56 protein-coding genes (1 of these 56 running past the window's edge) are annotated in these 57671 nt (G+C 65.1%); 33 read left to right on the plus strand and 23 right to left on the minus strand.

Going from position 1 to position 57671, the window contains the following annotated elements:
* The 4 genes from RY1_RS21845 to RY1_RS21860 form a co-directional block, all read left to right on the plus strand.
* On the plus strand, nt 1-1266 hold a 1266-nt coding region (locus RY1_RS21845), incomplete at its 5' end, for an ABC transporter permease (RefSeq protein WP_218019846.1).
* Between the two features lie 226 nt (nt 1267-1492).
* Nucleotides 1493-1888, plus strand: a complete 396-nt coding sequence (locus RY1_RS21850; RefSeq protein ID WP_139279946.1) for a hypothetical protein — start codon at nt 1493-1495, stop codon at nt 1886-1888.
* 31 nt (nt 1889-1919) lie between these two features.
* Complete coding sequence (locus RY1_RS21855; protein WP_072806159.1) at nt 1920-2498, plus strand: alpha/beta fold hydrolase; 579 nt, start codon at nt 1920-1922, stop codon at nt 2496-2498.
* A 113-nt stretch (nt 2499-2611) separates the two neighbouring features.
* Nucleotides 2612-2887 (plus strand): hypothetical protein, encoded by a 276-nt coding sequence (locus RY1_RS21860; RefSeq protein ID WP_139279947.1) that lies wholly within the window; start codon nt 2612-2614, stop codon nt 2885-2887.
* Here RY1_RS21860 and RY1_RS21865 read toward each other — a convergent pair.
* From RY1_RS21865 to RY1_RS21885, 5 genes are all read right to left on the minus strand, one after another.
* Nucleotides 2872-4590 (minus strand): hypothetical protein, encoded by a 1719-nt coding sequence (locus RY1_RS21865; RefSeq protein ID WP_245819859.1) that lies wholly within the window; start codon nt 4588-4590, stop codon nt 2872-2874. The two genes, RY1_RS21860 and RY1_RS21865, sit on opposite strands and share 16 nt — an antisense overlap.
* Nucleotides 4590-6569: a hypothetical protein gene (locus RY1_RS21870; protein WP_072806161.1), complete on the minus strand. Its 1980-nt coding sequence runs from the start codon at nt 6567-6569 to the stop codon at nt 4590-4592. The genes RY1_RS21865 and RY1_RS21870 overlap by 1 nt, the downstream gene beginning before the upstream one ends.
* Nucleotides 6570-6595: 26 nt before the next feature.
* Complete coding sequence (locus tag RY1_RS21875) at nt 6596-7996, minus strand: glycosyltransferase family 2 protein (protein WP_072806162.1); 1401 nt, start codon at nt 7994-7996, stop codon at nt 6596-6598.
* On the minus strand, nt 7989-9515 hold the full coding sequence (locus RY1_RS21880) for a hypothetical protein (protein WP_072806163.1): 1527 nt from the start codon (nt 9513-9515) through the stop codon (nt 7989-7991). Before RY1_RS21880 ends, RY1_RS21875 begins: the two co-directional genes overlap by 8 nt.
* A gap of 315 nt (nt 9516-9830) precedes the next feature.
* A complete protein-coding gene (locus tag RY1_RS21885) occupies nt 9831-10436 on the minus strand; it encodes a TetR/AcrR family transcriptional regulator (protein WP_072806164.1) in 606 nt (201 codons plus the stop codon).
* A 79-nt stretch (nt 10437-10515) separates the two neighbouring features.
* Between RY1_RS21885 and RY1_RS21890 the strand changes: the two genes are divergently transcribed.
* The 3 genes from RY1_RS21890 to RY1_RS21900 all read left to right on the plus strand — a co-directional run bounded on the left by RY1_RS21890 (nt 10516) and on the right by RY1_RS21900 (nt 13877).
* Complete coding sequence (locus RY1_RS21890; RefSeq protein ID WP_072806165.1) at nt 10516-11418, plus strand: LLM class flavin-dependent oxidoreductase; 903 nt, start codon at nt 10516-10518, stop codon at nt 11416-11418.
* Between the two features lie 121 nt (nt 11419-11539).
* Entirely contained in the window at nt 11540-12607 is a 1068-nt protein-coding gene (locus RY1_RS21895) for a rhodanese-like domain-containing protein (RefSeq protein WP_072806166.1), read from the plus strand.
* A gap of 130 nt (nt 12608-12737) precedes the next feature.
* Nucleotides 12738-13877, plus strand: coding sequence for an acyl-CoA dehydrogenase family protein (locus RY1_RS21900; RefSeq protein WP_072806167.1), 1140 nt, complete (start codon nt 12738-12740; stop codon nt 13875-13877).
* A 27-nt stretch (nt 13878-13904) separates the two neighbouring features.
* On the opposite strand, the gene RY1_RS21905 is transcribed toward RY1_RS21900, so the two are convergent.
* Nucleotides 13905-14516: a TetR/AcrR family transcriptional regulator gene (locus RY1_RS21905; protein ID WP_072806168.1), complete on the minus strand. Its 612-nt coding sequence runs from the start codon at nt 14514-14516 to the stop codon at nt 13905-13907.
* Between the two features lie 133 nt (nt 14517-14649).
* Here RY1_RS21905 and RY1_RS21910 point away from each other — a divergent pair, with 133 nt between their 5' ends.
* The 7 genes from RY1_RS21910 (at nt 14650) to RY1_RS21940 (ending at nt 19323) form a co-directional block, all read left to right on the plus strand.
* Nucleotides 14650-15111 (plus strand): nuclear transport factor 2 family protein, encoded by a 462-nt coding sequence (locus RY1_RS21910; RefSeq protein ID WP_072806169.1) that lies wholly within the window; start codon nt 14650-14652, stop codon nt 15109-15111.
* 33 nt (nt 15112-15144) lie between these two features.
* Nucleotides 15145-15588 (plus strand): nuclear transport factor 2 family protein, encoded by a 444-nt coding sequence (locus RY1_RS21915; RefSeq protein WP_072806170.1) that lies wholly within the window; start codon nt 15145-15147, stop codon nt 15586-15588.
* Complete coding sequence (locus RY1_RS21920; RefSeq protein ID WP_072806171.1) at nt 15585-15956, plus strand: VOC family protein; 372 nt, start codon at nt 15585-15587, stop codon at nt 15954-15956. Before RY1_RS21915 ends, RY1_RS21920 begins: the two co-directional genes overlap by 4 nt.
* Nucleotides 15957-15986: 30 nt before the next feature.
* Nucleotides 15987-16451 carry a cupin domain-containing protein gene (locus tag RY1_RS21925; RefSeq protein WP_072806172.1) on the plus strand — a complete coding sequence of 155 codons (465 nt, stop codon included), beginning with the start codon at nt 15987-15989 and terminating at the stop codon, nt 16449-16451.
* A gap of 28 nt (nt 16452-16479) precedes the next feature.
* Complete coding sequence (locus RY1_RS21930; protein WP_072806173.1) at nt 16480-16842, plus strand: nuclear transport factor 2 family protein; 363 nt, start codon at nt 16480-16482, stop codon at nt 16840-16842.
* 184 nt (nt 16843-17026) lie between these two features.
* A complete protein-coding gene (locus tag RY1_RS21935) occupies nt 17027-17728 on the plus strand; it encodes a TetR/AcrR family transcriptional regulator (RefSeq protein WP_084727713.1) in 702 nt (233 codons plus the stop codon).
* A complete protein-coding gene (locus RY1_RS21940; protein ID WP_072806174.1) occupies nt 17725-19323 on the plus strand; it encodes an alpha/beta fold hydrolase in 1599 nt (532 codons plus the stop codon). Before RY1_RS21935 ends, RY1_RS21940 begins: the two co-directional genes overlap by 4 nt.
* Nucleotides 19324-19337: 14 nt before the next feature.
* On the opposite strand, the gene RY1_RS21945 is transcribed toward RY1_RS21940, so the two are convergent.
* Nucleotides 19338-19931 (minus strand): TetR/AcrR family transcriptional regulator, encoded by a 594-nt coding sequence (locus RY1_RS21945; protein WP_072806175.1) that lies wholly within the window; start codon nt 19929-19931, stop codon nt 19338-19340.
* Nucleotides 19932-20035: 104 nt separating this feature from the next.
* On the opposite strand from RY1_RS21945, the gene RY1_RS21950 reads away from it, so the two are divergent.
* The 6 genes from RY1_RS21950 (at nt 20036) to RY1_RS21975 (ending at nt 24904) form a co-directional block, all read left to right on the plus strand.
* Nucleotides 20036-20677: a hypothetical protein gene (locus tag RY1_RS21950; RefSeq protein ID WP_072806286.1), complete on the plus strand. Its 642-nt coding sequence runs from the start codon at nt 20036-20038 to the stop codon at nt 20675-20677.
* Nucleotides 20678-20696: 19 nt separating this feature from the next.
* Entirely contained in the window at nt 20697-22175 is a 1479-nt protein-coding gene (locus RY1_RS21955; RefSeq protein ID WP_072806176.1) for an alpha/beta hydrolase, read from the plus strand.
* Nucleotides 22176-22219: 44 nt separating this feature from the next.
* Entirely contained in the window at nt 22220-22669 is a 450-nt protein-coding gene (locus RY1_RS21960; protein WP_072806177.1) for a MarR family winged helix-turn-helix transcriptional regulator, read from the plus strand.
* A 105-nt stretch (nt 22670-22774) separates the two neighbouring features.
* Nucleotides 22775-23752 (plus strand): phosphotransferase enzyme family protein, encoded by a 978-nt coding sequence (locus RY1_RS21965; RefSeq protein ID WP_072806178.1) that lies wholly within the window; start codon nt 22775-22777, stop codon nt 23750-23752.
* Between the two features lie 36 nt (nt 23753-23788).
* Nucleotides 23789-24310: a phenylacetaldoxime dehydratase family protein gene (locus RY1_RS21970; protein WP_072806179.1), complete on the plus strand. Its 522-nt coding sequence runs from the start codon at nt 23789-23791 to the stop codon at nt 24308-24310.
* Nucleotides 24311-24358: 48 nt separating this feature from the next.
* Nucleotides 24359-24904, plus strand: a complete 546-nt coding sequence (locus RY1_RS21975) for a hypothetical protein (RefSeq protein WP_072806180.1) — start codon at nt 24359-24361, stop codon at nt 24902-24904.
* Between the two features lie 45 nt (nt 24905-24949).
* Here the strand turns inward: RY1_RS21975 and RY1_RS21980 are convergent, their stop codons facing one another.
* The 4 genes from RY1_RS21980 to RY1_RS21995 are packed head-to-tail and all read right to left on the minus strand — an operon-like array spanning nt 24950 to nt 29032.
* Nucleotides 24950-26182 (minus strand): MFS transporter, encoded by a 1233-nt coding sequence (locus RY1_RS21980; RefSeq protein ID WP_084727715.1) that lies wholly within the window; start codon nt 26180-26182, stop codon nt 24950-24952.
* A complete protein-coding gene (locus RY1_RS21985) occupies nt 26179-27150 on the minus strand; it encodes an ABC transporter substrate-binding protein (protein WP_072806181.1) in 972 nt (323 codons plus the stop codon). Before RY1_RS21985 ends, RY1_RS21980 begins: the two co-directional genes overlap by 4 nt.
* Complete coding sequence (locus RY1_RS21990; protein ID WP_072806182.1) at nt 27147-27953, minus strand: ABC transporter ATP-binding protein; 807 nt, start codon at nt 27951-27953, stop codon at nt 27147-27149. The genes RY1_RS21985 and RY1_RS21990 overlap by 4 nt, the downstream gene beginning before the upstream one ends.
* Nucleotides 27950-29032, minus strand: a complete 1083-nt coding sequence (locus RY1_RS21995; protein ID WP_218019847.1) for a FecCD family ABC transporter permease — start codon at nt 29030-29032, stop codon at nt 27950-27952. Before RY1_RS21995 ends, RY1_RS21990 begins: the two co-directional genes overlap by 4 nt.
* A gap of 166 nt (nt 29033-29198) precedes the next feature.
* On the opposite strand from RY1_RS21995, the gene RY1_RS22000 reads away from it, so the two are divergent.
* The gene (locus RY1_RS22000) at nt 29199-29501 is read left to right on the plus strand and encodes a hypothetical protein (RefSeq protein ID WP_072806183.1); all 303 of its coding nucleotides are present in this window, start codon (nt 29199-29201) and stop codon (nt 29499-29501) included.
* A gap of 68 nt (nt 29502-29569) precedes the next feature.
* On the plus strand, nt 29570-30871 hold the full coding sequence (locus RY1_RS22005) for a lipase family protein (RefSeq protein ID WP_072806184.1): 1302 nt from the start codon (nt 29570-29572) through the stop codon (nt 30869-30871).
* A gap of 46 nt (nt 30872-30917) precedes the next feature.
* Here RY1_RS22005 and RY1_RS22010 read toward each other — a convergent pair whose 3' ends face one another.
* Complete coding sequence (locus RY1_RS22010; protein WP_072806185.1) at nt 30918-32051, minus strand: citrate/2-methylcitrate synthase; 1134 nt, start codon at nt 32049-32051, stop codon at nt 30918-30920.
* A gap of 88 nt (nt 32052-32139) precedes the next feature.
* Between RY1_RS22010 and RY1_RS22015 the strand changes: the two genes are divergently transcribed.
* Nucleotides 32140-33345 carry a citrate synthase gene (locus RY1_RS22015; RefSeq protein ID WP_072806186.1) on the plus strand — a complete coding sequence of 402 codons (1206 nt, stop codon included), beginning with the start codon at nt 32140-32142 and terminating at the stop codon, nt 33343-33345.
* Here RY1_RS22015 and RY1_RS22020 read toward each other — a convergent pair.
* Both RY1_RS22020 and RY1_RS30200 read right to left on the minus strand, forming a co-directional pair.
* Nucleotides 33338-34024 (minus strand): nucleoside/nucleotide kinase family protein, encoded by a 687-nt coding sequence (locus RY1_RS22020; RefSeq protein WP_072806289.1) that lies wholly within the window; start codon nt 34022-34024, stop codon nt 33338-33340. The genes RY1_RS22015 and RY1_RS22020 overlap by 8 nt on opposite strands.
* Before the next feature lie 8 nt (nt 34025-34032).
* Nucleotides 34033-34842 (minus strand): phosphotransferase, encoded by an 810-nt coding sequence (locus RY1_RS30200; protein WP_169914793.1) that lies wholly within the window; start codon nt 34840-34842, stop codon nt 34033-34035.
* A gap of 87 nt (nt 34843-34929) precedes the next feature.
* Between RY1_RS30200 and RY1_RS30205 the strand changes: the two genes are divergently transcribed.
* Entirely contained in the window at nt 34930-35553 is a 624-nt protein-coding gene (locus RY1_RS30205) for a hypothetical protein (protein ID WP_072806187.1), read from the plus strand.
* Nucleotides 35554-35625: 72 nt separating this feature from the next.
* Here the strand turns inward: RY1_RS30205 and RY1_RS22035 are convergent, their stop codons facing one another.
* Nucleotides 35626-36264 carry a TetR/AcrR family transcriptional regulator gene (locus tag RY1_RS22035; protein WP_072806188.1) on the minus strand — a complete coding sequence of 213 codons (639 nt, stop codon included), beginning with the start codon at nt 36262-36264 and terminating at the stop codon, nt 35626-35628.
* Between the two features lie 125 nt (nt 36265-36389).
* Here RY1_RS22035 and RY1_RS22040 point away from each other — a divergent pair, with 125 nt between their 5' ends.
* The 7 genes from RY1_RS22040 (at nt 36390) to RY1_RS22070 (ending at nt 45834) form a co-directional block, all read left to right on the plus strand.
* Nucleotides 36390-37031 (plus strand): SRPBCC family protein, encoded by a 642-nt coding sequence (locus RY1_RS22040; protein WP_072806189.1) that lies wholly within the window; start codon nt 36390-36392, stop codon nt 37029-37031.
* Between the two features lie 222 nt (nt 37032-37253).
* Nucleotides 37254-38588 (plus strand): MFS transporter, encoded by a 1335-nt coding sequence (locus RY1_RS22045; protein ID WP_072806190.1) that lies wholly within the window; start codon nt 37254-37256, stop codon nt 38586-38588.
* Nucleotides 38589-38596: 8 nt separating this feature from the next.
* On the plus strand, nt 38597-40681 hold the full coding sequence (locus RY1_RS22050; RefSeq protein ID WP_072806191.1) for a hydantoinase/oxoprolinase family protein: 2085 nt from the start codon (nt 38597-38599) through the stop codon (nt 40679-40681).
* Nucleotides 40678-42336: a hydantoinase B/oxoprolinase family protein gene (locus RY1_RS22055; protein WP_218019848.1), complete on the plus strand. Its 1659-nt coding sequence runs from the start codon at nt 40678-40680 to the stop codon at nt 42334-42336. Before RY1_RS22050 ends, RY1_RS22055 begins: the two co-directional genes overlap by 4 nt.
* Complete coding sequence (locus RY1_RS22060; RefSeq protein ID WP_072806193.1) at nt 42333-43139, plus strand: VOC family protein; 807 nt, start codon at nt 42333-42335, stop codon at nt 43137-43139. Before RY1_RS22055 ends, RY1_RS22060 begins: the two co-directional genes overlap by 4 nt.
* Nucleotides 43136-44626, plus strand: a complete 1491-nt coding sequence (locus tag RY1_RS22065; RefSeq protein WP_072806194.1) for an aldehyde dehydrogenase family protein — start codon at nt 43136-43138, stop codon at nt 44624-44626. The genes RY1_RS22060 and RY1_RS22065 overlap by 4 nt, the downstream gene beginning before the upstream one ends.
* Nucleotides 44614-45834, plus strand: coding sequence for an amidase (locus RY1_RS22070; RefSeq protein ID WP_072806195.1), 1221 nt, complete (start codon nt 44614-44616; stop codon nt 45832-45834). The genes RY1_RS22065 and RY1_RS22070 overlap by 13 nt, the downstream gene beginning before the upstream one ends.
* Here RY1_RS22070 and RY1_RS22075 read toward each other — a convergent pair.
* From RY1_RS22075 to RY1_RS22110, 8 genes are all read right to left on the minus strand, one after another.
* Nucleotides 45737-46594: a MurR/RpiR family transcriptional regulator gene (locus RY1_RS22075; RefSeq protein WP_072806196.1), complete on the minus strand. Its 858-nt coding sequence runs from the start codon at nt 46592-46594 to the stop codon at nt 45737-45739. The two genes, RY1_RS22070 and RY1_RS22075, sit on opposite strands and share 98 nt — an antisense overlap.
* A 273-nt stretch (nt 46595-46867) precedes the next feature.
* Entirely contained in the window at nt 46868-48112 is a 1245-nt protein-coding gene (locus tag RY1_RS22080; RefSeq protein WP_072806197.1) for a hypothetical protein, read from the minus strand.
* A 3-nt stretch (nt 48113-48115) separates the two neighbouring features.
* Nucleotides 48116-48403 carry a hypothetical protein gene (locus RY1_RS22085; protein ID WP_072806198.1) on the minus strand — a complete coding sequence of 96 codons (288 nt, stop codon included), beginning with the start codon at nt 48401-48403 and terminating at the stop codon, nt 48116-48118.
* Between the two features lie 87 nt (nt 48404-48490).
* Nucleotides 48491-49933, minus strand: a complete 1443-nt coding sequence (locus RY1_RS22090; protein ID WP_072806199.1) for a protein adenylyltransferase SelO — start codon at nt 49931-49933, stop codon at nt 48491-48493.
* Nucleotides 49934-49968: 35 nt separating this feature from the next.
* Nucleotides 49969-51609, minus strand: coding sequence for a dipeptide ABC transporter ATP-binding protein (locus RY1_RS22095; RefSeq protein WP_072806200.1), 1641 nt, complete (start codon nt 51607-51609; stop codon nt 49969-49971).
* A complete protein-coding gene (locus RY1_RS22100; protein WP_072806201.1) occupies nt 51606-52445 on the minus strand; it encodes an ABC transporter permease in 840 nt (279 codons plus the stop codon). The genes RY1_RS22095 and RY1_RS22100 overlap by 4 nt, the downstream gene beginning before the upstream one ends.
* Nucleotides 52442-53401 carry an ABC transporter permease gene (locus tag RY1_RS22105; protein ID WP_072806202.1) on the minus strand — a complete coding sequence of 320 codons (960 nt, stop codon included), beginning with the start codon at nt 53399-53401 and terminating at the stop codon, nt 52442-52444. The genes RY1_RS22100 and RY1_RS22105 overlap by 4 nt, the downstream gene beginning before the upstream one ends.
* Entirely contained in the window at nt 53398-54975 is a 1578-nt protein-coding gene (locus RY1_RS22110) for an ABC transporter substrate-binding protein (RefSeq protein ID WP_245819860.1), read from the minus strand. The genes RY1_RS22105 and RY1_RS22110 overlap by 4 nt, the downstream gene beginning before the upstream one ends.
* A 217-nt stretch (nt 54976-55192) precedes the next feature.
* Between RY1_RS22110 and RY1_RS22115 the strand changes: the two genes are divergently transcribed.
* Nucleotides 55193-56134 carry a TauD/TfdA dioxygenase family protein gene (locus RY1_RS22115; RefSeq protein WP_072806203.1) on the plus strand — a complete coding sequence of 314 codons (942 nt, stop codon included), beginning with the start codon at nt 55193-55195 and terminating at the stop codon, nt 56132-56134.
* A protein-coding gene (locus RY1_RS22120) for an arylsulfatase (protein WP_072806204.1) crosses the window boundary here: on the plus strand, nt 56134-57671 show its 5' portion. Its footprint extends 748 nt past the window's final position; the window shows 1538 of its 2286 coding nt (coding positions 1-1538); its start codon is at nt 56134-56136; its stop codon lies off the right edge, out of view. The genes RY1_RS22115 and RY1_RS22120 overlap by 1 nt, the downstream gene beginning before the upstream one ends.

A 57671-nucleotide genomic window follows, 5' to 3' on the forward strand; every position in this document is an offset into this window, starting at 1 on the left:
AAGCCGCTGCCGCAGGACCCGCCGCGGCAGAGCCCGTCCCCGCAAGACCCGGCGACGCAAGAGCCGCAGCCGCAGGACCCCCCGCGGCAGAGCCCGCCCCCGCAAGACCCGTCGCGGCAGGACCAGTCGCGCGTGATCCGGTTGGCGCAAGAGCCGCCCCTGCAGGACCGGTCGGCGCAGAACCCGTCGACGCAAGACCCGCCCCCGGAAGACCTGTTGCGGCAGGACCAGTCGCGCATGATCTGGTCTGCGTGGCGGCAGAACCGGACGGTTCTACTCGTGTCGCTGACACTCGTTGCGATCCTGATCGCAGCCACACTGATCGCGGGTGTGTACGTTCCGCGCTATCCGCAGTTGCAGTTCTCGTTCTGGCGAAGCTGCTCGCGATGGAACGACGTCGGGCCGTGCAGACCGGAGACAGCGCTGACGTTGTCGACGTTGTTCGCGCTGCTGTTGCCGTTGCTGTTCGGGATGTTCGTCGGCGTCCGCGTCGTCTCACGAGAACTGGACACCGGTACCTTCCGGTGGTATCTCGCGCGCATTGCTGTTGTGTTTCTGCCGATTTCGGCGGTCATGACGTGCCTCGGACTCGCATTGTTCTGGGCGTCGGGGCGGTCCAGGCATTCCACCGACTTGAACGGCGATCCAGCGGTGTCGTTCTCGCGCTTCGATTTTCCGCACTTCGAGACAGCGGGCATCACCCTCGGCGCATACACACTGCTCGCGCTGCTCGTGGGTAGCGCGCTGGCGATCGGGTTCCGCAGCGGGGGCCTCGCCATGCTGGGGACGCTGTTCGTGTTCCTCCTCGTACCCGTGGCGTTCACCTGGATCGCCCGCGAAAATTACGGCACGCCTGCGCTACGAATCGAAGCGATCGACGCCATGAGCCGCGAATCCGAGTACCCACCGAATCCGTACTTCACCACCGACGGAACCTGGGTGGTCGGCGCCGGATACGCCGACAAGGAAGGCGAATTCGTCGACCCCGACACCCGCCGTTGCCGGCAGGAGTATCCGGAGAACTACTGGGCGCCGATCCCAGGTGAGTCGACCGAACAGCGCTCGGCTCGAATGCGACTCGACGACGCGGCCAGGGCTGACGAGTACGACACGTGCCTGCAGGGCCAGGGCGTCGACCGCTTCGATGTGCGGTACTACACCGAGGACCGCTTCTGGCGCTTCCAGGCCATCGAGACCGGATCGATGCTGGTGTTCGCCTCCTGCGCTGCAGCATTCGGGGCCTGGCGACTGCGCCGACTCGGCTGACACTTACCGGCCACTAGGGTTGAGCGATACTGGTGTTCACCTCCTGCGTTGCAGCATTCGGGGCCTGGCGACTGCGCCGACTCGGCTGACGGCTTACGGCCAGCAGGCTTGATCGATGCTGGTGTTCGCCTCCTGCGCTGCAGCATTCGGGGCCTGGCGACTGCGCCCTCTCGGCTGACACTTACGGCTTGCGCTTGCGCTTGCGGCCGGCAAGTAGGGTTGAGCGATGTTGGTGATCGGAAGCAGAACGGCGGTGTTGTCTCCGCCCATGCCCTTCGTGTGGAAGGCATTGATGCATCCTGACCTGCATCCGCACAACCGAGGGTTCCCGTGGCCAGTACTGCTCGAAGGTGGCACGCTACCGCGGATAGTCGAGAGCACTGAATTCGACCGTGTCGTATGGAGTTCGCCGTGGCGCACGGTCCCCGATGTTCTCCTGCAGTTCGATCTCCGCCCCGACACCCATCTTCGCTGGACACTGCTGGCACACGCACCCGGTCCCGATCAGGCGACGATCGGCATGATGCGTGAGCAGGTCAGTCACCTGATCAACATCGATCTCCGGCGCGCGTTCTGCCAGGTTGCCGGGCAGGTGGCCTACGACGTGGTCAAGCTCGAGTAGAACAGTCCGATGCTCCCGCTAGCATGCGCACATGGGAGTAGAGGTGCGGCTCTGGGTGGACAGTGAGCCCGGCAACGATCCTGCCCGACGGGTTCTCGTCCTACCGGGGGCAAGGTACGGCATCGAGCGTCCGGGGCTGGCGTGGCCCGCTCGGGCGCTGACACTGCGCGGGTGGCAGGTCTGGACCGCCGAGTGGAGCATGCCGATGGATCAGCCGTCGGCCGAGCGCCAACCGCTGGTGGACGCCGCCGTCGCCGACTTCGTGCAGCAGAACGACGCGTTACCGCAGCTCGTGCTGGCCAAGTCGGTCGGCACTCTGGCCGCCGGATGGGTGGCCGACCACAGCATCCCGGCGCTGTGGACGACGCCCCTGCTCATCGACGACGAATGCGTGTCGAACATCGCCCGAGCATCGTCGCCTGCCCTGCTCATCGCAGGATCACGAGATCACACTTGGGATGACGACGGAGCCCGCCGCGCGGCCACGACGATCCACCGGATCCGCGGCGCCGACCACGGCTGGCAGACCGGTGATTGGCGGACCGAGCTCGACGCCGTCGAACAACTGACCCGCGAAGTCGAGCGCTTCGCCGCGACGCTCGAGGACTGACACGCGATTCCGTAACGCTCACGGACCCCGACAAACCGGCCATCCCCATTTCCTTGAAACTTAAACAGACCTGAGGTATGATTTGCAATAAGTTCACACACAAGGAGAATGTTATGGCGGTCCTGAACAGCGGGTTGGTAGTCGGTGACCGCACTTCTCATGTTGGCGGCACAGTTGTGGCCGTCCTGACCCACTCCCGCACTGCCGTGCCGTGGACCGCCGCTCTGGTTCTCATGGCAGCGCTGATCCTGGCGGCGGGCTCGTTGTTCGCGCTGTCGCCGGTCGCTTGGGTCGCGCTGATCGCAGTGGCGCCGTTGACCGTCGCGCTGGTCCGGCAGATTCAAGCCGCCTGCTCCGACCGATCTGCCGCGAGTCACTCCGCCGAATAGACCGAGAAGACTCTCCAGCGGGCGGACGCCTCCGGGCCCACCACGCTGATCACTCTCGAACCGAGCCCCGCTCCGTCTTCCCAGATACTCGGATACCGCGTGTTGATGGCGTCGATGGCGCCGTTCGCCCCCGGGTCGGATACCAGGATGTAGCGAATACCGTTGTCTCCCGGATCGTTGAGGACAGTGAAGAAGTCGAGGTCACTGGTGATGACGAACTGATCCGGGCGCTCCGACGCCAACCAGATCCCCCAGCTCTGGAAAGTATCCGACAGAACCGATCCCTCGGGCAGATTCTGCCGATCGAGCCACTCGGCTATCGCCCTGTCGTCCTGGAACAGCTGGAAGTAGTACTGCTGGTCCGGTGGGTGGGTCGACGGCGACACGATCGACTGCAACCCGTACTGCACGCTCTGATTTCCCACCGCAGGGTTCAGCATCGACATCCAGGTCACCGGGATGGACGTCACCGCAACAGCGAACATGGCGAGCCCGGGCAGATGCCGAGACATCGCCGATCCGGACCCTCGCCGCTCCGCGCCCGGCAGCCACCACGTGAGCACCGTGATCACCACCAGTGGAACGACGAAAATGTAGAACCGAAACCACCCGAACGTGGCACCGGTGACCTGAGCCGCAGCCTGGAACACCACGGCGATTCCGAACAGTGCGATCGGAACCAACGCGTCGAGACGCCGTTGCCGGTGCGCCACAACCAATGCCGCGGCCAGTACCACGATGAGCAACGGTTGCATACCGAGGATTCGGGACACCACCACCTCGCCCGCCACGTCCGGATCCACGACGCTACCGCCCTGTAAGTCCGCAGCCACCGACACCTGCGATCCATTTCCGTACTGAGACGTTATCTGCGACAACGCTTCCCCGGTGAGAACCCACCCCGCGATCGCCCAGAACACGAACGCCGCCGCACCGGGGAACCCGACGATGAAACCGTCGTGGAACGCCGTCCCCAGCGCCTGCCGCCGATCGACGTGGCGACGATAGCGTAGCCACGTCACCAGGAACACCGTCCCGACCGCCGCTGCCACTACCGCAACCGCCTCGTAGCGCACCAGATAGCTCGCGCCGAGCGCGAAACCTGCCAACGCGAGATCGACGACGTCACGTGCAGTGGAACCGGTCGCGGGCCCACTTCTGCTCGTCCACAACAACAATCGCCGCACGGCGATGGCGACGAAGAAGATGAACGCAGCCTCGCTCAATCCGGTGGCGCCGTACTCGATGATCATCGGATTGAGCGCGAACGTCGCCACCGCGAGCCATCGCCATCCGGTGGGTACACCGCGGTCCAGCGCGATTCGCCTGATCACCACCACCGCGGCGGCCATGAACAGCGCACTCTGTACCACACCCGCCAGGCCGAGGGTCTTCAGTTCCGGCCACAGTGGGGTGAACAACAGCAACGGGATCTCGGTCAGGCTCGGCAACGGATTCCACACGAACCCGATGGCACCGAGATGCGGGTCTCGGCTCAGAATCGTGTACCCGGCGTTGGCCACTCGCGACGGCCCGTCACCGTCGATCAGGTTGTAGGTCGACGCAAGCACGTACCCGACGATCCCGTAGAGCACCGCACAGCACACATACAGCACGGCTGCCCATACTCGCAGGCGCCGAACTGCTTTCGCACCCGCGCGGCCGACCCTGCTGCCGGGGTCGCGCAGACCGATCGACGTCACTACCGTGATGCCCCTCGGGTGCGCCGTCGGTTCGACCAGAATCCCACCGCGACCACCGCAGCCGCGACGAGCACCGACGCCGCACCGATCCAGATCCATCCCGACCAGCCTCGGTCAGGGGACGAGATCGACCCTGCCGGGCCGTTCGACAGCACCGTCAGTGGCACGGCAACACCGCCGACTCCGGCCGCGATCACATCGCCGGACAGCTCCGACCAACCGAGCCCGCCTCCGTCCGCTCGATCGAGAACAGGACCGACCAGCGACCACGCTCCCGTCGTCGTGACCGCCACGAGAGTTCGGTCGCCGTCCGCGAACACCTGCAACGACCCGATTCCACCGTCTACGTTCAGCGTCACCTCTCGGCTCTCCGCGACGTTCACCGCCCCGTCGTCGTCCGAGAGAGGCGCCGATATACCTGCCGCGGCCAGTGATTCCGCGTCGGCGACCAGCAGTGCCCCCATGCCCGCGCCCGCGACCTGATCCATCGGTGCGAGCATCGGCCTCAGCGGCGCCGACGCCATGGCCTGCATCGACGCCACAGCACGCGTCGCGTATGCCAATCCGAGCAAGCCGCCCGCCTCGGGGTCCTGCTCGTCGAACGCGACCTGGAAGGTCGGCATCATGCTGGTCGGCAGCGATCTGAACCCACCGACTCCGCCGCTACGCCCCGAGACGGTGACCGTCGAATTCGGGCTGATCGCGAACTGCATCGGAGCGGTGAAAGGAGTGCACCCGGCCTGCGGGCTGTAGGTCAGCGCCAGGTTCAGGCCGACGGTACGGGCCATGGCTCCGCCTGTGATCGGAAACGTCGTGTCCACTCGCCCGCTCGAGTCCAGTTCCTGCGAATGCACCACCGATCCGCCTGCGGAGATCGTCACCGTCGCATTGTCACCGTCCGCGACCGGGGTGTAATCGGCCATGAGGTGTATTTCGGCGCTTCCCGGCTGGGCCAACCCGAACGAGCTCGCGTCGAAACCCGAGAACAGCTGATCCGAGCCGAGAACCGATGTGGATGCGGCAGCTCCCAGCTGCTCGAACGTCAGTGTGTCCGTACCGAGCACCACGTCCGATCCGAGCTCGGACACCCTGCCGGCCGAAGTCTGGATCAGCTGATCGAGACCGGTCGAGAACAGACCGACCTGGTCCACCAACGACGAGTCGGTGCCGCTCAGAACCAGAACCGACCCACCACCGGAATCGACGACGCCTGCGCCTGGCTCGCCGCGGTCACGCACCACCACCGAACGAGTCGATCCACTGCCCGCGGGCGGAATCGGCGCCGACCGGTCGAGCGGCCGCACGAACACCTGGACCGGAATCGGATCGTAGCGGCGCACAAGGGCCGCAGCCAGATTCAGCACACCCTGCCTCTCGGCGTTCGTGGGCGCTGGGTCGACGAAGACGTCGACCCCGGTCAGCAGTGAGGGAAAGAACTGCTGGACGGTTGCGGGGAACACCTGATCCGCCGTGGTCGAGGAAGCAGCGGTGAAGGACGCGGCGAGATCTGCCGCCACGAGGCGCTGCGCCGGACTGCACACCGCGCGTGCTCGGTCGAACGGCCGGACGCTCATCCGCAGAGTCGCCGCCCCGCCGTCGACTCTCGCACCTGTGACGTCGATCGAGAACGGTGTGACACGCTGCCCCGCTTCGACATCGGGGATGTCCGCGGAACCGAGGAACCGGCCGTCGGAGGAGGTGACCTCCAGATATCCGCGGCCGAGTTCGATCGGCGCACGCAACTGACCGGTCAAGGCCACGATCGAACTGCCCGACGGAACGGGAATCCGCACCGTCTGCTCGACGTCCGCTGCATCGAACACGATCTCGGACGCGAGACCCAGTGCGGGCCCGCTCATCACAGTGGTCTCGACAACGGCGTCCTGCTCGGCGGACTCCTCCGGCTGGGCCGACGCCGTGGACGGTGACCACACCGCCGCCATCGACACCGCCAGCCCCACAGCACAGAACGCCGTCATGATTCGACGACAACCGAAAGCAACCATCACGTGCCCTCACCCTCGTTCGACAGTCCGTGGACCGTCTTCTCCCAATACGACGCTCGAAAAAAGAGCTGAAACAATCCTTTGACGGCCGCGAACCCCTGCAGGACCCAGTAGGCGGGCACCGTCAGCGCGGCGACGAGCAGATACGGCTTCTCGGTGGCGCGCGTGGAGATCATCCCCAGCAGCAGCGTCATGACGTTGCCGACGGTGAACAGCAGCAGGCTGACGTAGTACACCGCGCTGGGAAAGAGCTTCTCCATCACGGCCGGTTGGCCTGCGTACCAGAACAGCACGCTGCACCAGAAGAGCAAGTTGATGACATTGCTCAGCGGCATCCCCAGCGTCGTGTTCGCGAATCGCAGGGTCGCCACGGGCCCGATCTCCCGAATCAGATCCCTGGGTGAGCGAAAGTGCACCAGGAAGGTCTGCAGGTAGCCCTTGTACCATCTGGACCGCTGCCGAACCCAGTTGACCGCGTCACTGTTGGCTTCCTCCAACGTCACCGAATCCATGAGCGCTGTTCGGTACCCGTTGCGTGCCAGACGAACACCGAGATCGGCGTCCTCGGTCACATTGAACGAGTCCCATCCGCCCATCTCGCGCCAGACACTGCTCCGGAAATGATTCGACGTCCCACCGAGCGGGATGACGCATTTGCTGCGCGCGAGCGCCGGGAGCATGTAGGTGAACCACTGGTCGTACTCCATCGAAAACCACTTCGTCAGCAGGTTCTGCTTTTCGTTGAAGTAGCCCAGACGAGCCTGGATGCACGCCACCTCGGGCGGCGACTCGGCGAACATCACTGCAGCCCTGCGCAGTTGAAGTGGATCCGGAATGTCCTCGGCGTCGTAGATCGTGGCGTATTCACTGTGCTCGAGATCGAGCGACATACCGTAGTTGCAGGCCTTCGGTTTGGTGCGAGGATCGCTCGGCGGCACCAGAACCGGCGTCACACCCTCCACGCGCCCTTCCTCGAACGCCTCGATGGTCGCGGTGTCGTCGGCTTCGAGCAACAACAGAATGTCCAGCTTGTCCTTCGGGTAGTCCAACCGCCCGACCCCGTGCATCAGCGTGCGCACGATCTCGGGTTCGTCGAACACGGGAAGCAGCACTGTGTAGTGCGGCAGTTCGTCGTCGGGAACTGCCAATGCCCGCTCGTCCGTGACCAGGACGGCGACACCACCGCGCAATCCGATGAACAGCAGGTAGGTCTTGTCGATCGTCGAGACGAGGTAGTACAGCGTGATGATCACGACGACGGCGGTGAGCGTCACATCGGTCGCCAGCACCAACGCAGCCGCCAGCAGCAACGCGAAGGCGAGTAGTCCGATCACCTGACCACGTGAAAACGTGACGGCCGCCGACCATTTCGCGGGTAGTTCCTGGACGAAATCAGCCATCGATATCACCGCCGGACAGGATCGTCTCGACGGTGACCGCAAGCCCGTCCAGGTACTCGTTCGAGTCCTCGGACTCACCGGTGTCCGGGGAGCGGGCCAACCAGCTGATCGGACCCAGTATGGTTCCCGCGAACGTGGGCTCCTGGGGCAGCGGCACGTTGTACGGCTGCTGCGCGCGCTTGGATTTCATGAGGTAGATGCGTTGATACCGCGTACCCTCCTCGTCCGAGTGCGTCTTCCACGTCCACCCCAGCGCCGCCCACAACGGCTCCTCCGGTGACCGGACGTCCTCGGCGCCGTTCTGTGAGCCTGATGCCACTACGCCGCCGATCCGAAAGAACTGGTCCGATACTCGCGCAGGCGGATTGGTCGCGTACCAGATCGCGCCTCGGAAGTTGGCGAGGACGCCTGCCGATTCGGCGGTGAAGACGTCGAGAAACAGCACCTCGTCAGGTGCCTGGGCGACGTCGAGCTCGTATCGGACCACCGAGCCGCCCGGACCCATGAAGGCCGGGCCCCAATCGAATCGGGTGTGCTCGTCGACGCTGATCCCGTTCGAATCCGCGAGGCGGTCGAGCCAATCGGCAGGGGCGGTCACCATACTGTCCGCGCGGACGCGAGCGGCCGGCCCCGGTAGCAGCGCCAGCACCGTGACGGCGATGACGCCGAGCACCAGCACCGAGATCAACGACCGTTGCGGCATCGCCAGATACGCCGATCTACGCACACCGGTGCGACGGAACTCGTACACGGCAACACCGATCGACGTCGCAGCAGAGGGCAGCAACAGCCCTGCGATGCTCGACAGCGGCGTCAACAGCAGAGCGCCGAGAACGGTCACCATCGCAGTCGCGAGCGTCAACCACCAACGCCCTGATCGGTGAGCCAGCGCCAACCACACTGCGACGCTGTTCAGAACAGCGACGACCAAGCTGAACGCCAGTGGTGTCCCGCCGAGCTTCGCACCGATGATCAGCACCGTGCCCGGGAAGCAGAACACGGTGAACACCAGGATGCGCCAACCTCGAAACGACCGTCTGACGCCGAAGTTCAGAATGCATCCGCAGAAGACCCACGCGAGAATCGGCAGCAACTCGATGTGCCACAGCGTCGCCGACGCCAGCAGCCGTGGCATCGCCAGATAGATGCATCCCGTGACGACCACGCCTATCGTCAGCGCCGCGATCCAGTCCAGCTCCTTGTCGTTGATGACTCGGCCTCGGGTGTTCTGGTCGATTCCGTACCCGATGTTGATCGCCCACGTCGGAAGCAGAACCAGATAGAGCGTCGGCGAGCCGTCGATGACCGCGAACAGGTTGGCCGACAACGCTGGAGCGAACGCGACGGCCGTCGTCACCAGAATGAGGAGAGCGCGGCCGGTGAGAGTCCAGTTCCGGGGTGCCAGTGCTATCTGCGACACGCGGTAGCGCAGATCACGAGCCGACTCCGCGGCGATTGCCGTGCGTTCGCTGTAGGTCTGTGCGCGATGCGCAGGCCCGGCGCTGCGCTCCGGAATCATCGGAGAATCCAACGAAACTCGACCACGACGGACATCGTGCCTTTCACTCGGCGACGCCTGCCTCTCCCGATCATCGAAAGCCCACAGAATCGACAACCGGGAGCCAGGGCGGCATAACAAAGAGTTACTTCACTCCGAAGTAAAGCAAGCAAAGCGCTACGCCGAGCGAACTTGCGAGCAAACAATGAGTTACTTCACACTCGATCGACCGAGAACAAAGGGCGACGCCCGGTTTACTGCGAAATTCTCTCTCCGCGTTGGTTTTGCGACGGATTGCGCAGTCTTCGGTCTCGTACGCCCGCGACAGTCCGTGCGTTATTTCACCGCTGCGCCGAGTGTGGCTACCGCCCCGTAAGCCGCACGGGCGATGTCCGCCAGGAACTGCGGATCGAGCGATTTCCCCTCGTTCTGGACGCGGTGCTGAATCGGGCCGCACACGATGCTGTACGCCGTCGAGCAATCGATGCTCTTCTCGATCTCCCCCCGGACGAGTGCTCGCGCGAGCACTGCCTCGAGCGCTGCCTTGCGGGGTGCGATGAACCTCTCCGTGACATCGCGGTGGAACTGAGGATTGCGCCCGAGCTCGGCGATGACACCGTCGTCGAGGCCCTTCGGGTCGACACACGGCGCATCGGCGAGAAAACGAACGAACGCCGACAGATCGCCCTGCAGACTTCCGGTGTCCAGCTCGGGTAATGCTGGGGCAAGCGTCGCCAGCGCGGCACCCACCAGATCGTCCTTGGTCTGCCAGCGCCGATACAGCGTCGCCGACGACGTACCAGCGCGTTCGATGACCGCGCCCATGGTGAAGTCGCCGTACCCCTTCTCGGCGAGCACGTCCAATGCGGCGTCGAGCAGCGAGCGGTCGGCATCACCGCTTCTGCGTCGCCCACGTTTCGGGGCATCGGCTTCGATCGTCACGGAGTTGACACTACCCGCTTTTTCGAAAAGACTGCATTTCGAAACACTTCAATTTCGATTTGTGACGAGAGGTCGAACCATGCGCAATCCCACCGACATCGGCGCAGCACGACAGGCGTTGGGACGCGTCGGCGCCTTTCTGCCGAACATTCCGTTTGCGCCCGCAACACCGGTCACGGCCCAGCGACATGCGGTCACCCGGCTCGAACGTGGCGGTTACACGGCGCTCTGGGTCAACGAAGGCGTCGGCGGCAAGGACGTGTTCGTCCAACTGGCGACACTGCTCGCCGCATCCGAGCGGATCACCTTCGGCTCCGCCGTCGCCAGCATCTGGGCGCGCCCGCCCGCAACGGCGCACGGAGCCGCCGCACTCCTCGAGGACGCCTACCCGGGCCGCACCGTGCTCGGCCTCGGCGTCGGATATCCGGAACAGGCTGCCGCGGTGGGCAGCGAGTTCGGCCGGCCGCTGAGCACGATGCGCCGCTACCTGGAGCAGATGGACGAACCGCACGCCATGACGCCTGCCCCCGACGTCACCTACCCTCGCATCCTCGGCGCCAACGGGCCGCGAATGCTGGGCCTGGCAGGCAAACTCACCGACGGCGCCATCCCCACGCTCGTCCCCGCCGAGTACACCCGCCGCGCCAGAGCGATACTCGGGCCGGACAAGCTGCTCGTCGTGGGGCTCGCGGTCGTCGCCGACGCCGACCTGGGCCGCGCCCGTGACACCGCGCGGCTGTTCGCATCGCAGACCATCAACAGGCCGGGATCGCCCTACGCCAAGAATCTCGCGGACCTGGGATACACCGGCGACGAGTTGGTCGAGGCGGTCGTCCCCTACGGCGGCCCCGCCGAGATATCGGCGGCCATCGACACACACCTCGAGGCCGGGGCCGACCACGTCCGCATCAGCGTCGCGGCCCCGGACTTCGCGGCGGGGATCGACCAACTCGAGTGGCTGGCCGGTGGGATACGGAATTAGAACCAGCGTGAGCGATACCCCGAATTCGTAGCGTTCGACCAGGTCAGGACGGCTGCGTCCACGTGCGGGTCACACGTCGACGCCACCGAAGTTCGCGGGTTCGGCGCTACTCTCTGCACCCATGAGCACAGCGATCGACGCCCCGACCCTGCGAGCGTGGCTCGCCGACGACGCCGAACTGGCCGTGTTGGACATTCGGCCGACCGAGGAAGTGGGTTACGCCTCACCGCTGTTCGCGACGAACCTGCCCGCGGACCGCGCCGACGCCGAGATCGGCAGATTCATCCCCCGGCCGAGCGTGCGGACCGTGCTCGTCGACGGCGGCGACGGCGCCGCGGAGGCACTGGCCGCGCGACTCGAAACCAGTGGGCGCAGCGCACTGTTCACACTGACCGGCGGCATCGCAGAGTGGACGAAAAACGAGAGCGACGCGCAGCCGACTTTCGACATCCCCGGCCGCGATTTCTCGCTGAAGATCCGCGACGAGCGTGACACCCCGTCGGTTTCCGCCGCCGAACTCAAGACCCTCAAGGATCGAGGCGCCGACGTCGTCGTCCTCGACACAAGAACGTTGCCCGAGTTCACCGCAGGCCACGTCCCGGGCGCCGTCGCCGTGCCGGGCGCCGAGCTGCTCCTGCGGTTCGCCGACGTCGTCCCCTCGCCGGACACACACGTCGTCGTCTCGTGCGCGGGACTGCCGCGTGCGATCATCGGCGCGCAGACACTCATCGATTCCGGTGTGGCCAACAAGGTTTCCTACCTGTACGACGGCACCAAGGCCTGGATCCAGGAGAATCTGGACCTCGAGACCGGCGCCACCGCCGTGTACGGGCCGGTGGACGAGGAGGGTCGAAAGCGCGCCGCCGAACGCGTCGACGCCATCGCAGCGAACGACGACTTCCCCGCCGTCGACCTCGGCACCGCCCAGCAGTGGGCAGCGGATCCAGGTCGCACCACCTACCTCCTCGACGTGCGCACGCCCGAGGAATTCGAACGCTCCCACCTCGACGGGTCCATCAACGCCGAAGGCGGCCAGCTGCTCGGTGTCTCGCACCGCACCATCGCTGTGCGCGGCGCACGGGTGGTGTTGATCGACGATCCCACCGGGGCACGTGCTGCCGTCGTCGCACATTGGTTGCAGCGGCGGGGGTTCGAGATCGCCCTACTGACACACGATTTCGACGCCTGAACACGCCGGTACCGGGGAGAGCGACCATGACCACCATCTCGACGATCGATACCACCAGCGGCGGGTTCGAGATCGCCCTGCTGACACACGATTTCGACGCCTGAACACATCGGTACCGGGGAGAGCAACCATGACCACCAGCATCTCGACGATCGATACCACCAGCGCCGACGCCGTCGATGCGGCCGAGAAGATCCCCGTCGTCGCGCGCGCCCGCGACTTCGCACGCGACGAACTTGCGCCGCACGCATTGCGTACCGACGTCGACGGGGTCAGCCGCGACATCGTCGATCGACTCCGCACGTTGGGATTGCTCAATGCCCATGCGCCGCTGGAGTTCGGCGGCGCCCAGCTGGACAAGGCGGGTGAGCGCGCGATCCACGAACACATCGCACACGGCGACTTCAACACCTGGCTCGTATGGGCGCAGCACAGTGGGTTGGTGGCGCAGTACGCCGAACGTGCCAAGTCCGGTCGGCCGCTCGGCGATGCCGGCGAACGGGTACTGCGCGGTGAAATCCTCACGGGCACAGCCATCAGCGACGTCCGCCACTACCCGCGGCGGTACATCCGCGCCACACCCGCCCCGGGCGGATGGCTCATCGACGGAACCGTCTCGTGGGTGAGCGGGTGGGGCGTCAACGAGCTGCTGAGCGTCGCGGCGATCGATCCTGCCACCGAAACTCGGCTGCTCGTGCTGGTCGACGTCGCAGACGAGAAGGTCAGGTCCGAGAAGCTGCCGCTCGTCGTCGCGACCGGAAGCCGGACGTGGCGTGTGAGTTTCGACGCGGTGTTCGTCCCCGAGTCCGACGTGGTGGCACGCGGGCCGATCTCGGACTGGGACACCAAGGACCGCAACGTCATCAGTGATATCCGTGCCCACGCCTTCGGGGTGGCTCGCGCCATCTTCGACGAGCTTAAGGCGTCGGACAATCCGAAAGCCGTCGCGGTGCAGGAGGCATGGCAACCCAGGTTCGCGGACCTGCGCGCGTCCGCATACGGGCTGAGCGATCGCGCCGAGGCCGATCCCGAAGGCCCACAGCACTTCGAGGACCGGCTGGCGATCAAGATCGAGACACTTCGCTCACTGAGCGACATCGCTCGCGCGCTGGTGATCTCGCGTGCCGGCTCGGGAATTCTCGGAACGGACACCGCGCAGCTGCACGCACGCTCGGCGCTGTTCCTGCAGATTCAGAGCCAGAACTCGCTGTCACAGGCAGCCCAGTTGGACGACATAGCCGCCCTTGCCGAGGCTCGAAACACGCTGTAGTACAGCCTATCCCGAGCGCAGGGCGGCTCAGTCGGTCGTCTCGGTGGCCGGCAGGCGCATCCACTCGGGCAGGAGAGCCAGCAGACGGACACCGATGTCGTCGGGATCGCAGTCGGTGTTTCCGCCGACCGCGGCCGAGAACACACCGAGGACCCCGGACGCCGCAAAGACGTCCTCGACCGCGTTGTTGACACCGGACTCCTCGTCGTCGACTCCGAGATCGCGCCGAAGTGCGCGGAGTCGATCCAGGAGGAGATCACCGATCCCCATCAGCCCGCTCGACGACCTCCAGGTCGACGCAAGAAAGAACAAACCCTTGCGCTGACGCAGGGACGCGAGCATGGCGTTGAGTGTCGCCAATGCCACGGTGGCCGGGTCTGCTCCCAACCTTCGTTCGTTGATGTTCTCGTCGTGGAACGCACGGAAGTCGTCGGCGATCACGAATACCGCCGCCTCTTCGACCGAGTCGAAGTGGTTGTAGAAGGTGGCCCGGTGGATACCCGCCGCTTCCGACAGCGCGGAGACCGAGGGACACGTCTCGGTTTCCTGCATGTACTCGGCCAGCGCATCCGCGATGGCCCGCCGGGAGCGAGTGAAGCGTGGATCCGACTCCACCCGCGGGGACTGTGCTTTCACCATTGACGACCAACTCCTTCGATGATTCTGCCTTCGCAGCCTACCACTATTCGACATTCGTCGATTATCTATTTGACACCTGTCGAATTGAGTCCTACGTTGGTCCATGCATCGCCCATCGAAGTAAGGAACCGCAATGTCGGACACAACCACCACGCTCACGGACAAGCTCGCCGTCGTCGAGACGCTCTACCGCTACGCCGCAGGCCTCGACCTGCGCGACAAGGACCTTCTGTCCTCGGCGTTCGCAGAAGGCGGAGTCGCCGACTTCGGACCTGCCACCAGGAAGGCCGGCCACGAGTACCCGCCGATCGAAGGCCGCGAGACCATCGCCACCGCCCTGCTGGCCTCGCTCGATCACCTCGACACCACGCATTCGGTGAGCAACCCACGCGTGAGCATCGACGGTGACACCGCGCACCTCGAAGGAATCGTGGCCTGCCAGCACCTGCCCAAGGGCGACCATTCCCGCCACGTCCTCATGACCAACCGCTACGACGTCGACCTGGCCCGGAGCGGCGACGTGTGGGTCATCTCTCGCGTCACCGTCGACAACGCATGGACCGAAGGCGACCCCACCGTCCTCGCCGGCATCTGACAAATTCGCTTCCCTCGACAAGATTGGAATCTCATGAGCGTCCCTTCCGGCAGCAGTGAAATATACGACCTGCTCACCACATACGCCTTCGGCCTCGATCGTCGCGATTTCGACGCCGTAGCAGGAGTTTTCACCGAAGACGCCGTGGTGGAGAATGTCTTCGACACCTATCTGCCGGAAGGCGCGACGTTCGCCAGCACCACAATCGGCGGCAGCGCAGTCGCGGAAGGCGCTCGGGCCCTGTTCACCAGGATCGACGCGACGCAGCACCTGCTGGGCGCTCAGACCGTCGAGATCACGGGAACGACGGCACGCGCTTCCACCCAGATCGTCGCCCACCATCACAAGGCCGACGGTTACTACCACACGGGTGGTACCTACGAGGACGAGCTCGTACAGACCTCCGATGGCTGGCGAATTTCGCGGCGTACCTTGCGAATCTCGTGGACTACCGGCAACCCCGGCGTGTTCGCATGAGCTCGCGTACTCCCGAAATCCGTTATCTGGCAGTCACCTTCGACTGCCCGGACCCCGCCGCGCTGGCCCACTTCTACAGCGAGGCGCTCGACATCCCCGTCACCGTGTCCACCGACGGCTTCGTCCTGCTGGCACGTGAGGGTGCGCCGGGAATCGGCTTCTACCGGGTGGACGACTACACACCGCCCACCTGGCCGAGCTCGTCCGTGCAGAAGCAAGCCCATCTCGATCTCGGGGTGGACGACCTGGATGCGGGGCAAGCCCGCCTCGTCGCCTTGGGCGCGGCGGTAGCCGACGTCCAACCACTGCCCCAACGACGTCGCATCCTGTTCGATCCGGCCGGACACCCTTTCTGCATCACACTCTGAACAACCACAGCACTCAGGAGGAACCTCACCATGAGCATTGCACTCGTGCGAAATCCCGGTGACGGAACTAACTTTCAGTACCACAACAACGTGATCGAGCAGGTGGCGACCAACGAGGAGACCAACGGCGCGGTCAGCGTCATGCGGCTCACCGTCGGCCGCGAGGACGCCCCGCCCCTGCACACTCACAGCCGGGAGGACGAGAGCTGGGTCGTCCTCTCCGGCCGTGTCCGCTTCTGGGTCGGGTCGAACACGCTCGACGACTGCGAGGTCCACGACGCCGAGGAAGGCGCGTACATCCACGTCTCCAGGCTCGTGCCGCACACCTTTCAGACGATCACGTCCAACGCCGAGGTGCTCGTCATCAATAACCCGGGTGCCATCGAGGGGCTTTTCCACTCGGTCGGCCCTGGCGGCGGACGTCAGGTCACCGATCACGCCGACCTCGCCGCGCAGTACGGCGTCGTGAATCTCGACAACCCGCCTCGCGCATAGATTTTCGCGACAATCCGAAGGATCACCGATGAGCAAGGAACTCGAGAACAAGGTCGTCGACTATCTCCAGGCATTGGAGAGAACCGATTGGCAGTCGGCGCGAAGCCTCTGTGCCGCCGACGCGACCGTCTGGCACAACGACGGCAAAGGTGACGAGACACTCGACGAATATTTCGACGGGTTGAAGGTACAGATCGGCCTGTACCAGTCGATTCGGTACGACATCATCCGCCAACTCTCACAGGCGGGAGGTGTTCTCCAACAGCACGTCGTGCGCGTGGTGGCGAAGAACGGCGAACGCGGCGGGGTGCACGCAGCGGTCTACTTCGGTTTCGACGAGACCGACAAGATCACCCGCATCGAGGCGTACGCGAACTACATCCCCGAGTAGTAGAACCGTTCTCTCGTAGCGGTAGTGCACAGCCCTGTCGACGAACTCGATGCCGACGCGATCTCCGAGATCGAGAGGTCGTCGCCGGCGTCGACACCCTTGTGTCACTTAGTGACAGTTTGCTACGGTCGTCATGAGCAAGACGAACGACCCATCAGGCAACCCACCCGACGGGAGGGCGCGAATGACGAAGGCCGCCAAGGACAGTCCATCGCCGCCGGACGCCAGCCGGCTTCGGCAGTCTCGGCTCGACGTGTCACGAACAGCGGTCGAGCTGATCTGGGACAAGGGTCTGGCCCGAACGAGCGGCGAGGACATCGCAGCGGCAGCAGGAATATCGGTCCGCACACTCTGGCGGTACTTCCGCAGCAAGGAAGCATCGGTAGAACCTGTTCTGGCGCAATCGGTTCGGTGGTTCACCGCCAGCCTACAACGCTGGCCGCAGACCGAGTCGATCGAGGACCATCTCGCCGCCGACTGGGAGCGGCATCCGCCGTCGCATCAGCAGATCGACGACGACCTGGCCGCGATGAAAGTCATCACGCTCGCTCGGACGACACCGGAGTTGCGGACCGGGTGGTTGATCGTCTGCGACGAATTCGAACGTGAAATCGCTCCCACGGTGGCCTCGCGCCTCGGGCCCGGCGCCGACGAACTGACCGTCGGGCTCAACAGCGCTGCCGTCATCGCCGCGTTTCGCCTCGTCAGCGAAGCGGTGAGCGCGCAGGTCACAGCGGTACCCGACGGCACACGTCACACTGCGACACAGATCCCCGGCCGAGATGTCGACGCCGCGTCTCTTCTCGCGCGCGCGATCCGACTCGCCACACCCGAGCCGATCAGCAATCCCCTCCCGTACGCCGACGACAGGAGCCGATCTCGATGAGCACAGCCCCCTGGCGCGACCCCAGCAGTGATCACCGCAGCCGCCCGCGTTTGTTACTTCGAGGGGCCGCCGCCGCCGGCGCGCTGCTCCTGACGCTCGGGGCGTGCGCCGACGCCTCGGACTCCGAGCAGGAGGCCGACCCCTCGGCGGACGTTCAACGCTTCTACGATCAGGACCTCGTCTTCGGCGCGTGCGACGGGTACGCCACCACGGCCACGGACGAGACCTCGTTCTCATCGGATCCCGCATTCCAATGCGCACGCCTCGAGGTGCCGCTGAACTACGAGGAACCCGCAGGTCGGACCGCACAGATCGCAGTGCTGAAGTCCCCAGCCCGAGGCGAATCGACGGGATCACTCGTACTGAACCCCGGCGGTCCGGGCGGGCCCGGCATGGGCATGGCGGCGCTGACCTCGACGACCCTAGCCGGCAGCCCCGTCTCCGAGAAGTTCGATCTGGTCGGTTTCGACCCACGAGGCGTCGGTGCATCCACGCCCACCATTCACTGCTTCACCGACGCGGAAACAGATGCAGGCGACGCCAATACGACCCTCCTCGTCGGTGAAGGCCAATGGACCGAGGACGACACGCGACGCATCGCCGACCAGTGCGCCGACGGCTCGGGCGGTGCCGACGTGCTCGCCCACGTCGGCACCCGCGACGCCGTCCGCGACATGGACATCCTCCGTGCAGCCCTCGGCGACGAGAAACTGACCTACCTCGGCCAGAGTTACGGCACACGCCTCGGCGCCGTCTACGCCGAGATGTTCCCGCAGAATGTGCGGGCACTCGTCCTCGACGGCGCAGTCGACCCCCAATTGGGCACTGCGGAACGACGTCTGACGCAGTACGCAGGCTTCCAGCGGTCGTTCGATCAGATGGCCGCATTCTGCGCAGGCACGCCCGATTGCCCCCTGGGCAACGACCCAGCCGAGGCCACCCGCGCCTTCCAGGACACGCTCCGCCCCCTCATCGATCGGCCCATCATCGCCCCGGACGGACGAGCGATGGATTTCAACACCGCGTTCGGGGCTGTCTCCGCGGGACTCTACGACGCGGCGGCATGGCCGGCGATCATCAAGGGCATCGAAGAGATCCAAACCGGCAGGGCGGACATCTTCTTCGTGCTCATCGACGCCGTCGCAGGCCGAGACGAGAACGGCCACTACGCCAATTTCAACGACGCGCTCCTGGCCATCAACTGCATGGACGAGGAGCGAAGCACACCCGAGCAGCAGGTGGATCTCAGAGAGCAGATCCAGCAAATCGCCCCGGTCAGCGACCCGGGTAACGGTGCAGCCGGTGCACGTGACGCCTGCGAATTCTGGCCTGCCGAACCGACTCTCGGCTACCCGTACGCCGACAACATCGAAGGATTGCCCACGACGTTGACGATCTCGGTCACCGGCGACCCGTCCACCCCCTTCGACGCAGGAGTGAGCCTCGCCGACACCCTCGGCGGCGCCATGCTGACCGTGGACGGCGAACAGCACACCATCGCCTCCTCCGGTACAAGCGAGTGCGTCGACGCGGTGGTGGCGGACTACCTGATCGGCCTGACAGTGCCTGCGGAAGACACTCGCTGCGCGATCTGATACCGGTCTCTGCGCTACCTCTGTGTCCCCAGGACCGCGTCGACAGCGAAATACAATGTCGCCGTTTCGTGTTCGAGAGCGGATACCTCGAACGGCAAGGCCCGCTGTATCGACAGGCCGTTCAGCACGGTGTTCAAGAAGTCCGCGTGCTTCGCCGAATCATCGCCGGAGCCATGGCCTTCCTTGGCCAGCGTTGCCAGCCAGTGCTCCATCCGGCGCCGTCCCTCGTCTTCCAAGCTCTGGTAGGCCGCGCGCATGGCGTCGGTGGGTTCGGGGACGATGAACGCCTCGAAGACCTTGATCCACCCCTGACGCTTCTCGGTTCCGGTCTGCGGGGCGAGTATCTGTCGCAGGCACTGCACCAGCCGATCGCGGGCGGGTACCGTGCGGTCGTGGATCACGTCGTCACCAGGCGTCGCGACGTCGTAGATCGTCTCGAGGACGGCGTCGCGTAACGCTCGCTGCGTCGGAAAGTGGTGTCGCAACGACCCCATGCTCACCCCGGCCCGCGCCGCTACCGTGCGGACACTCAGCGTCGACGCCGGGTCTTCACCGAATAGTTCGCACGCCGCGACGATGATCTTCGCGCGCGTGTTCAGCTCCGTCATTGCACCCTCCCACCTTCGATTAGCACACCGTACTAGCACGGTGTGCTAGCGTCGGGTCATCGCACGCAACAGTACAGCGTGCTAGTCCCAGGAAGGAGATGCAGATGGTGTTCGACGAGTGGAAGCATCGCCGGGCGGCAAGCCGCGTCCACGTCGGCGACGGATCAGCACTACAACGCTTTCGATGGTGGCAGCTACCCGGCAGGGCCCTGTTCTACCTGCGACTGGACCGACTCGAGTACGCCGTCGACGTTCGGCATTGGCAGAACCAGAGCTCCGGTGAGGTGAAAGCAAACCTGTATCGCGACGGTCGACGCCTCGCCGTGTCGAAGCTGCCCGCAGAATTCCCCGTCGAAGACGGCATGATTCAGGTGGCGATGAGTGGCGTCGGGATGAAGCGTTGCCATTACCTCACCCACGACGGCAGCGAGCACGCGCTGACCCCTGACCCTGCGTCGGCAGAAGGTCGTCGCGCACGCCTGGACAGCAGGCACCCCACTGTCAGCCGCGCCATCGGTGTCGCCTCGGTGTTGCTCTTGCTCATCGGCGTTGTTCTTCTCGTACTGCAGATCGCCGAGCCGGTGTCTCGCATCCCACCGATCGCGGATTCGGTCGGCAGCGTCACCTCCCCGATCGATGTGCCGGTGTGGCTGAACATCGCACTCGGCGTCGGGGCCGCGGTCGCCAGCGCAGAACGCTCCCTTCGGCTCCGCTACCACTGGCTGCTCGACGCAGCCGGCAACTGACTTCCAGTAAGGACTCTCCATGAAACTCGGACCGACGACCGCAGCGGTCGCTGCAACAGGCATCCTCGTCGCCGCATGCGCACCCACCGACCCTCCTCCGGAACCTGCCCCCGACGTACCGCCTGCCAGTTGGGCCGCATGCCCCGACGACTTCGACAGCACCGGAATGCAGTGCGCCACTGTGCCTGTGCCTCTGGATTACGACGACCCTGGCGGCGAACAGATCGAGCTCACCATCTCCAGGTTGGCGTCGAAGAATCCCGACGAGCGGCGTGGGGTGTTGTTGCTGAACCCGGGCGGGCCAGGCGGTACCGGTGTGGATCAGCCCACGTTTCTCGAGTCGATGGGCATGCCGCAGAGCGTCTTGGACAGCTACGACCTCATCGGGATCGACACCCGCGGGGTCGGGCACTCCTCGCCCATCAGTTGCGGGTTCACCGACGACATCGGGTATTACGGCGCGGTTCCGCCATACGCCTTCGACGACGCAGCATTCGACGAACAAGCCTCGGTGGCACAGGAAGTCGCCGCACGGTGTGCCGCCAACGACGACGGGCGCCTGCAGCACGTGACCACGGCCAACATGGCGCGCGATCTCGACAGGATCCGAGCCTCGCTCGGTGAGGACAAGGCCAGCTTCCTCGGTTACTCCTACGGCACCGCCCTCGGCGCGGCATACGCGTCGATGTTCCCCGAGACGTCCGATCGAATCGTGTTGGACAGCAACATCGGCGACACCTATCTCGACCACGACGGTATGCGTCGATATTCACGCGGGATGGAAGAGACGTTCCCGGATTTCGCGAAATGGGCTGCAGCGAACCATGATCGATACGGTCTGGGCAGCACGCCGGAGGAAGTGCGCAGCACCTACTTCGCCATTGCCGACCGACTCGATCGTGCGTCGGTGGACGGGATCGACGGCCGACTGTTCCGGCTGGCGACGTTCGCCACTCTCTACAATCCCAGGTCCTACGAGACGGCCGCGGAGAACTGGGTGGCCATGCGTGACGGGACCCCGGACGGGGAGCAGCCACCGATTCCCGCGACGCCGTCGACGACGGACAACACCTGGTCGGTCTTCCTGGCCGTCACCTGCAACGACGCCGAATGGCCCGACGACCCCGCTACCTACCGGCAGGCCATCAGGGAAGACAGCGCCGCGTACCCACTCTTCGGTGCGGCTGCCGCGAATATCATGCCGTGCGCGTTCTGGCAGTCCGAACCCGAGGCGCCGGTAGCGATCGACGACGACGGTCCCACGAACATCCTGATCGCACAGCACCAGCGCGACCCCGTCACCCCACTTCTCGGCGGTGAGCTGATCGCCGAGAAGTTCAGCGACCGGTCGAGGCTACTGACCGTCGACGGAAGCGGCCACGGCGTGTACGTCCTCGGCAAGAACGAGTGCGCCCAAGGCGTCATCACCGACTACTTGGTCGAGGGCACCATGCCCGAGCAGGACACCACCTGCGAAGCGTCCGTGCCCAATCCGTGACACACGCTTGACCTCGAGTGGCGTTGAGGTTCTACGTTCGAGGCATGACTTCCACGAGGCCTATGCAACCGCCCGCACAACAGCCCATCGGTTTCTGGACGGTGCGCGCCGGGGAGGCGATCCGTGCGCGCACCCGCGGCGCTCTGCTCGAGGTCGGCGTGTCACAGCCGGAGTGGTGGCTCCTGCACCAGCTGTCCCTCCGTCCCGACGGAATCGATCGAGCCGAGACCATCGAGAAGATCGGCCACAACGACACCCCGGACGCCATCGTCGACGCCATCGATTCCGCTGTTGCCCAAGGGTGGGTACGCGAGGTCGGCTCGACACTCGTATGCACCGAGTCGGGTCTCGAACAGTTCGAACGCGCCTTCCAGGTTCAACGGGACCTGCAGGCCGAGCGGATGCAGGGCATCAGTGACGCCGACTTCGCCACGACGATTCAGGTTCTGCAGCGAACCATCGACAATGTCGGCGGCGCAGCGTGGCACTGGTAGTCGAACAGTGCCGTGGCCCTACAAGATCGTCAGTACCGGTGCGGCGGCGAACCCGGAGCCTTCCAACTCTGTCGACGCGGGCCTGCCGTTCGATACAGTCGAAAGATGTTGCCGCTCGGACTGTCCATGCTGTGGGAGCAGTCGGTCGATCCTTCGGGCGCGCTCGGCGAGCGATTCGGATTCGACAGCGTCGCCGCCGCCGAGACCTGGGTGTCCACGGTCCTCGCCCGGACATGGGGCATCACCGCGGGCGGCTGCACGCGCATCGTGATCAGTGACCATAATGCGATCGTCTGGGTCGACAGCAATCTCGGCCCGCTGGTGGTGAAGTGGTCACGGGCACGCGAGCGATTCGCAAGCCTGGCGTCGTCGTCCGAAGTGTTGCGCGGCCTCGGGGAACGCGGCTTGCCCGTCGCGGCACCGATCGCGACTGTGGACGGACTCGACCGCGTCGTTCTGGGCACGCCGACCGGTCCGCTGTCGGTGACGGTACTGCCGGAGCTGACCGGGGATTGGCTCGATATCGACGACGAGTCAGCGGTTCGATCGGCGGGCACGCACCTCGCGGAACTGCACGACGCTCTTCGCAGCGTGCATGTCATCGACACCGCGCCTCGCCTACAGCCGCTGCACCGACGCGTCGAGAATTGGTTGGCCGACGGCGATCGCGGATTCGCACCCGATGCGTCACGCCGAATCGGCGAGCTACTCCCGTCACTGCCCGCTCTCGACGACGAACCGCAGTTGCTGCACAACGATTTTCGCGCTGCGAATATTCTGACCGAGAACTCCACCGTCGTCGGAATCCTCGACTTCGACGAGGTGCTGATCGGCCACCGTGTGCACGATCTCGCCAAAGCCAGCGTCTACCTCGGCACCCGCTTCACGGATTGGCGTCCGACACCGCCCGAGGTGCAGCGCACCTTCCGAGCAGGGTACGAGTCGGTCAGACCACTCGGCCCCACCGAGGCACGCTGGCTGGAGCTGTTGGTGTTGTGGCAGGCCGTCATCGCCGTACCGAATGCCGACGACACTGCCGGATGGGCGTCGACGGCTCTTGACCTCGGTGCAGGTGGAACGTAAAGATCGAGTGGGGATACCGACCACAGGGGGCGTGCGATGCGTGTCGACCGTTCGACCGTAGATCTGTCCGATTACCCGGACCTGGTGGTGGTCTACCTCGGGATGCGGGTCAACCGTCCACGAGGGTTGTTGCGACTGCTCAGGACTGGACCTCAGATCACCAAGTCCTGGAAGGACGAACCCGACGGACTGCTGCTGCACGAGGACCTCATCTGGTCACTGCTCCCCCCGCACGCCGGGATGCGGCAGTACTGGCGCGACCTCGACAGCCTCGAACGCTGGACCCGCTCCGAACCTCACCGCGAATGGTGGACGGCGTTCCTCCGCGACTCGGGCGGCACGGGGTTCTGGCATGAAACGTACCTCCGGCGTGGCGGCATCGAAGCGATCTACGACGACATGGCCAAGCCCACCGGTCTCGCACGAATTGCCACACCGGTCCAAGCCCGTGGACCGATGTTCTCGGCTCGACGCCGCGCAGGTGACGGCAATCCGGCCACGGCAGATCCCGTCGTCTCCGAAGGCAGCTACTACGCGGACAAACCGAAGGCGCACTGACACTTCGGTCATCGCGGCGCCGAGCCGCGGTTATGGCATGATCTCGGCATGTCCGACTGGCTGACCTTCGCGGGTCCGATCGTGTTGGCGCTGATCGCCATCGCCTCCCCAGCCATCGCATCGCGTCTCCGCGGCCGCGATGCCCGCGAGCGCATCAAAGCCGACATCGAGATCCTGAAGCAGCTCGAAGAGGGCTCGGCCGCACAGAAGACGATGCGCTACAGCATCGATCGGCAGGCCGCAGGGTTGCTCGGCGCGTTACCCGGGCACCTCTCACCGTCCGGGTCGTTCAACGCGCGTCAGGTGTTTCTCTTCGGCATCCCGTACACCGGTGTAGCTGCTGCCGCGGCCGCCTTGGCCTCCCGGTACGACGTGTCGTTCGCATTCGACCCGATGATCCTCTTCTGGACTGCGTCGGTAGCGTGCGTCGGATCGTTGCTCGGCTACCTCGCCTGCGACAAATCGTTGCGCGACGACGTACAGGAGATCCTGTCGATCGCCCGCAGCGACGTCTCGCTCCACGCCTCCGACGACGGCCTCGAAAACGAGGAGCTGGAGAACGAGGGCGAGCCGGATCGTCCGGTCGATGCCTGACGTCGGCGCATATGTCACTTCGCACGTCGGCGAGACCTCGGCTCATCATGTGTCGAGTGGAAGTCGTGCGCTGGCGGTCCGTAGGGACGACAGGGCGGCACATGCAGCGTTGACCACGATGACGCCGACCGCCAGCGCCAGCGTCATGGGAACACCGACCGGCCCCACCACCGCCCCGGCGACGCCTGCGCCGACCGGTTGTCCGCCCCACGCCAGCATGCGTGCGGTGGTGTTGACCCGGCCCTGAAGCGCGTCGGGGGTCACGAGATGACGAACGGTGATGCCGTTGATGATCACCGTCGACGCTGCACATTGAAAGACCACCAGCGCAACCGCTCCCAGTACCGGTGACGTAGCCAGTATCCACACGCTGATGGCGCACGCCTGCACGAGCAGACCCGAGATAGCAATCGTTCCCGCCGTCGATCTCCGAGACAGGCGCGGTAGCAGCACGGTCGAGATCAACGTCCCGACCCCGAGGGCGGCGAAGAACAGGCCCAGTACGCCGCCGTTCTCGTCGACGCCGTATTGCTGGACAGCGGTGACGACGAGAAGCCCGGTCATGATGCCACCGGCAACGCTGTTGCCGGTGCCGATCAAGGTGAGCAACCGCACGAGCGTGTGCCCCCAGATGAAGCGCACTCCCTGGCCGATATCACGCCACAAGTGTGGTGGTTCCGTCCGCGCGGATGGTTCGGGTTCGCGCACCCAGCACAGGACGACGGCAGCCGCCGCGAAGGCGACGGCGTTGAGGGCCAGTGCGGCGAACGGCGACGACGCCGCGATGAGTACGCCGCCGAGCGCGGGCCCTGCCATGGTGATGACGGTCGCCATCGCGGTTTGCTGCCCCACAGCGTCGGCGAGGCGCTCCCGCGGCACCAACGAGGGCAGCAACCCGAAGCCTGCAGCGTCGAAGAACACCAGTGCGGCGGCGCTGACGAACGCCGCCACGAACACGTGTGTCGTCGTCAGGATCGCCGCTGAGTGGGCGACCGGTATCGACGCCACCGCAGCGCACGCGGCGACAGCGGTGACGACCATTGTCGGACGACGTCGCCACCGGTCGGCAACGGCACCGGCGAACAGCCCGAACACCAGGTACGGCGCCGACTCGACAGCGGCGAGAAGCGCAGTGGCCGACGCACTTCCAGTGGTTCGGTAGACGACGAGCGGAAGGGCGACCAGCGCGACGGCGGATCCGAACCAGGCGATGGTGCGTGCGAGCACCATCAGCCGGAACGTGGCCCCCAGCGCCGCCCGAGCGCTCGTCGGGGTCACCTGCTGAACACGTTGTCCGCCGCGCTCTCGACAGCATCGATGATCCGGACTCCGGCGGCCTGGAAGTCGGCTTCGTTCTGCGGGTACACCCGGAAGTTCTGCACTGCTGGTGAGTTGGCGAGCACAGCCGATATCTCCGTCACGGCAGCGGAGGCGTCCTTGTCGGATCCGGCGTACTGCACCAAGACGACGTCGGGTGCGGCGCTCAACGCAGCTTCGGGGGTGATCTCCGCGAAATTGCCGTCTATGTCGGCGAATTCGTTGTTCATCCCGAGCGCTTCGACGACCGCGCTGTAGTAGGAACCGCTCAGGGCATACAGCTTGCCGTCGAAGCTCTGGACGACCGCTGCCGACAGCTGAGCTGTGTCGGTGTTCGAAGCTCGTGCTGCGGCAACGCGACCGCGCAGCGAGGTCACGACCTCCGCTGCCTTGTCCGGGACGCCGTAGATGGCGCCGAGGTTCTCCACATCGGTGTAGACCGCGTCGATCGTAGTGGGTGCGGGACTGTTCGAGCAGTATTCACCGAGGACGTAGAGATTGCCGCTTGCTGTGTCCAGGTCGTCGGGGCCGGCCGAGCCCTGACCGCCGAGCTGTCCTTCGTCGTTGGACAGGAACAGATCAGGTGATGCTCCGATGAGAAATTCCCGTGAGGGCGCATAGTCGTCGGTGTTGGAGGTCAAGCCCGGAAACCTGTCGATTCCATCGAATACGTAGCTGCCGTTGGCATATCCGATTGCGCTGTCGGCGACGCCGAGCGCATCGAGGGTGGCGATGACACCTGGGGCTCCGAGAAGTGCACGCGAAGGCGGGGCGTCGTAGGTGTAGTCGACACCGCAACTGGTCACGGTCACCGGGTACGACCGGGTGCCGGTGTCGGCAGCAGTGGGCTGGGCCTGCCCGCTCGAACAGGCGGAGAGCAGGAGAACTGTTGCTGCGGCGGCAGTTCCTGTTCGTACGGCGATCCTCATGCTTGACTTCTTTCGATGTGGGTATCGGCGCGGTGCCGGTTGGCAGGGCCGAAATGGACGCAAGGTCGGCCGGAGAGCGGGTTGACGGCGACGACCGAATCGACGCCGTACACGCTGCGCAGCATCTCCGTCGTCAAGACTTCGGTAGGAGTTCCCTGTGCGACAAGGGCACCGGACTTCATGACGAACAAGGTGTCGCAGTATGCGGCGGCGAGGTCGATGTCGTGTAACGCGACCACGACGGTGGCGTCGGTTGCGGTGAGCAGTTCGAGAAGGTCGATCTGCGCCGAGATGTCGAGGTGGTTGGTCGGTTCGTCGAGAATCAATATCGGGGCTTGCTGGGCGAGCGCCCGGGCTACGAAGACGCGTTGGCGCTCGCCGCCGGACAGGGTCGAGATCTGACGGTCGACGAGGTGCGCGACGCCGGCTGCCATGACGGCGGTGTCCACCGCGGCGACATCGGCTGCGCCGAAGCGTCGCAGCCCGGTGTTGTGCGGGATGCGTCCGAGCTCGATGATCTCGCGGGCGGTGAACTCGAACTCCGGCGAATCATCTTGCAGTACAACCGCAGTCCTGATCGCTGATTCGCGGGCGCTGAGCCGGCGAAGGTCGTCGTCGCCCAGCACGATCGTTCCGCCGGTCGGCGTGAGGGCTCGATACAGCGTGCGCAGCAGCGTCGATTTTCCGCTGCCATTGGGTCCGAGGAGGCCGACCACCGAGCCTGATGCGGCATGAACAACGCCGTCGGTGAGGATCGCGGTGCCGTCGATGGCGACGACGACGCCGTCTGCGTCTAGTTTCATCGAGGCCTCGCCGTCCGCCCGGCGGTGACCAGCAGGTACAGGAAGAACGGTGCACCGATGGCCGAAGTGACCACACCGATGGGTAGTTCGGCGGGGGCGCGGAGCACGCGGGCCGCGATGTCGGACAAGGGCAGAAAACACGCGCCGAGCAGCGTTGCGGTGAGGACGACTCGGCGGTGATCGGCACCGACGAGTAGGCGCGCGATGTGGGGTACGACCAGGCCGACGAATCCGATGCCGCCGACTTCTGCGACGATGGCGCCGGTCAGTATCGACACCACGACCATCAGCGTCAGTTGGAATCGTGCGACGTCGATGCCGAGCGAGTAGCCGAGGTCGGTGCCGGATGCGAGTGCGTTCAGACGCGCACTGTTCCACAGCAGCCATGTCGTGGCCGCCGCGATGACGACCGCGGGCGTCAGCAGGCTCTCCCACGATGCACCCGCAATCGAACCCAGGCTCCAGAACAGTACGCGCTGCGACTGATTCGGTGTCGCGATGGTCTGGAAGTAGAACGTGAACGAGGAGACGAGGTACCCGACGGCGACACCTGCCAGCACGATTCGCGTCGGAGGCCACTGCCCACCTCGTCGGGCGAGGACGAACACGAGCGCAAACGCTAGGAGACCGCCGAGAAACGCGGCAGCGGACAGTGACACACCGCCGAGCGCCCCAGCGCCGAAGACGATGACGACGACGGCTCCCAAGCTTGCGCCCGGCACGATTCCGATCAAGTACGGGTCGCCCAGTGGGTTGCGCACGACAACCTGGATGACGACGCCCGCTATCGCAAGACCCGCGCCGACGACAACGGCGAGAATGGTTCGCGGGACGCGGACCTGCCAGATGATCTGGTCGCTGACCGGCGTCGACGACGACGCCCCCACCACGCCGAGATGCTGTCCGACCGAACTCCAGATGTCGCCGAGTCCGACGGTGACGGCGCCGATGCCGACCGACGCCGCTGCGATGACGACGACAGCGCAGCCCAACATCGCCAGCAGAACGCGAAAGCGTTGGGGCGAGGCGAAAGGCGGCGCGCCGGTGCTGCGTACCGCGGTGGCCGAAGGTTGCTTCATCAGAACGACGTCCCGTGTCTAGTTGTTAATGACAATCAGTGTCGATACTGTAGCGAACGGAACGCCGCGTTGACACCGTGGGTTTCGGAGTGATGTCGATCTCTCAGGATTGAATAGTCGTTATTCGGGGTAACAAGTGCGCGGACAAGGGGAGGAACCGAAAATCATGACAATCGACCAGGCCGCGCTGTGCGACAAAAGTATCCCGACGACTTTTCCCGTCGACGATCCCGCAGGAGACCCTCCACCGGTGCTGCTCGACGCGCGCCGCATGAAGAACTTTCTCGACGTATTCGGATTGGTGACGCTGTTCGCCGCAGCTGCTTTGTTCCTGAGCTTGCGAGATGCCGTGCTGGTCACGTCGGTAGTCGCTGCGGTCGTTCTGGCCGTTCGCGTGACGCGGTGGTCGATGATCTTTCACCGCGCGATCCGCGAAACCACGCAGTGCCCGCCCCATCCGCATGATTGAATCGGCGCACTCCTGGTTACTGTAACTCCAGGACGCGGACACTCGTGTTCGACAAACAGGAGTGTGCGATGAGCGTCGACAGAGAAACTGCAGGTAGCCCGTGGCAAGCCGAGGAATCACCGCGGCCGACGCGGGCGCTGCTGCCCGAGGACGACGCCTTCTACACCCCTCCTGCCGGCTTCGAGACAGCCGAGCCAGGGACGGTGCTGCGGCACCGCGAGGTCGAGGTGGCGCTGTACGGGTCGATCCCACAGCATGTCGACGCCTGGCAGCTGCTGTACCGCACGACCGATCTTCACGGCGCGCCGCAAGCCGGTGTGACGACCGTTCTCATGCAGCAGGGGCGCGTCGCGCAGGCACCTCGTCTGCTGTCGTATCAATGCGCCATCGATGCCGTTTCGTCGAAGTGCTTCCCGTCGTATGCACTGCAGCGCGGCGCGAAGGCGCTGGGCGCGGTCCCACAGTTCGAGTTCGTGCTCGTTCTCCACACACTGCGCCGCGGCTGGGTGGTGTCCATCCCGGATCACGAAGGCCCAGGCGGGCATTGGGGATCGCCACGTGAACCTGGCTTCTGCACCCTCGACGGAGTTCGAGCAGCGTTGCAGTTCGCACCGCTCGGGCTTTCCTACGACACACCGGTCGGCTTATGGGGATACTCGGGCGGCGGACTGGCCACATCGTGGGCGGCGGAGATGGCCCCGGAGTACGCGCCCGAGATCGAACTCGTCGGAGCAGCCCTCGGATCACCCGTCGGAGATCCCGCATCTGCGTTCACCAGGCTCAATGCCACACTGCATGCCGGGCTGCCGACGCTCGTCGTCGAAGGACTACGGCGTACCTACCCGGAGCTCGACCGTGTCGTGCGCGAGCACGTCAACGCCGACGGATTGGCCGTGCTCGAGTCGGTCGACGACCTCACCACCGTCGCCGCGGTCAGGAAACTCGCGAAACACGATCTCGACAACTACATCGACATCCCGCTCGCGGACCTGCTGGCGATGCCCGAGATTCTCGAAGTGTTCGAGGCAATTCAGCCGGGCCGCACCGCGCCCTCGGTGCCGATGCTCGTCGTCCAAGCTGTGCACGACCAGGTCATCGCCGTCGACGACGTCGACGGCCAGGTCGACCGCTACCTCGACAACGGGGTCCACGTCACCTACATCCGCGACCGTCTCAGCGAGCATCTGTCGTTGCACCCGCTGTCGGCGCCGCTGACCCTCGACTGGCTGGAGGACCGATTCGACGGCCGCGAGGACACGCCGTCGGGAATCACGACGGTCTGGTCGACGGCACTGTCCCCCAAGGCCGCTCGCGGTCTCCTTGCGCTGGCATGGTCGACGATCCTCGCCGTCTTCGCCCGCCGCCTCTGAACCAGCACCGCCTCTGCTTCAGCACTGCCTCAGATCCCGCAATTATCTACTGCTGCACCGGTAATGGCTGAGGGGCGGGCGGTCCGTCGTAACGCGCGATCGGCCGAATGATCTTGCTGTCGTGCGATTGCTCGACGATGTTGGCACACCACCCGACCATGCGACTGCACGCGAAGGTCGGGGTGAACATCGACCGCGGAATCCCACACAGCTCCATCAGGACTCCGGCGTAGTACTCGACGTTCGCATACAGCTTCCGGTCGGGTTTGAGATCCGCGAGCGCAGTGGCAACGATCTTCTCGACCTGGACGGCTTTGGCGATCAGCTCACCGCCGAGTTCCTGTGCAGTGTCGCGGAGCAACACCGACCGCGGATCCTCGGTCCGATACACCGGGTGACCGAAACCCATGATGCGTTCGCCCGCACTGATTTTCGATCGTGCCCACGAATCAGCGGCGTCGATGTCGGCGATCTGATCCAACCCGTCGAGAGCCCTGTCCGGTGCGCCTCCGTGCAGGGGCCCGGCGAAAGCGCCGATCGCCGCGCACACCGCGGACGTCACGTCCGATCCCGTCGAAGCGACCACCCTCGCGGTGAACGTGGATGCGTTGAAACCGTGGTCGATCGTGGCCGTGAGGTAGCGATCGACGGCCTTGGCGTGCGCGTCCTCGGGTACGTCGCCGGTGATCATGTACAGCCAATTCTGCGCTGTCGTCAGATCCGCACGCGGTTCGATCGGCTGCAGACCGGACCGGATGCGATGCACCGCAGCAAGAATGGTGGGAGTCATCGCGCACAGGCGGAGCGCGATCGCACGCTTGTCCGACTCCGCCGACTCGTACAGCGGCACCGGATCGACCAATCCGGACAGCACCGTCCGCAACGCGAACAGCGGTTGCTTCGGACCGGACTCGGCAACTGCCGCGACGGCCGCTCGCACCTCCTCCGGCAGCACCCGAAGGGGCGCCGCCGCGCGCAGGAACTCGCGTCGCTCCGCGTCGGTGGGCAGCGCACCCTCCACCATGAGGTACCACGCGTCCTCGAAGGTCAGATGCGTCGCGATGTCGATGGCCGAGTACTGCCGATAGTGGTAGAAACCCTCGTCGCCTCGCACGTCACCGATCGACGTAGCCGTGACAACGACGTTGTGCAGCCCCCGCGGGGCATCGAGAACGCTCATGACTGGACTCCTCTGCGCTGGTCACCCTCCACGATCCGCGTTAACATTGATTCTTGTCAATATTGATTGAATCAATACAAGGGGCGCCATGCCTGCACCGGACGGCCGGAATCTGCTCACCACCGCACAAGCAGCGGCGCGCCTGGGCGTCAAACCCGAAACGGTGTACGCCTACGTCAGCCGGGGACTGTTGATCAGCACGCGCCTGCCCGGGGTGCGGGGAAGCATCTTCGACGTCGAGGAGGTGGAATCGCTCGCAGGCCGCGACACCGCACGCCGCACCGACATCGGTGCCGTCGAGCGCATCCGGAGCCGGATCACGTTGCTCGACAACGACCGCCTCTACTACCGAGGACACGACGCAGTCGACCTCAGCACACGCTCGGTGGAATCCGTCGCCCACTTCGTATGGACGGGCGAGCTACTCGACGACGTCGCATTCACCGCCGATCCCGTTGTCGTACAACGATGTCGAGACGCCGCAGCACTGATGGCCGCGGACAGTCGGTCGATCGATCGGGTACGCATCGCCGTCGACATCGCCTCCACTCACCGGCCGATGCGGTTCGACATCGGATCGAAGTCGGTCGTCGGCGAAGCCGGGAATCTACTCGCGACGGTCGCCGCCGCCCTCGGCCCCGAGTCGTCGAAAACATCGGTAGCAGAACTCGTCTGGGATGCACTGAAGTCCAGCACATCGCATGCGGGCGGGCTGGTCGTGCTCCGGGCCGCGCTGATCCTGCTCGCCGATCACGGCCTTGCGGCGTCGACGCTCGCCGTCAGAGTCGCCGCAAGCACACGCGCGAACCTGCACGCCGTCCTGTCGGCGGGCATGGGGTGCATCGACGGCCCCCTCCACGGTTCCGCCGCCGAGCCGGCATATCGATTCCTGTCGGCCGCGCGTGAAGACCCGATCGCCGCCCTGGCCGGCCAGCTCAGATCCGGTGTTCCGGTCCCCGGATTCGGACACGTCATCTACACCGAACAGGATCCGCGGGCCCAGGAATTGCTTCGGCTGCTACGGAACCCGGACCTCGGCGCCGATCCCGCGGTGACCTCGGCTGCCGATATCGTGATCGAGGAGATGAGCGAGCGTTTCGAGACCTTTCCCAACTCCGATTTTGCACTCGCAGCGTTCACCTGCGCGTACGGGCTGCGGCCGGACGCCCCCGAGGCCCTGTTCGCGATCGCCCGGATCGTGGGTTGGACAGCGCACGCCATGGAAGAGTACGACGAAGAGCCCCTTCGCTTTCGGGTTCCAGGTATCTACACCGGAATCCGTCCGATCACCTGATCGGCTCGGAACGCACACGAACAGAGGGGTGTTCGATGTCGTCGTTGACGAAGACGATATCTGCTCGGACGGCCGGATCGACGTCCTCGACGTACATCTGCGACGCAGCGTGGTAGCGCTCTCGAAAGGCTGTGTCCGCCTTCTCCGTACCGCCGAACATCTCGGCATCTCGGGCCACTCCCCTGCGCCGAGCGACATCGAACGAGGTATCGACGAAAATTCTCACGTCCCAGAGGTCGGCAACCGAGGGTTTCTGCAGGAATGTGCCGTCGACGATCAGCACCGCCGTACTCGGCGCCGCAACATCCGGCTCGTCGACGGCAGTGTCCGACGCGAGATCGATCACCGCACGCCGGTAGCCGAGACTACCGCCGCGCCCCAGAGGCAACAGGACCCCGAGCGCGAGCGCCGTGAAATCGTAAGCATCCTCGTAATACCCGCGCGCAGAGCTGCGTCCCTGCCGGTAACGAATCGCGCGAGGATTGTGGAAGCCGTCCATGCTCAGCCGGATCGTGGTGCGTCCCAGCCGCGTCAACGCGTCGTTCAGATCGTGTGCGAGCGTGGTCTTTCCCGACGCTGTGATCCCATCGACCGCAACACGAACCGGATGTCCCGGCCTCACCCCGTCGATATGCTCGGCGACGAGCTCGACCGCATCCGCGCGAGGAAGCGTCTGCATGCTGATGTTCACCTGCCCTGAAATCGTGTACGAACGGCGTTCAGTATCTCCTCGCGCTGGTCTTCGATGTACTGCTGGTCGCGTCGGTAGATCTCGAGATGTCTGTCGGCCTCGGCGGCGTCGGGCGGATCCATCGACGGTCGGCGGGCAGTGATGGCGTTCCTCATCGCGCCGAGACGGTCGACGATCAGGTCCGGGAGTTGTTCGGCCCGCGGGTCGGGATAGAGCTCGAAAATGCGTGCCAGACGCCCGAACCGGTCGATGCCAGCCGGCCAGCCGCCGTCGTAGAGGTTCTCCGTACTGGTCAGCGGCGCGAATCGGTATGCGAAGTAAGCCAGGTCGTCGATGCGGCGGCCAGGCCCGGCCTCGTCGAAGTCGATCAACCCGGCCGCGCGGGTGCCGTCGAACACGAAGTTGTACGGCGCAGCGTCCCAATGGCAGATCACCTCGCCCGAGGCGCCGGGCACACTGTGGCGGGCATGCCCGTCGGGCATCAGGAAACCGGTGGTGAGATCGTGGAGCCGCCGCAGGATTGCAAGCGCGCTGTCCATGGCCGCGAGGCTCTGGACCGGCGCCTGCATCGGATAGTCGCCTGCGCGGCCTGCGATGTACGACAGCACCTCTCGCCCACTGTCATCGATTCCGAGGAACCGCGGGGCATTGCCGAACCCGGCGCCGGACAGGTGAACCAGCAGCGTGTGCACCGAATTCGAGTGGCGACCCATGACGCGGCGGACAGTGTCGCCGTCCACGTGCACCTTGTCCTCGGCGATGAGACCCTCCCTGTCTTCGCGTGACTGTGCAGAAGACTGCAGCACTGCGGCACAGAACGCAACGATTGCGGGCGAACCCGATGATCCAGGCTCGCCCACGGACATGTCGGTGCGGCAGCGCAGACTGGACCGGTGGCAGGAGACAGATGGGACCGGGCACTCGACGAGAACAGCCCTGGCGTGCGCAGAATCAACTATGCATTCGTGGACCAGTACTCGCCCGAATACGCCGCGATGGAGGCCGACGCGGCGCAGCGCGGTTCCGCAGAGCGCGAGCGCAAAGCCAAGCGACGCGATGTCCCCGGCTCGCGTAAGCCGCCGCCCGACCCCACCGGCCTGCGCAGCCGCCGTGCCGACGAACTCGAATTTCCCCTGGATGCGACTCGCACGGACACGATGCGTCTGTTCATCGGAGGGCTGGAGATCCACCGGACCGGGCTGCTGTTCTCCCTGATCGCTCGCGAGGACGGCAGTGCGGTCCCCTCGTTCATCGGTGAGCGAGTCAACCTGACGCATCGAATCCGGCCACCCCACCGCCATCGCATCTATCTGGGAGTCGTACTCCCGGACGGGCAGGTCGTCACCAACACCAAGAGCACTCCTGCGCTTGCACCGGAGGACGACGATCTCGACACTCCCTGGCTGTACGGCGGCACAAGTTACAGCACGAAGTGCGAGACGGGTGCGAGCTACTTCCTGAGTCCGTTGCCGAGTTCTACCGGCCGACTGACAGTCACGATCGCCTACCCGGAATAGGGGATCGACCGGTCGTCGTCCGTCGGTGTGAATCTCGAACTCTGACGGCTGCACACGCGCCGCACACCCTCCTCAGAGCGTTAACGTGATCGACTCGTCGGCGAAGAGGATGGCCGGGTCGAATCCCATGCCCGTGAAATGCCCGGCCAGTTCGAGAGACAGAATCCCGTGCAGTCGCGTCCAGAACGACAGACAACGACGCAGGACCGCCTCCGGTACCGCGTCGTCGCGCACCCAACCGCGATGACTCGCGAGGTGGACTTCGAAGGGCGTCACCGGCTGGTCGGCCGGTTGCGCGGAGAACGCCTCGATGAGCGCCGTCATGATCTCCGACGAGATACGGGTGGTGTCCGCGGGAGCGTGATAGCCGGGTACCGGCGTGCCGTAGACCAGGAAGTATCTCTGCGGGTCCTGTAGCGCCCATTCCCGCACCGCGTTGGCCAGCTCGGTCACGTCGGCACCACCGTCCAACGCGACCCGCATTGCATCGGCGAGGCTGCGGTACGCGTCGCGAATCAGTTCGGTGATCAGCTCGTCCCGACTGGCGAAGTACCGGTACAACCCCGGCCCGCTCATACCCACCTGCTTCGCAATTGCGTTGAGCGACAACCCCGATACCCCTGCGTTCGCGATCTGCTCCCACGCACGCTGTTTGATTTCGGCGCTGACATGTGCGCGGTATCGCTCCCGCGCAGTGCTGTCGACGACCATGGCCACCACCTCTCCGTCGAGTTAGAGGTTATCACTGCTGCGATTGACTATTTCTACAATTAGCTATAGCTTGTAACAAAAGAGAGCACCAGTCACTCATTCAACGAAAAAGGAGATCCACCACCATGTCCCACACCACCCGAACCGCGCTGCCACTACTCGCACTTGCCGGGGCACTCGCGCTGACCATCACCGCGTGCAGCACCGACGCCGTCGACACCCCCAGCAACCCGAGCTCGGAGTCCGTAGCGCCGGCCTCGCCGACCTGCCGAGACGAGGGCGTCGACGACGATGCCCAGATCCGATACAGCAGCGAAATTCTGATCGACGCACCGATCGAGGAGATCTGGAACCTGCAGACCGACGTCGCCGAGTGGCCGACGTGGCAGCAACCGGTGACCAGCATGAAACTTCTGGATTCGGGCCCGCTCGCGGAGGGGTCGCGGTTCCAGTGGACGACGCCAGCCCCCGCAACAGCAACCACTCCTGCGACGACCTTGACCATCACCTCCACAGTCGCACAGCTGCAGGAAGATTCGTGCATCCGATGGAGCGGGCCTGCACTCGGCGACGGCCTGAGCATCGACAACGGCGTCCACGTGTGGAACTTCAGCGAGGTCGACGGCGGAGTCCTGGTGCGCACGGAGGAGACGTGGACGGGTGCACAGGTCGACGCCGACGTACCCACCTCGACGATGTTCCTCGGAGCAGGCCTCGAAGCATGGCTGAACGACCTGAAGGCAACCGCCGAGGCAACCAACGCGTGAGCGCCCGGAATCGCCCCGACACTGCACCGATGCACCCACTTCCCTCACGTGCCCGATAGAGCGCTACGCCCGAGGAAACAATCGACCACATCTGCGTAATGCAGATTTTACTTGCAACAATCATTTCGCTGATGCATCATTTCTTGCATAGCTGGTTCAACGAGGAGCTTGCTCACAGACTGATCCCACGCACCATCTCGAACGCCCAAGAAAGGGCATCCCATGACAGCAACTTCGGCGCATCACGACAGTGGCACCGGCCACGACGCCACGCCAGAGCGCCCGTCCGGTTTGGGGCGCGTGATCGCAGCCTCGATGGCAGGAACATTCGTGGAGTGGTACGACTACGCCGTCTACGGCTACTTCGCCACCTACATCGCCTTCTCGTTCTTCTCCAGCGACGACTCGTCCGCCGCGCTGCTCCAGACATTCGCCGTCTTCGGTATCGCATTCGCCGCACGGCCGATCGGCGGTGCGTTCGCCGGCCACTTCGGGGACCGCATCGGACGCAAGAAGACACTGACCGTGCTGGTGCTGACGACGTCGGTCGCCACCGCCGCCATCGGGCTCATTCCGAACTACGACAACATCGGGCTCTGGGCACCTGTCCTGTTGGTGACCGCACGACTGGCCCAGGGATTGGCCGCCAGCGGCGAATATGCGGGCGCCGGGGCCCTCGTCACCGAATACGCTTCCCCGCGGTGGCGCGGTGCGCTCGGCGCAACCATCGAGTTGGCAACTCTGTTCGGCTTCCTCGCCGGCTCGCTCACCGCGACGATCCTGCAGTACACCATCGGTTCCGAGGCCCTGGAGAACGGTGCGTGGCGCGTTCCCTTCCTCGCAGCGTTGCCGCTCGGCCTGGTCGGGCTCTACATTCGCCTCAAGCTCGACGACAGCCCCGTGTTCAAGGCGCTGCAGAAAAGTGGCGACATCGCGAAAACCCCTCTCGTCGAACTCTTTCGCAACCCCGTGTACCTGCGTCAGATGTTGCGGATCATGGGCATCGGCGCAAGCGGCTTCGTGTCCTACTACACGATCCTCACCTTCTACCCTGCCTACGTCGGCAGTGAAGGTCTGCTGACGAAATCCCAAGCGTCACTGTGTACGACGCTCGTGCTGGGCTGGATGATCCTGATTCAGATTCCCGCGGGCGCGCTGTCGGACGTCATCGGCCGTCGTCGCCTCATGATGAGCGCTCAAGCCGCATTCATCGTCTTCTCCATCCCGCTCTTCCTGCTGATGATGCAGGGCGGATTCGCGGCAGTGTTCATCGCCCAACTGGGACTCGGCACGATCCTGGCCCTGGTACTGGGCGCGCAGACCGCCGCATATCAGGAGTTGTTCCCCACCCGGGTTCGTGTATCGGGAGTCTCCGTCGGGCAGGGCCTCACCGCCGCGATCTTCGGCGGCACGGCCAGCTACCTGGGCCTGTGGCTGACCCAGAAGTTCGATACCCCGATCGCCGCGGTCGTCTACATGTGCATCGTCGCGTGCCTCTCACTCTTCACCTGGTACATCAGCACCGAAACAGCGCGTAAGACGCTGGAACTGAAGTAAGGAATATCGTGTCTCTCTCTTCCACCGCACCAGGTCCGTTCCGCGTCGGAGTCGACGCAGGCGGAACCTTCACCGACATCTGCGCCATCGACGCAACAACCGGCCAGCTCTACACCCACAAGGTCTCGAGCACCCCCGCGGACCCGTCCAGCGCCGTCGTACAGGGCGTAGCCGAACTCCTGACCACCCTCGCCGGAACCGAGTGGGCCAAGCAGGTCGAATTCTTCGCCCACGGCAGCACCGTCGCCACCAACGCGCTGCTGGAGAAGAAGGGCGCGAAGACCGCACTGATCACCACCGCGGGATTCCGCGATCTGCTCGAGATCGCACGGCAGCGTCGACCGAGCCTGTACGACCTCACCGCACGCAAACCGGAAACACTCGTCAAACGTCGGCACCGATTCGAGGTGGACGAGAGACTCGACTACAACGGCAACACGCTGCGCGAACTCGACGAAGCCGAAGTGCGTTCCGTCGTCGAACATCTCGCCGAGCAGGACCTCGACGCCGTCGCCATCTGCTTCCTCTACAGCTACGTCGATCCCAAGAACGAGCAGTTCGTCGCCGACATCCTCGCCGAGATCGCACCTCACCTCTTCGTGAGCACCTCGCACGAGGTCATTCCCGAATTCCGTGAGTACGAACGCATGTCGACCACCGTCCTCAACAGCTACGTCGGCCCAGTCGTCAGCAAGTATCTCGAGAATCTGCGCAGCAAGGTCCAGGACCTGGGCATCGACACCGACGTCCACATCACCCAGAGCAACGGCGGAATCATCTCGCTCGAGACCGCCAAGAGCCAGCCTGCACGCATGATGCTGTCCGGCCCGAGTACCGGCCTGGTCGCGGCAACCCACATCGGCTCGCTCATCGGCGAACCGAACATGATCACCTTCGACATGGGCGGAACCTCCACCGACGCAGCCCTGATTCACGACGGCACACTCGATCTCGCCCAGGACAGTGAGGTCGACGGCTATCCGCTGCGCACCCCCATGCTCGACATCACGACGGTCGGCGCAGGCGGCGGCTCCATCGCATGGATCGACAGTGGCGGCGCACTGAAGGTCGGACCACAGAGTGCGGGCGCCGACCCCGGCCCTGCCTGCTACGGCCGTCAGGACGAGCACGCGTCGGTCACCGACGCCAACGTCGTCCTGCAGACGCAGAATCCGACGCACCTCCTCGGTGGCCGTCTGCCCATCGACGCCGAGGCATCTCGCACGGCTGTCGGTCGACTGGCCAGCACGCTCGGTCTCGACGTCGAATACGTCGCCGACGGCATCATCCGCATCGTCACCGCCAACATGGCCAAGGCAATTCGGGTGATCTCCGTCCAGCGTGGCCACGATCCACGCGACTACGTACTGACCGCATTCGGCGGAGCTGGCCCCCTGCACGCAGCCAGGCTGGCGCGTGAACTCTCGATACCCAAGATCATCGTCCCGCCCGCGCCCGGCGTCATGTGTGCCTACGGACTGATGGTGACGGATCTGCGTACGGATCTGTCGTTGACCAAGATCGTCGATCTTCACTCGTCCCGCCGCGGTGAGATCGAAGCAGCCGTGGACTATCTGACCACCGAGGCGACGCGCTGGTTCGAGCGCGAGGACATCGCCGTGCAGGACCGCCAGCTCTCCGTCACCGCCGACATGCGCTACGCGGGCCAGAACTACGAGATCTCGGTCGAGATGGACACCGACACCATCGACGACACCATGATCAACGCGATACTGGCCAAATTCGAAGCCGCACACCAAGCCTTGTACGGCTACACGGTTCCCGACGCCGTGGTGCAGGCAGTGACGTTCCGATCCGCCGCCACCGGCAAGGTCGTACAGGCCGCCACCCGGCCGGCCGAGACACTGGACGTCGACGCCTCGGGCGGGGTCGTCGGATCCCGGCCGGTCTACTTCGGCGCCGACGAGGGACGCGTCGACACCCCGATCTACGACCGTGCCGCACTCGTTGCTGGGCAACGGATCACCGGCCCGGCAGTGATCGAGCAAATGGATTCGACCACAGTGGTTCTGCCCGGCCAACACGCGCACATCGACGCATACGCCAACATCGTCATCGAGGAGAACAAGTGAGCGCACTGGACGCCATCACGCTGGAGGTGCTGGGAAGCGCACTGCAGTCGATCGTGGAGGAAATGGGCGAAACACTCATTCGTGCCGCCTATTCCACCAACATCAAGGAGCGACGCGACTGCTCGACCGCGTTGTTCGACCCCGCAGGCAACACCATCGTCCAGGCCGCGCACGTGCCGGTTCACCTGTCCTCGCTGATGGGTGTGGTCACCGAGGTCAGGGCGCGCTACCCGGAATCCGCTGTGCACGAGGGTGATGTCTTCATCGGCAACGATCCGTACACCGGCGGCGGCAGCCACCTGCCGGACATCGTCGTCGTCTCGCCTGTCTTCGCAGAGGGCGTGCTGATCGGCTGGGCAGCCAACACCGGTCACCATGCCGACTTCGTCGATCGCGGCACCAAGCACATCTTCCAGGAGGGTCTGCGCATTCCTCCGGTCCGCCTCTACATCGCGGGCGAAATCCAGTCCGACATATGGGATCTGATCCTGCTGAACTGCCAGGTCCCCGACGAACGCTTGAACGACGCCAGGGCACAGATCGCCGCCAACCGAGTCGGTATCACGCGAGTGCTCGAACTCTGCGCGCGGTACAGCACCGACACGTTCGCCGCGGCGGGCGCCGAGCTTCAGGACTACGCCGAACGCCAGACCCGCGCAGGCATCGCATCCTTGCCCGACGGGACGTACCGGTTCACCGACCGCTTCGACTGCGACGAGTTCGAGGGCGAGCTCGACATGGCCGTCGAGGTCACCGTCTCCGGTGACGAGATCTCGTTCGATTTCGCCGGCAATCCCGAGCAACTGCCGTGCAGCGTCAACATGATCTACACCGCGCTGCTGGCAACGGTGTACTACTCCGTCAAGACCATCGTCGATCCGACGATCCTGCCGAACTCGGGCATGTACCGCCCGATTCACGTCTCCGCTCCTGCCGGAACCATCGTCAACAGCGTCAGCCCTGCCGCAGTGAACCAGCGCTGCCAGACCACCCAGCGTGTGGTCGACCTCGTGTACGGGGCTCTGGCACAAGCCGTTCCCGAGCGTGTGACTGCAGCGTGCAACGGCGCGAACTCGTCCATCTCGCTCAGCGGAATCGATCCTCGCTCGGGCAAATACTACGTCTACCAGGAGACGCTCGGCGGCGGTTTCGGTGCGGCGCACGACCGCGACGGACTCGACGGCGTCCAGGTCCACATGACCAACACCAGCAACCTGCCGATCGAATCTCTCGAACAGGAATACCCCCTGTTCGTCGAAAAGTACGAGCTGGTCACCGATTCCGGAGGCAACGGTCGCTACCGCGGCGGCATGGCCATCAGGCGCGCACTGCGCACCGTCGACCACGACGCCGTACTCAAGATCACCACCACGCGCCGGCTCTCCCAGCCCTGGGGTCTCGACGGCGGCGGATCGGGACAGTCCGCGACCACCAGCGTCGCCCACGGCACGGTCACACCGGCCATGGGTGTGTGCGAGCTGGCCGACGGGAAATCCATCGAGATGATCACCCCGGGAGCAGGCGGTTACGGCTCCCCCGCGGACAGGTCACCTGCCTCGGTCGTCGAGGACTGGCTCGAGGGCCGCATCTCCACCGACACCGCGACCACGGTGCACGGGATTGCGGCTGCAGAACTTCAGGCGGTCGCGAAGTGATCGCATTCGACCACGTCACCCAGTTCGTCGACGACCGACACGCATCGGCGGGCACATTGCGCTCGGCCGGCCTGCATGCCGTCGAAGGTGGCAAGCACCAGGGGTTCGGTAGCGCAAACGATCTGTGCCACTTCGACCTCTTCTACATCGAGATGCTCGAGATCATCGACCGCGAGGAGGCCGCGAACAGCGGATCCGAGGTCTGCCGCTATGCCGTCGACTTCCTGACCGGCGGTGAGGGTCTCGCAACGCTCGCCTTCGAGACCGATGACCTGACGGCAGTGCGAGAGCGACTGATCGAGCACGGGTTCACGGTCGCAGAGCCGGTGTCCATGCAACGTGTGCACGACGACGGGTTCGTCTCGCACTCGAAGATCATCTACCCCGAGTCGAGCGACCTGGACATCATCGCGCCGATCGTGATCGAGCGATCTGCCACCGCGGATCAACGACGTGACTCACTGCGCTCGGTCGGCGTTGTCGCCGACCATCCGCTCGGGGAGATCGCCGTCGAGTTCATCGGAGTGGCCGTCCGGGATGCGCTTGCCAGTGCCGCTACGATCGGCGCTGCGTACGGCGTGTCGTTCGATACCGACCTGCGGCACGAGGGAACCGATCGCTACGCCGACGTCCAACTCGATCGAGCACGGCTGCGCTTCGTCGAACCCACGACCGATGACGGCGCCGCCGCCGCGCGGCTCGCCGCCCGAGGCCCCGGCCCGTTCTGCATCGGAGTGAAGACAACCGATGCAACGGTCGAGACGTTGAACCGGATCGATGGAATCGGCTGGTGCGCAGCATGACCGCTCAGTTGGATGCCCCGGACCTTCAGCGGGCGTTGGCACTGGCAACCGTCATCGATACCCGCCTCTACATCGGTGGCCGGTACGTCGCCCCTGCTCGATCCGAGACGATCGAGGTGCTCGACCCCGCCACCGCGTCGGTGATCGCCACGGTCTCGGCGGCGACCGCACCCGATATCGATGCCGCGGTTCACGCTGCGCGCGAGGCGTTCCGCGGCCCCTGGTCTCGGTTGACACCGAGTGCACGCGCGACCCTGCTGCGCCGGCTCGCCGACCGCCTCGAAGCGGCCGCGGAGGACTTCGCCCTCGTCGAGAGCCTCGACAACGGCAAGCCACTCGCGCTCGCCCGCGGCGACATCGCTGCGTCGATCGAGGTATTCCGGTACTACGCGGGATGGGCCGACAAGATCGACGGCCGCTCGGTCACCCCGTCGACGATGACCGGGTGGCAGGGCTACACCCGGAAGAAGCCCATCGGTGTTGTCGGCCAGATCATTCCATGGAACTTTCCGTTGAACATGGCGTCGTGGAAATTGGCTCCGGCGCTGGCCACCGGAAATACGGTCGTCCTCAAGCCGTCGGAACTCACTCCCCTGACGGCGCTGATGCTTGCCGGGCTCGTCGACGAGTGCGGTTTCCCTCCCGGCGTCGTCAACATCGTCCCGGGATACGGCGCTGGAGCCGGTGCGGCGCTCGCACAGCATCCGGGCGTCGACAAGATCGCGTTCACGGGGTCCGTCGAGACGGGCCGTTCGATCGGCCATGCCGCCGTCGACTCGATGAAACGCGTCAGCCTCGAACTCGGAGGTAAATCTCCGACGATCGTGCTTCCCGACGCTGACGTCGAATCTGCAATAGCCGGTGTGTGCCATGCGATCTTCACCAATCAGGGCGAGGTGTGCACCGCGGGTTCGCGCGCCTTCGTACACGAAAAGCTCTACGACCGCGTGCTCGCGGGCATCATCGCTCGAATCGAGTCCATCACCGTCGGTGGCGGGCTCGCACCGGGGACCGAGATGGGCCCGTTGATCAGTGCCGCCCAACGAGACAAGGTCGACGGGTTCGTCGAGCGGGCTCGCACCGGAGGTGCAACCGTGTACTCGGGTGCGACGCCGTCCGACTCGGCAGGATTCTTCTACCCACCGACCGTCGTCGCCGATGTTGCACGCACGTCGGAGATCGCGACGCAGGAGGTATTCGGGCCGGTTCTCGTGGTGCATCGGTACACCGACGCCGACGACGTAGCCGCGTGGGCCAACGACTCGGAATTCGGTTTGGCTGCCGGAATTTTCGGACGCGACATCTCGGCGATCATGACACTGGCCGACAGGCTCGACGCCGGTAGCGTGTGGGTGAACGGGTACCACGGAGTCGACCCGACGATGCCGTTCGGTGGGTTCAAGTCCTCGGGCTGGGGACGCGAGCTCGGTCCCGATGCCCTCGATCTGTACACCGAGACCACCGCCGTGAACGTATGCCTGGGCTGACCGGTTCACTCGACGCATTGAGTGCGTGGACCCCTGCCCGGGTGCGCGACACCGAGCGTGACCTGTTCGTGAAAGAGAACATCGAGGTTGCCGGCCAGCCGTTTTCGGCTGGTTCGGCGACCCGAGCGGGTATCCGCGGCGGCGCGGATGCCGAGTGCGTCGCGGCGGCGAAAGCCGCGGGCTTCAGGGTCATCGGGACGACGCGGTGCGACGAGTTCGCCTACGGCTGCACCGGCGAGACCAACAGCGCAGGCCCGTGCCGAAATCCGCATGATCTCACCCGGATCGCCGGCGGTTCCAGTAGCGGCAGTGCCGCCGCTGTGGCCGCCGGGCTGTCCCGGTTCGCGCTCGGCACCGACACCGGTGGTTCGGTGCGCATCCCGGCGGCGCTGTGCGGAGTCTTCGGCTTCAAGCCCTCGTACGGATCCATCGGTACCAGTGGGGTTGTGCCACTGTCGTTCTCGTTGGACCATGTCGGCATCATCGCCGATTCGTTCGACGCGCTCCTGGCGTTGTGGGGTGCCTACGCACCGTACGTGGACGGCCCACCGGTTCGGGTGGGACTCGCCGCGGAAGCGGAAGCATACGAGAGCGACGATGTGGTCGGTGCCGCGTGGGCATCCGTCGTGGATACCCTCTCGCCCAACGGCACTGCGCCGATACCCGGATGGCACGAGGCCGCCGTCGCGGGCCGGATGATCCAGGGTTACGAGGCGCGCGCGGCGCACGGGCACACACTCGTCTCGTCGGCGACGTTGCTGCACCCCGACGTCCGGGCGCGACTGTCTGCGGCGTCGAACATCACCGAAGGTCAGTACAGACGGGCCGTCGACTCGATGGTCGAGTGCCGCGGGGTCGCCGCAACGCAGTTCTCCGACGTCGATGTCGTTGTCCTCCCGACGGTCCCGATCCAGGCTCCCCTCATCGGTGATCGGAGCCTCGACGTCCGCGAGCTACTGCTCAGGAACACCCGCGCAGCCAATTTCTCCGGACTGCCCGCCCTGAGCATCCCTGTCCCCAGCGCCGGCTTGCCTGTCGGGCTTCAGGTCATCGGCCCCAGCAACGACATCGTGTTGCGGGCAGGCGCGCAGATCGTACGGGCGCTCGAGGTCACTCCTGGTGGAATACCCGTGCGCGAGTCCAATGCCGTTCGAGCGCAGACAGTTCCGATTCCGACCGATCGGGCCGCACAAGACTGCACGCAGTGACCAATGCATTGACCACCGAGGTGACGGTCGTGGTCGATTGGAAGAATTCGGATCTGTTGGTAGCAACGACGAGAGCGAGGTCCGAGCGTGTTGCCGTCGGACTCAGAACGTCGTCGGTGATGGCGATGCGGCCCATCTTCATTTCCTGCGCCAAGTCCACCGCTGCCACCGTCTGCGCGTTGTAGCGCCGCAAAGCAACGCTGACGACGACATCCCGCTCGTCGCCGTCGTGCAGATCCAGCGATGCGTCCGAGCCGGGCCCCTCGATGGTCCTGGCGTCGATGCCGATCATCCGCAGCCCGGATCGGAGCAATTGGGCGGCGGGAAACGACATCAGATTCCCGACGGTGTACACCCGCCGGGCATCGGTCAGAAGTTGGACCGCGGAATCGAACTGATCGGCGGCCACAGTGCTCACCGACCGGTGCAACGCTTCGGCGTCGTCGGTGAGATAGCTGCGCAGAATCGAATCACCTGCAGTGGATCCGACGGTGGACGCGAATCTGCTGACCGTCGTCACCTCGTTCTTCAGCATCACCTGCAGCGCGCGCCTCATGTCCGGATATCCCGAATATCCGAGCGTCTGCGCGAAGCGGACGACAGTCGCCTCGCTGACACCGACGTTGTCGGCGAGGCTCGACGCCGTCAGCAGGCCCGCAGCGTTCTGCTGGTCGGTGACGTATTCGGCCACGCGCCGAAACCCACGAGAGAAGGTCGACGCGCGTTCACGGATACGGCTGTCCAGACTGGCGTCGCTCATCGCGCCGACCCCCCGATATGCAGACCTTTCTTACGCCTCATGCAAGAAAGCATACCGACATCGAGGGAGACGGCGCATGACCGAGTTACCCGGCGCTGCCACTACCGAAGAGCTCGGCGAGGTCAGCCAGCGGATCCGGCGCAGGCTCGGCGATGGTGACGATCGGCGACGCCCTTCGTCGAGTGTAGGAATATCCGAAATGTCAGCATCTCGCACAACGGACTTCGATGGCAGCCGGTTCGCCGTGCCTGCCGCAGTTTCCATGGTTCGTGCTCACTGTCGTAGCCCTGCATCTCGCCGCCGCAGCAGCACGAGCGCCCCGGCTGCTGCGGCGACCGAGAGAATCGCGGTCGCGGTCGACGTCCATTCCCAGCCACTGGGCCAGCGCGTCGGCTCGACGGTGGTGAGCGGGGTGTAGGCCGTCCAACCGAATTGGGCGACGATGGGGACCGATACCACGATCGGCGTGGTCACCGAGATTGTCGCAGCGGGTACATCGGTCGGCAACAGGGACGCGAAGACGAGCCCGACGGCGAAAGGCAGCAGCAAGAGGTGGGCGGTCGATTCGATCCCGTTGGTGAACAGTCCCGCCGCGGCCACCACCGCTAGCAGCGCGAAACCCACCAAGGGAACCGGCCACCTGCACCCGATCACCGTGCCCGCCACCAGCATTGCCGAGAACACGACAGCGGCAACGGTCCCCGACGACGCTGACGACACCGACCCAGTCGACACCACTGCCGCGTACGCCAGCGCAGCCAGCACCACCGCACCCGTCGCGGCGCGGAGTGCAAAGGCGGCACCGACGAGCAGCGGTACGACTGCAAGACCGAGCAGCCACCGACTCCCCATCGCTCCGTTGGAACCCAGCGAGGACACCGACCGTACGAACAGCCAATACAGCACCAACCCCGCGACCGGAACCGCCGCGCCCACCACCAGCGCTCGCGCGCTCCCACGCGCCGGCTCGGACGCGTTGTCGAACACCGAAGCCCACACCGACGCCACCAGCAGAAGTGCAAGCACACCCAGTAGGACCAGGAGGTATGTCCGAGGCGAGGACGCCATGTAGTCCCGATACCGGTAAGGAACGTGCTCGAGCGGACCCAGCATGACAAACGCCGACATCACTCCGACTACGAGGGCGCACTGCAACAACCGCCGCGCTGGGCCGACTGCGAGTGCAGCGCTGCCACCGAGGATCAGTCCCGCCGCGAGCCCACGCAGATGCAATTGAACCGGCGAATGCACCAGGGTTGCCACCGCGAGCACCGCGATACCGATTCCGCTGGCAATGAACGCCGTTCGGTTGTTCCGGCTCTTGACGGACACGAGCACGGCGACTATCGCACCGAGCGCCGCTGCCGACGCCGCACTGTCGAAGAACACATCGAGCCGATAGCCGCCGAGCATCGGCGCGTGATTGCGCGAGGTCGTCGTCGACAGGGTCAACGCGGCGACGAAGGCCCCGGTGAGAATCGTGACCAGCGCGCATACGCGTCGGGCATGGGGTAGCACCGACTACCCGCTCCAACCCCAGTTGTACGGGTTGAACACGACTCGGTACCAGACGTCAGTGTCGGGAACGTTGGTGCACGGCACGATGATGATCGACTGCGAAGACTGCTCGAGCGACTGCGCCTTGCTGCAGAAGTACTGTCCGCCTTCACCGGAGTTCTCTGATCGGTAGACCGGCCCGTAGTGCCACTGGTCGGCGCTCGCCGTCGTGGCACCGACACCTGCGCCCACCACGATCGGCAACGCCATGACTCCGGTGAGCACTGCAATGCGTCGGCTCGTTCGTTTCATGAAGTCACGCCTTTCGTCGGTGGAGCTCGTACGACACTCGTCGGGATCCGAGCGCGGAGCGTTACCGAACGGTATCGAGGTGAGGTTTCATGTCCCACAGAAGGTTCGGAAGCCCTCGGCGAACTCCACCGGCGCAGGCTCGGCGTACTTCGACAATCCTTCGCGGCGGACGAACGGATGGGTCACCACATCCAGCAGCTCGTGGAACGGTGCGAGGTCACCGGCTGTCGCAGCCCGAAGTGCCGCGTCGACCAGGTGATTGCGCGGGATGTACAGGGGATTGACGCGGTCCATGGCGTCGGCGATCACCGAGGGTTCACCGCTGAGCACAGCCTTCCATCGCTCGATCCACGGCTCGAAGCCGTCGAGTGTGGTTGGTTGTCCGCGCAATTGCGCGGCAAGGGCGCGGAAGGTGTTGGTCCAGTCGGAACCGTGCTGCTGCATCAGGGCGAACAGGTCGTCGACCAGTGCGCTGTCCGGCGCACCGGATAGGCCGAGCTTGGCCGCCAGACCCGCCGAGTAGTACCGGCCGTAGCGCTCGGAGAAGCTGTCGAGCACGGCCGACACCGCGGCGATCGCGTCGTTCGGATCGGGAGCGACGAGCCGGAGCAGCGTTTCGCCGAACCGCGCCAGATTCCAGTGCAGCACCGGTGGCTGATTGCCGTACGCGTAACGGCCACCCTGGTCGATCGAGCTGAACACTGCGTTCGGGTCGAATGCGTCGAGGAATGCGCACGGGCCGTAGTCGATGGTCTGCCCGGAGATGGTGGTGTTGTCTGTGTTCATCACTCCGTGCACGAAACCCGTCAGCATCCACTGGGCCACCAATGACGCTTGAGCATCGACGACCGCTTCGTAGAACGCCAGGTAGCGGTCGGGACGGTCCAGAAGCTGTGGGTAGTGGCGGGCGATCGCATAGTCTGCGAGAGGCTGCACCAGACCGTCGCGTCGAGCTGCGAACTCGAAGGTGCCCACGCGGAGGTGGCTTGCGGCGACGCGGGCGAGGACAGCTCCTGGTTCGGGGCCCTCGCGCAGCACGTAGGTGCCGGTCGCGGTGACCGCCAGAGACCGGGTCGTGGGGATACCGAGCGCGTACATGGCCTCGCTGATGAGGTACTCCCGCAGCATCGGGCCGACGACGGCGTACCCATCCCCGCCGCGTGAGAACGGCGTCGGGCCGGAGCCCTTCAGATGCAGATCGACCCTGCTGCCGGCGGCATCGACCAGCTCACCGAGCAGAAGCGCGCGGCCGTCGCCGAGTCGGGGTGCGTAACCGCCGAACTGGTGGCCTGCGTACGCCATGGCCACCGGCTTCGCACCGGCCGGCGCCGTCGATCCCGCCAATATCTCGGGGGAATCCCGCAGGTCGTCGACGTTCAGACCGAGCGAGGACGCCAGCTGCTCGTTGAGCACGAGCACTCTCGGTGCGGGAGCAGACGCGCCCTGCCAGGGCACCGTCAGCCCTTCCACCTCGTCGGCGAACGTGCTCTCCAACCCCGCGAGCAACGAGGACTGTGTATCTGCGGCCATGACCGAGGGTAACCGCCGGAGGTTCGTCGGTGCACTCACGCACGCACGGGAGCGGAGCGAGCATCCCGGCGCCCCCGCTGAATCTCGGGGTCGGGTAGCGGTGCGGAGTCGATGAGGTTTCGCGTGTACTCGTGCTGCGGGTGGCGGAACACCTCGGAGGCCGTACCCGTCTCGAGGATCGACCCGGCACGGAGAACTGCGACGCGATCGGCCACCCGGTCCACGACCGCGAGGTCGTGACTGATGAACAGGCACGCAAAACCGAACTCTTCACGCAGGTCCGCGAACAACTCCAATACGTGCGCCTGCACCGATACATCGAGAGCGCTCGTCGGCTCGTCGGCCACCAGTAGTTTCGGTGACAGCGCAAGCGCTCGCGCCAGGGCCACCCGCTGACGCTGCCCACCGGACAGCTCCGCAGGCCTGCGGTCCGCGAAGTCCTTGGGTAGACGCACCGAGTCGAGAAGGGCTGCGACTCTTGCCGCCTCACCTCCCACCTTGTGCACCACCAGTGGCTCGGCGATGCTCTGCCCGACGCTTCGGCGCGGGTCCAGTGACGCCGCCGGGTCCTGATGGACCAGCGCCACGTTGCGCCGCAGACCCCTCAGCTGCGACGTCCGTAGGTTGCTCACCGTGGTACCGAGCAGCTCGACCGCCCCGGTGGTCGCCGGAACCAGGCCGAGGGCAAGCCGACCGAGAGTTGTTTTGCCCGAGCCCGATTCGCCCACCAGACCCACTACCTCACCGTCTCCGACAGTGAGGTTCACCGAGTCGAGGGCTGTGAAGGCCTCGGCTCCGTGCCGTCGCGGGTACACCACCGAGACGTCGCGGATGGTGAGGGTGGCTGCGCCACTCGTGCGCGCGAGGTCACCGCCCGACGCCACTGCGCGCACATGGGGTGTGTCGTCCAACCGCGGCACCGCTGCCAACAGTTCCCTGGTGTACCGCTCGCGGGGCTCGGCGAACAGTGGGTGCACCGGCTGCGTCTCCACCACCGAACCCTGACGCAGCACCACCACCTGGTCCGCGATGTCGGCGACCACACCCATGTTGTGGGTGATGAGCAGAATCGCGGTGTTCCGAGTATCACGCAGCCGCCGGAGAAGTTCGAGTATCTCAGCCTGCACGGTGACGTCGAGGGCGGTGGTGGGCTCGTCGGCGATGAGCAGTTCCGGTTCACCGGACAACGCGAGTGCGATGACGACACGCTGCTTCTGCCCGCCGGACAGTTGGTGTGGGTACCAGTCGATCCGTTTGCCCGCGTCGGGGATGTCGACGAGCTCGAGCAGCTCGATGGCGCGGGCCCTGGCGTCCTTTTTCGACACCTTTTCGTGCGCGCGCAACGCCTGCGTGATCTGCCACCCGATCTTCTGCACGGGATTGAGCGCCGTCTGCGGCTCCTGGAATATCATCGAAGCCCGCACGCCGCGAACCGAATCGAGCAGTCTCTCGTCGGCACCGATGAGCTCGGTTCCCCCGAGGGTCACCGAACCGGACGCGGATGCACCGTCCGGTAGAAGTCCGAGAATCGTCCGAGCAGTCAACGACTTTCCCGAACCGGACTCGCCGACCAGCGCGACGATCTCGCGTTGTTCGACGGTGATGTTCACGCGGTCGACTACCGGTGCCGCCGTGCCGAATCGGATGGTCAGATCCTTTATGGTCAACAGACTCATGCCCGGCGCTCCCGTCCGATTCCTTGGGCGATCAGGAGAAACCCCAGTACCAGCGCCGCGACGACGACAAGAGGTCCGACCGCGAACGCCGCGTTGATGTCGAGATTCGGGATGGAATCGGAGATGATCGAGCCGAGCGACGGCTGCGGCGGCCGAACGCCGATTCCGATGAAACTCATTGCACTCTCCACGAATACCGCCAGCGAGAGCGACAGCGCCACCTGCACCCCGATGGGTTCGAGCGAGTTCGGCAGCACATGTGTCCGCAGAATCCACACTCGGCCCGCGCCGATCACCTCGGCCGCTTCCACGAACGGCTGCTCGCGCACCTTCAGCACCGACGTGCGAATCAGTCGACCGAAGATCGGCAGTTCCGCCAACACGATCACCACACCGACGGTGAATGCCCCCGGCCCGATGATCGCGGCAAGAGTGATGGCCAGAATCAAAGCAGGAAAGGCAAGTACGACGTCGAACACACGCTGAGCTGCGGTGTCCGCGGCAGGATGCAGAGTCGACAGCAGCCCGACGAGCCCACCCGCAATCGCACCGATCGGCACGGCCACGAACGCGATGATCAGATCTATCCGGATTCCGTACAGCACCCGCGAGAACACGTCACGGTTTACCTGATCGGTGCCGAGCCAGTGTGTACCGTTCGGGCTCAACAGATTTGCGCCGGAGATCTGTTCGAGCGGATCGAACGGCGCAAGCACGGGGGCGAAGATACCCGCAAGCGCGATGACGGCGACGATGATCACCCCTGCAAGCCCCTGCCCGCGGGTGAGGCCTGTCCACCTGGTCCGTTGCGCGACAGGCTCTTCCAGTACCGTCATGACGCTCCTCCGATCCTGATCCGCGGATCGAGATACGCATGGAGCACGTCGGTGAGCAGCTGCACGATGACGAACACCGACACCGACAGCAGCAACAGCACCTGGACCACGGGGTAATCGCGTCGACTGATGCCCTGTTCGATCAACTGCCCGATACCCGGCCACGCGAAGATCGCTTCTACCAGTACCGCCCCACCGAGCAGCTGCCCGGTTTGCAATCCGAGCGCAGTCACCATGGTCGGCAACGCATTACGCAGAGCGCTGCGCGAGACGAGGTTCCACTGCGAGACACCGAGCGAACGGGCCGTCGTCACGTACGGCTGCCGTAGTTCGGTACGCAGCGACTCCGTCAGGAACCGCGTCAACGCGGCCGCCACCGGAAGCGCGAGGCAGATCGCCGGCAACAACAGATATTGGACGGTTATGTCGGGGCGGGCGAGGAATCCGGCCGGCGGTGTGCCCCCGGCCGGCAATACGGGTATCGACACGGCGAAGAAGAGGACCAGTAGTACACCGGACACGAAGGGAGGCAGAGCAACTGCGAGTGTGTTGGCACCGTTGACGACTACGGTGAGCCATCGTCTGGGCCAGGCGACTGCGGCGATGGAGAGTGTCACCGAGACGAGGACGGCCAACACGAGCGCTGTCACGGACAGCACGATGGTGTTCGTCAAACCGTCGGCGACGAGGTCGGCGATCGAGCCGCCGATGACGTAGGACCGGCCGAGGTCGAGGCTGAGGACTCCGCCGAGCCAGGTGAGGTATTGGGCGGGGATGGAGGTGTCGAGGCCGAGTTGCGCGCGGATCGCGGCGATGGATTCTTCGCTGGCGTCGGGTCCGGCGAGGGTGGTCGCTGCGTCGCCAGGGACGAGTCGAAGCACCAGGAAGATCACGATGGACGCCAGGAACAGTACGAGTATCGCGGACGGCAGCCGCCGGACGAGGTATCGCGTCATGACAGGAACGTATCGGTGAGCAGGATTTCGGATCTCTTGGTCCAGTCGATTCCGTGGACGCTGTTGGCGGAGACGATCTGGTTGAAGACCACGCCGATCTCGATGAGGAACAGCCCGTCGAGCAGTTCTCGGCTGACGCCGGAGTATTTTTCGACTGCCTCGTCGCTCGTGCCGTCGGCGACCTGCCACGCCTGGTCCGCTGCCGCGACGTATGCGGGTGATTCGTAGCGGGAGGCGTTCTTCAGTGCGTTGAACGGGTAGGCGCTGACGGTGAGTGTGGACGGAATGTACTGCGCCCAGGAGTGGAAGGTGACCCACAATGCCTGGAACTGTGCGCCGATGAGCTGTTTGACGAAGGCTGCGCTCTCGACGGGGTCGAGTTCGACGGTGATACCGATGTCGGCGAGGTTCGCCTGCACGATCTGTGCGGTTGCCTCGTAGTACGGATTGCCCGCCTGGTAGGTCAGCGGCAGCGACGGGATGGCGCCGACTTCGGCGACCAGGGCTCGGGCCTTGTCGACGTCGAGTGCGAAGGTGCTGTTCAGTGATTCGTCGTATGCCGGTGAATTCTTCGGCCACGGCACGTTGATGGGATAGCCCGCGCCGCGGAACACCTCGGCGATGATGCGGTCGCGGTCGAGTGCGAAGGCGATGGCCTGTCGCAGCCGGACGTCGGCCAGCGCCGGATTCTGCACATTGGTTCCGACGTAGATCTGCAGTTCGGCGCCTTCGAGGTTCGAGGTCGTGTGCCCGCCGTCCTTCGAGAGCGTCTCGGCGTCGCGATAGTTGATGTTGGTCACCGCCTGCACCTGGTTCGCCCGCAGCGAGTTCACGAGAGCCTGCGAATCGGGGATGATCGACACCTCCACGCGGTCCAGATACGGCCGTTCGGGCACCCAGTACTTCTCGTTGCGTTCGAATATCAACGACGAGTTGGGAGTTCGCGAGGTCAACACGAACGGCCCGGTACCGACGAACTTCTCTCCCGTCGCCAACTGCTCGATCGACTCGCTGTCGAGGATCGGCACCGTGTCGAGCAGGTCGAAGATGTTGCCCAGCGGATGGGCGAACGTCAGCACGATCTGATGCGGATCGGTCGTGTCGAATCCGGTGACCGCTGCAGCCGTACTCTTGAGCTGCGCAGTCCATTTCGGATCCGCGTACGTCCGGATCGAGAATTCCGCGTCCGCGGAGGTGAACGGCCTGCCCGAGTGGAACGTGACGTCGTCGCGTAGTTGCAATGTCAACGACAGACCGTCGGGAGCCAATTCCCACGATGTCGCGAGCAGAGGCGTCGGCGACAGTTCGTCGTGCGGATAGCGGATGAGGCTCTCGTACGCCAGACCGATGACCGTCGTTGCCCCTGCAGTGTTGGTCAGGAAGTTCGCGGGCACCACATCCTGCGTCACGGCCGTCTTCAGCGTCCCACCGCGCACCGGGGTGGCGTCGGCGGAGCCCTCCGACTTCTGCTCGTCGACCGCGGAGGCGCATGCCGAGGTACCGAAGATCGCCAGTGCGGTCAGGCCTACGCCGCGCAGAAGAGTGCGCCGGTCGAGGGGCAGAGTTGTACTCACGTGACATCCGTCTTTCGAGGGTAGGAGTTGGGCGCGCAGCCGTGAGCGGCCGGATTCATGTCAGCGAAGCTAGCATCAGCCTGCCGAGAGGAACTTCGGTTGTAATCACGGTGAATCCAACTGTGTACATCCAGGGGGCACGTGTGATTCGGTAGTGCAATCCCTCACTGCGCCCGTGTAATTCGTGCAGTGCCGCTGTCGTAGGAAAGGTAGACCAATGTCGGTAAACACACTCCCCGAAGCGTCGTCCGCACTTCGTGCAGTCAAGATCGGCGGCAAGATCGGCGCACGCATCGAAGGTGTGCGCCTCGGCGGCGACCTCGACGCCGAGACAGTCGACTTCATCCGCCGCTCGCTGCTCACGCACAAGGTGATCTTCTTCAGCGGACAGGACCACCTCGACGACGAGAGCCAGTACGCGTTCGCCGAACTTCTCGGGGCCCCGACGACGCCGCATCCCACGGTCACCTCCCGCGGCACCAAGACTCTCGCGATCGACTCCGAGTACGGCAAGGCGAACAGCTGGCACTCCGACGTCACGTTCGTCGACCGCATCCCGAAAGCATCGATCCTGCGTGCCGTCTCGCTGCCGGAGTACGGCGGCAACACCACGTGGGCCTCACAGGTGGCCGCATACGAGCAGCTGCCGGACTCGCTCAAGGCGCTCGTGGACAATCTGTGGGCGACACACTCGAACAGTTACGACTACTCGGCCACCTCCGCGGAGAAGATCCAGAACGAGAAGTCGGCCGAGTACCGCAAGGAGTTTCAGTCCACGTACTTCGAGACCGAGCACCCGGTGGTGCGCGTTCACCCCGAGACGGGCGAGAAGACACTGTTGCTCGGCCACTTCATCAAGAACTTCATCGGGTTGTCCACCAAGGAATCGCAGACGCTGTTCAACCTCCTGCAGGATCGGGTCACCCAGTTGGAGAACACCGTTCGGTGGACGTGGTCGCTCGGCGACGTCGCCATCTGGGACAACCGCGCAACCCAGCACTACGCCGTCGCGGACTGGGACGATCAGTACCGTCGCCTCGAGCGCATCACTCTCGCCGGCGACGTACCCGTGCACCCGAACGGGGACACGAGCCGCGTGATCGCCGGGGACGCAACACATTATTCGGTCGTCGACGAGCCCGTCCGCATCACTCTCTGATGCCGATCCCGCCACATGCGCGGGGTTACGAAGGATTCGAGGGTCGAGTCGGCAGAACCACCGCCGACTCGACCCCGTCCTGGACGTACCCTCCGACTGCTCCTGCCGGTGCACCGAACATCGTCGTCATCCTCATCGACGACATGGGTTACAGCGACACCGGCCCCTACGGTTCGGAAATCGAGACGCCCCACCTGGACAGGCTTGCCGCCACGGGGGTTCGCTTCACCAATTACCATACGACGCCGCTGTGTTCACCATCGCGAGCTTCGCTGCTGACGGGCATCAACGCCCACCGCGCCGGCTACGGGTACGTCTCCAATGCCGATCCCGGATTCCCCGGCCTGCGCCTGGAACTCGCCGACGACGTCTCGACGCTCCCGGAGATACTGCGGGACAACGGGTACGCGACCTATGCCGTCGGGAAGTGGCACCTGGTCCGCGATGCGAACATGGGACCGGGACGCACCAAGGACTCGTGGCCGACGCAGCGCGGATTCGACCGCTACTACGGCTCGTTGGAGGGTCTGAACTCGTTCTACCACCCGAATCAGCTGACATCGGACAACGGCGCAGTGGAGGTCGACGAGTATCCCGAGGGTTACTACCTGACCGACGATCTCACCGACCGCGCCGTCGGATACATCAAGGATCTACGCGCCCATTCGTCCAAGCCGTTCTTTCTGTACTTCGCGCACGTCGCGATGCACGGGCCACTGCAGGTCAAGCCCTCCGATCGCGCGAAATATCACGGCAGGTACGCCGAGGGATGGGATCGTCTGCGCGAGAGTCGTTTCGCCGCACAACTCGCGGCCGGGCTCTTCCCCGAGGGTACCGAGCAGGCGCCGCGGAACACCGAACCCGGATACGACGTCGAACCATGGGATTCTCTGACAGCGGACCAGCAGCGCCGATTCGCCGCCTACATGGAGGTGTACGCCGGGATGGTCGACAGCGTCGATCAGAGCATCGGCCGGGTACTCGACGTCATCGAGGAACTGGGCGAGCTCGACAACACCATCGTCGTGTTCACCTCCGACAACGGCGGCACCGCCGAGGGCGGGCCCGAAGGCACCCGCAGCTATTTCGCCGAATTCGCGGGCGTGTCGGATCCGGACTGGGTGGGTGACGTCCCGCACGACGAGCAGCTCATCGGGACGGCCCGATTAGGAGTGCACTACCCCCGCGGCTGGGGCCAGACGTCGAACACGCCTTTTCGGTTCTACAAGGGACAGACGTTCGCCGGCGGGGTACGAGTGCCGTTCATCCTGTCGTGGCCTGCGGGGCTCCCCGCGTCCGGTGAGATTCGTGACCAGTACGCATACGTCACCGACCTCGCGCCGACGTTGCTCGATCTGGCCGGCCTGAGCAAGCCCGCCGAACGTAGAGGGCTGCCCGCCAAAGAGTTCGACGGCGTGTCCGCGGCGCCGGTGATCGCGCGGGGCGAGCCGTCACGGCACGTCGAGCAGTACTCCGAGATCACCGGCCACCGCGGGTACTACCGCGACGGGTGGAAGTTGCTGGCGTTGCAGGACCC

Source organism: Rhodococcus yunnanensis NBRC 103083 (assembly GCF_001895005.1).
GTDB lineage: Bacteria > Actinomycetota > Actinomycetes > Mycobacteriales > Mycobacteriaceae > Rhodococcoides > Rhodococcoides yunnanense.

Coding starts and splice junctions, on each gene's coding strand:
- RY1_RS21850 (WP_139279946.1), top strand. CDS start 1,493: ATGTTGGTGATCGGAAGCAGAACGGCGGTGTTGTCTCCGCCCATGCCC.
- RY1_RS21855 (WP_072806159.1), top strand. CDS start 1,920: ATGGGAGTAGAGGTGCGGCTCTGGGTGGACAGTGAGCCCGGCAACGAT.
- RY1_RS21860 (WP_139279947.1), top strand. CDS start 2,612: ATGGCGGTCCTGAACAGCGGGTTGGTAGTCGGTGACCGCACTTCTCAT.
- RY1_RS21870 (WP_072806161.1), bottom strand. CDS start 6,569: ATGACGGCGTTCTGTGCTGTGGGGCTGGCGGTGTCGATGGCGGCGGTG.
- RY1_RS21875 (WP_072806162.1), bottom strand. CDS start 7,996: ATGGCTGATTTCGTCCAGGAACTACCCGCGAAATGGTCGGCGGCCGTC.
- RY1_RS21880 (WP_072806163.1), bottom strand. CDS start 9,515: ATGATTCCGGAGCGCAGCGCCGGGCCTGCGCATCGCGCACAGACCTAC.
- RY1_RS21890 (WP_072806165.1), top strand. CDS start 10,516: ATGCGCAATCCCACCGACATCGGCGCAGCACGACAGGCGTTGGGACGC.
- RY1_RS21895 (WP_072806166.1), top strand. CDS start 11,540: ATGAGCACAGCGATCGACGCCCCGACCCTGCGAGCGTGGCTCGCCGAC.
- RY1_RS21900 (WP_072806167.1), top strand. CDS start 12,738: ATGACCACCAGCATCTCGACGATCGATACCACCAGCGCCGACGCCGTC.
- RY1_RS21905 (WP_072806168.1), bottom strand. CDS start 14,516: ATGGTGAAAGCACAGTCCCCGCGGGTGGAGTCGGATCCACGCTTCACT.
- RY1_RS21910 (WP_072806169.1), top strand. CDS start 14,650: ATGTCGGACACAACCACCACGCTCACGGACAAGCTCGCCGTCGTCGAG.
- RY1_RS21915 (WP_072806170.1), top strand. CDS start 15,145: ATGAGCGTCCCTTCCGGCAGCAGTGAAATATACGACCTGCTCACCACA.
- RY1_RS21920 (WP_072806171.1), top strand. CDS start 15,585: ATGAGCTCGCGTACTCCCGAAATCCGTTATCTGGCAGTCACCTTCGAC.
- RY1_RS21925 (WP_072806172.1), top strand. CDS start 15,987: ATGAGCATTGCACTCGTGCGAAATCCCGGTGACGGAACTAACTTTCAG.
- RY1_RS21930 (WP_072806173.1), top strand. CDS start 16,480: ATGAGCAAGGAACTCGAGAACAAGGTCGTCGACTATCTCCAGGCATTG.
- RY1_RS21935 (WP_084727713.1), top strand. CDS start 17,027: ATGACGAAGGCCGCCAAGGACAGTCCATCGCCGCCGGACGCCAGCCGG.
- RY1_RS21940 (WP_072806174.1), top strand. CDS start 17,725: ATGAGCACAGCCCCCTGGCGCGACCCCAGCAGTGATCACCGCAGCCGC.
- RY1_RS21945 (WP_072806175.1), bottom strand. CDS start 19,931: ATGACGGAGCTGAACACGCGCGCGAAGATCATCGTCGCGGCGTGCGAA.
- RY1_RS21950 (WP_072806286.1), top strand. CDS start 20,036: ATGGTGTTCGACGAGTGGAAGCATCGCCGGGCGGCAAGCCGCGTCCAC.
- RY1_RS21955 (WP_072806176.1), top strand. CDS start 20,697: ATGAAACTCGGACCGACGACCGCAGCGGTCGCTGCAACAGGCATCCTC.
- RY1_RS21960 (WP_072806177.1), top strand. CDS start 22,220: ATGACTTCCACGAGGCCTATGCAACCGCCCGCACAACAGCCCATCGGT.
- RY1_RS21965 (WP_072806178.1), top strand. CDS start 22,775: ATGTTGCCGCTCGGACTGTCCATGCTGTGGGAGCAGTCGGTCGATCCT.
- RY1_RS21970 (WP_072806179.1), top strand. CDS start 23,789: ATGCGTGTCGACCGTTCGACCGTAGATCTGTCCGATTACCCGGACCTG.
- RY1_RS21975 (WP_072806180.1), top strand. CDS start 24,359: ATGTCCGACTGGCTGACCTTCGCGGGTCCGATCGTGTTGGCGCTGATC.
- RY1_RS21985 (WP_072806181.1), bottom strand. CDS start 27,150: ATGAGGATCGCCGTACGAACAGGAACTGCCGCCGCAGCAACAGTTCTC.
- RY1_RS21990 (WP_072806182.1), bottom strand. CDS start 27,953: ATGAAACTAGACGCAGACGGCGTCGTCGTCGCCATCGACGGCACCGCG.
- RY1_RS21995 (WP_218019847.1), bottom strand. CDS start 29,032: ATGAAGCAACCTTCGGCCACCGCGGTACGCAGCACCGGCGCGCCGCCT.
- RY1_RS22000 (WP_072806183.1), top strand. CDS start 29,199: ATGACAATCGACCAGGCCGCGCTGTGCGACAAAAGTATCCCGACGACT.
- RY1_RS22005 (WP_072806184.1), top strand. CDS start 29,570: ATGAGCGTCGACAGAGAAACTGCAGGTAGCCCGTGGCAAGCCGAGGAA.
- RY1_RS22010 (WP_072806185.1), bottom strand. CDS start 32,051: ATGAGCGTTCTCGATGCCCCGCGGGGGCTGCACAACGTCGTTGTCACG.
- RY1_RS22015 (WP_072806186.1), top strand. CDS start 32,140: ATGCCTGCACCGGACGGCCGGAATCTGCTCACCACCGCACAAGCAGCG.
- RY1_RS22020 (WP_072806289.1), bottom strand. CDS start 34,024: ATGCAGACGCTTCCTCGCGCGGATGCGGTCGAGCTCGTCGCCGAGCAT.
- RY1_RS22035 (WP_072806188.1), bottom strand. CDS start 36,264: ATGGTCGTCGACAGCACTGCGCGGGAGCGATACCGCGCACATGTCAGC.
- RY1_RS22040 (WP_072806189.1), top strand. CDS start 36,390: ATGTCCCACACCACCCGAACCGCGCTGCCACTACTCGCACTTGCCGGG.
- RY1_RS22045 (WP_072806190.1), top strand. CDS start 37,254: ATGACAGCAACTTCGGCGCATCACGACAGTGGCACCGGCCACGACGCC.
- RY1_RS22065 (WP_072806194.1), top strand. CDS start 43,136: ATGACCGCTCAGTTGGATGCCCCGGACCTTCAGCGGGCGTTGGCACTG.
- RY1_RS22070 (WP_072806195.1), top strand. CDS start 44,614: ATGCCTGGGCTGACCGGTTCACTCGACGCATTGAGTGCGTGGACCCCT.
- RY1_RS22075 (WP_072806196.1), bottom strand. CDS start 46,594: ATGAGCGACGCCAGTCTGGACAGCCGTATCCGTGAACGCGCGTCGACC.
- RY1_RS22085 (WP_072806198.1), bottom strand. CDS start 48,403: ATGAAACGAACGAGCCGACGCATTGCAGTGCTCACCGGAGTCATGGCG.
- RY1_RS22090 (WP_072806199.1), bottom strand. CDS start 49,933: ATGGCCGCAGATACACAGTCCTCGTTGCTCGCGGGGTTGGAGAGCACG.
- RY1_RS22095 (WP_072806200.1), bottom strand. CDS start 51,609: ATGAGTCTGTTGACCATAAAGGATCTGACCATCCGATTCGGCACGGCG.
- RY1_RS22100 (WP_072806201.1), bottom strand. CDS start 52,445: ATGACGGTACTGGAAGAGCCTGTCGCGCAACGGACCAGGTGGACAGGC.
- RY1_RS22105 (WP_072806202.1), bottom strand. CDS start 53,401: ATGACGCGATACCTCGTCCGGCGGCTGCCGTCCGCGATACTCGTACTG.
- RY1_RS22115 (WP_072806203.1), top strand. CDS start 55,193: ATGTCGGTAAACACACTCCCCGAAGCGTCGTCCGCACTTCGTGCAGTC.